The sequence below is a fragment of the Acinetobacter sp. YH01011 genome, assembly GCF_013420785.1.
Taxonomy (GTDB): Bacteria; Pseudomonadota; Gammaproteobacteria; order Pseudomonadales; family Moraxellaceae; genus Acinetobacter; species Acinetobacter towneri.
In genome coordinates, this window is the sequence record NZ_VOYG01000007.1 from 1 (window position 1) to 57,671 (window position 57,671).

Here is a 57,671-nt window from a genome sequence, read left to right on the forward strand (position 1 = left end):
TCAACAATACAAAAAATTTCTGTAAAATCGTACATGGTAGTTAGAGCCTTTGGGTTGTGTCGTAACTTTCTAAATGGCTCTAACTACCTTTTTTTCAAGGGCTTTTCTTATCCGTAATTCGGGTTAAGCTAGATTATTTTTAATATATTCCAGCCACAAAAAAGCCATTTCAACGAATTGATGAAATGGCTTTTAGTTTTTTAACTTAAACCTCTAACATACTATTTAGGGTTTCAACCACGTTTTTAGATTTCACCACAGACTGCAAATTTAGCAACGCTGCTTGCACTTGGCTACGTTGTGGCTCTGCCAAAGTGTACCAACGCGACAACACCTGCAATAAACGCGAACCTACAATTGGGTTTTTCTCATCTAAATACTTGGCTAAGTCAATAAAATGCTGAACACCAAAACTCCATGTATTCACAGGGTTGCTATTTAAACCACCACTGACTGAACGAATACGGTTAGGTGTACCCAAATCATAATCAGGATGTGCAGTTAAAGCCTGAATGTTTTCAGCTGTCGCTTTTGGATGTGAAGCTTGAACCATAAACCATTGATCAAGTGCTAAAGCTTCATCTTTAAAACGTGTATAAAAATCTTCCAAAGCAGCTTTGGCTTGCGGTGCATCATTCCACACCAAGACACGCAATGCCCCTAAACGCTCAGACATATTTCGAGTTGTTTGGTATTGCTGCTTTGCCAGCTCAAACGCTTCGGCATCGCCCTGACGTGCCATTAACGCCAACATGATATTCTTTAAAGCACGTACACCCATTGCCTGAGAGAAATCTTGCTGCATGTCTGGATCAAGGCTTAAATAGGTTTCTTTGCAGAATGCACCAAGTTCGCGCGCCAATGTATCTAACAGCGCATTGCGTTGTTGCTGAATTTTTTCAGGTTGATAATTTTGATCAATACGGCTGCCCAAATAGCCTTCAGAAGGTACATCAAAAATACGTGATGCCAACAAAGGATCTTTTTCAATTAAAGCAGGTACTGTATTTTTCATGGCTTGCAAATAAGTATCTGCTGCATGTTCTTCCAATAAAATACGTTCCAATAGAGTCTGAGTCGCCTGCCACTGGTTAAAGCCATTGGTTTCGTGCTGCATTAAAAATGCCAATTCATCATTAGAATAGTTAAATTCTAAATTCACAGGTGCAGAAAAATTACGCAATAAAGAAACAACGGGATGCGCAGTTATACCGCTAAATTCAATACTTGCTTGTGCCTGATCAAACAAATACACACCATCTTTTACTGAGTTTTCAACCAAAGCTTCAGACTGCAAAATATATTGCTCGCCTGTTTCTGCATTGAACAATGCCAATGCAACAGGAATAGGCAATGCTTTTAAGTTTGGATATTTGGCATTGCTTTTCAGACTTTGTTTTAAATTTAAACGATAAACCTGCGCAGCCGCATCGTATTCGCCCTGCACTTCAAGCTTTGGTGTGCCTGGTTGATTGTACCAAGTCAGGAAATTAGATAAATCAACACCTGAACCTGCGCTTAAAGCATTGACCCAATCTTCAACCGTGACTGCTTGTCCATCATGACGACGGAAATATTCATCACTACCTTTACGGAATTTTTCTTTACCGAGTAAAGTCGACATCATGCGGTTAATTTCCGCACCTTTTTCATAGACTGTTGCGGTATAGAAGTTATTAATTTCTACAAAATGATCTGGACGTGGCGGGTGCGATAACGGGCCAGAATCTTCGGGGAATTGATGTGCTTTGAGCACCGCCACATCATCAATACGCTGTACTGCGGCAGACTGTAAATCTTCAGAGAAAGATTGGTCACGGAACACCGTTAAACCTTCTTTTAAACACAACTGGAACCAATCGCGGCAAGTAATACGGTTACCTGTCCAGTTATGAAAATATTCATGCGCAATCACGGACTGTACGCGCATAATTGCGGCATCTGTGGTGTATTCTTCATCGGCCAATACACATGACGTATTGAAAATATTCAGACCTTTATTTTCCATTGCGCCCATATTGAAGGCACTGGTCGCCACAATCATATAATTATCTAAATCATACGGCAGACCATAGTGTTCTTCATCCCAACGCATCGAATGTTTTAACGCTTGCATAGCAATTTTGCATTTTGGAATGTCTTTTTCTTCTGCATAAATTTCCAGTGCAACATTACGCCCTTCAGATGTCACATAATGGTCTTTCATGACTGCCAAATCGCCAATCACACAAGCAAATAAATAGCTTGGCTTTTTGGTCGGGTCTTGCCAAATCGCATAATGACGACCTTCGCCTGCTTCACCTGTTTCTAACAAGTTGCCGTTTGCCAATAACACAGGATATTTTTTATCGGCTTCAACACGTGTGGTAAATACCGACAATACGTCTGGGCGGTCAGGATAGAAGGTAATTTTACGGAAACCTTCAGGCTCGTTTTGGGTAACAAATAAATCAGAACTTGCCTGATATAAGCCTTCAAGTTGCGTATTGCTTTCAGGATGAATGATCACGATGGTTTCTAACGTGACTTGATCAGGTGCATTTGCAATGCGAAGCTGCTCACTATCTAATTGATAGTCACTTTCCGATAATTCCGTGCCATTCAAAATAATAGATTTCAATTCTAAATCACGGCCCAATAACACCAAATCGCCTGCAGTCTGACGCTGCATTTTCAATGTTGCACCCACTTGGGTGTAATCTGCATAGACTTGAATATCTAGCTCTACAGCATCTACCAAGAATGAAGGTTTTTGATAGTCTTTTAAATAGATAGTTTGGCTGGCTTCAACCATAGGATTTGCTGCAATATTCATCTTGTCCTCATTCTTTGTGGCGATGCGCTTGTTTTTGTAAAGTTGCAATGATCATACGACAACTTTCAACATCTGTCTGCGCACAATCTATTTCAGTCTTATTCAACAATGCTGATTTATATGGGCGCTCAACCCAAGCTTTTCAATCCTATCTGGATTAATCCTGTACAAGTAACATAAAAGCAGACTGTTTAAATCAATACCTGTATTGCTATTACGCGTAAATTTAATATTTTGATATGCAACTTCACTTCAAATACGACCAACACAGGCTAATTTTGATGATGATCAAAAGCACAGAAGCTTCCACTTTTCAGTACACAAGCCATGTATAATGACATATCACGATTTACTTGAGCTTCTATTTCACAATGCTACAAATTCTGCAAAAACAATTAGATGAAAGCACATTATGCCCTTTGTGTCAGGCATCTATGTATTGGGTAGAAGCAGAACAATATGAGCAGGAATTAAATTTTCACCAATGTAGTCATTGTGAACATCGCATCTTTCAAAATAGCCAACAACAAAACTGTCATTGCGCAAGCTGTACCCAACAACGCAAAAAAATCATGGCGGAAACCCGCTTGCAAGAACAACAAAAATTCAAAAAACAGGATGCACCTGAACGCGAATTAAATCAGCTGCGTTTTATAGATAAATTATTTTTATTGAGTATTTTAGATCAGCATGCACAGGAACATATTCCACATGAAGAATTTATAGATTGGGAAAAAATCAAGTATTTAAATATTACCCCCAACTATTTTTTCCAGCACGGCATGATCAAACATTTGCTAAAAGAGCAAATATTAATTGCCAAAGATTTTGCGGAAAATGCGCAGCAATATTATATCAATGTCCGTTTAGATGGTTATTCTGAACCAAGCTTATTCAGCATTGCACAACAATTACGTTATTGGTTTTATGAAAATCTGAGTATGGGCACACCGTTCAAAACAGCAGATGAAGTCAAAGATGCGCTGTATTTATTGCTGTATCAAGAGATTGTGCAGTTTATGCAATTTTATTGTCGGACTTGGGGAATACAAATTGCGGGCAACCATAGTTTTCAGAGCTTTTGCTACCGACTTTTAGATGTCTTGGCGGTTGGGCAAATTTATTACTTGGTGCAAACTGCTTTGGAATTTTTATACCAACAAAAAGCACTCAAACCGCGTAATGAAAACTTTATTAATACCAATTTACTGAAAAAGACTGTGCAGCAATACCGAGAACGGTCAGTGGCTGAAAAATGGGAGACCTCTACCCTGCCACGCCCGCCTAATTTGCCTTTCAGCTATATGAGCGAAATTTTATTCTTCCGCTTTTTGGGTTATGACGAAAGGATTTTCTTTCAACCTGTGTGGCGTTCTTGGCGAAAAATTGAAGCACGACTTAAATTTTATTCACTTAAACGCTGTATGCACTGCGGATCGGATGAACTGACTGTCGATTATGACGCAGAAAATTATGTGTCCTTATTTTGTCGCAACTGCAAACATCAAGATCATTATTTCACTCAATAAAACTTTGGTGAAGATGATGGTTACACCGTGTCACTGCGCAAACCAATCAACTGCGGCTTAAGTTCACCATAACACTCACAGAGGATTACAGTTTTTCGATGTGATAAGCACCTAATCTACTTTTATGTTTAGTGCTAAATTGAGTGCCGTTTCAGATAAAGTTTTACCGTCTAATTTACAAATACACATAATGCCCCAACCATCAAAATAATCAGGCGCGTGCTGCAAAAAGAAATTGGAATGTACATCTTGCGGAATTCTCAAATGCATCAGTTGCTCAAAACTTCGTGCTGGAGAATGAGCTTCATGCACATATACGCCTTCACCGCGCTTTTGAATTTCAGGATACCGTGCCACCATAAGCTGCAAAACTTCATGATATTCCTTAGGCATAGTTTTCCCGACTCTTGGGAAAAAACTTTTAGAACGCGAAGCAAACAAAGAATAAATCTTCGGTTGATTAATGCTAATCACAAACCACAATGGAATAAATGGATTTTTTAAGCGTCGATTCAACATGGCTTTGACTGCACTTGGAATCGTCAAATTTTGTTTTTGATATTCAGACAAAAAACCCGCTCGTGAATTGACCACATGCATAGGCTGTTCATTATAATGAATCAAAATAAAAGGAATAACATTTTGCCCAACCACTTGATCTCGATCATGATATTGAATAACCGTGACTGCGATTGCATCGGGGTCATAAACAAAGGCTTTAAATTCTTCTAAACTCGAATTTGGAAAGATTTTTTGATCGAATTGATAAATTTTTTCAAAAAAATACGATTGCTGCTGCATTGAAAGCGCTTTAAAGTCAAAAACTGTTTCTATTAAATTCATAAAAACAACCCAGTTTCATATTTAAAGAGAGACGCAAAATTTTTTTAATTGGTCAATGCATTAATAATATGACACATTTTAATTACATAATTTTACAATCATTATAGTAAGTTATTAAAAAATATCCAATTTCATTAAAATTAAAACTAAGCAGTTCATTTCAATAAAGTTTTTACCAAAAATTATAATTAAAATTGAATACCAGCATTAATCCACTATATTTTGTGACGCAGTTTACATTATTTTATGACGAACGGTATTGATAGGCAAATTTATATTGTTTTAATAAGTTAAATCCTAATTTATTTCATAGCTTACGCCCCTATTTTTAAAATCAGCTAGGCAAGCTGAAATATCACAATCTATGCTGTTTTAAATGCCATTCATTATTAGATTGAAATTTTACACATAAAAATAAGGGCTGAATAATCAGCCCTTATTTGATCTTGCTTATCGCTCAACACTCGAACAAATCATAGATTTGCTCTTGCGTTTGCTTTTCCTAACTTAGGTCAACTGAGCAGCAGCAATTTTCTTGGTGTCTACATTCGCAGCAGCGTCTGTGTAGCTTTCCATCTGGTCAAAGTTCAAGTACTTGTAGATGTCAGCAGACATGCTGTCGATTTGAGAAGCGTACTGTTGGTATTCTTCTGGTGTTGGTAACTTACCAAGTACCGCTGCAACAGATGCAAGCTCAGCAGAAGCTAAGTAAACGTTTGCACCTTGACCTAAACGGTTCGGGAAGTTACGTGTAGAAGTAGATACTACAGTTGTGTTCGGTGCTACACGTGCTTGGTTACCCATACATAATGAACAACCTGGCATTTCTGTACGCGCACCCGCTTTACCATAAGTGTTGTAGAAGCCTTCTTCCATAAGTTGACGCTCGTCCATACGAGTTGGAGGCGCTAACCATAGACGAGTAGATAAAGAACCACCAGGAACTTTGTCTAATAACTTACCAGCAGCACGGAAGTGGCCGATGTTTGTCATACAAGAACCGATGAACACTTCATCAATTTTGTCACCTTGAACGTCAGAAAGAAGTTTTGCATCATCTGGATCGTTCGGGCAGCAAAGGATTGGTTCTTTGATGTCTGCAAGGTCAATTTCATACACTTTAGTGTATTCAGCGTCAGCATCAGCTTTAAGAAGTGATGGGTTCGCTAACCATTTTTCCATGTTCTCAACACGACGAGCCATAGTACGCGCATCGCCATAACCTTCAGAAATCATCCACTTAAGCATGGTGATGTTTGAACGAAGGTATTCAGCAACTTTCTCTTCAGAAAGTGTGATAGAACAACCTGCAGCTGAACGCTCAGCAGAAGCATCAGACAATTCAAATGCTTGTTCAACTGTTAAGTCAGTTTCCATTTCTGTTAAGTCGATTTCTAAGATACGACCAGAGAAGATGTTTTTCTTACCTTTCTTCTCTACAGTTAAGTCACCTTCTTTAATTGCGTAGTAAGGAATCGCATGTACAAGGTCACGTAAAGTGATACCAGGCTGCATTTTACCTTTGAACTTCACAAGTACAGACTCAGGCATGTCAAGTGGCATAACACCAGTTGCTGCAGCGAACGCTACAAGACCAGAACCCGCTGGGAAAGAAATACCAATTGGGAAACGAGTATGCGAGTCACCACCAGTACCTACTGTATCTGGAAGAAGCATACGGTTTAACCAAGAGTGGATAATACCGTCACCTGGACGTAAAGAAACACCACCACGGTTCATGATGAAGTCAGGAAGCGTGTGTTGCATTTGAACGTCAACTGGTTTTGGATACGCAGCTGTGTGACAGAAAGATTGCATTACTAAGTCTGCAGAGAAACCTAAACAAGCTAAATCTTTTAATTCGTCACGTGTCATTGGACCTGTTGTATCTTGAGAACCAACAGTAGTCATCTTAGGTTCGCAGTAAGTACCTGGACGAACACCTTGACCTTCTGGAAGACCACAAGCGCGACCTACCATTTTTTGAGCTTGAGTGAAGCCTTTGCCTGTGTTTTCAGGTTGTACTGGAGTACGGAACAAAGTAGATGGTGCAAGACCTAAAGCTTCACGCGCTTTAGCTGTCAAACCACGACCAACGATCAAGTTAATACGACCGCCTGCACGTACTTCGTCTAGAAGCACTGGAGTTTTAAGTTCAGATTCAGCGATTTGTGCGCCGTCTTTGAACGCTGTTACTTTAGCAGCAGCATGGTCGATTTTAAGAGTGATTTCATCACCCATGTTCATATTAGAAACGTCGATTTCTACTGGTAAAGCACCCGCATCTTCCATTGTGTTAAAGAAGATTGGCGCAATTTTACCACCTAAGCAGTAGCCGCCATCTTTTTTGTTTGGAATATGCGCGATTTCGTCACCGAAGAACCAAAGTACAGAGTTAGTTGCAGACTTACGAGAAGAACCTGTACCAACAACGTCACCCACGTAAGCAACTTGGTTGCCTTTCGCGATAAGGTCTTTGATTTGGTTTAATGGACCAACTTCACCAGGAACTTCTGGGTTGATGCCATCACGTACGTTTTTCAACATTGCATTTGCGTGCAATGGAATGTCTGGACGGCTCCAAGCGTCTTGTGCAGGTGACAAGTCGTCAGTGTTGGTTTCGCCAGTAACTTTAAACACTGTAAGTTTGATTTCTTCAGGTACATCTTTACGGCTAGTGAACCATTCAGCATCAGCCCAAGATTGTAAAACTGCTTTCGCGTTTTCGTTACCTGCTTTTGCTTTGTCTGCTACGTCATGGAACGCATCAAATACAAGCAAAGTATTTTTCAATGCTTCAGCTGCTAAGCCAGCCAATTCAGCATTGTCTAAAAGCTCTACTAAAGGTGCTACGTTATAACCACCAAGCATTGTGCCTAGTAAGTAAACTGCACGTTCTTTAGAAACGAGTGGAGAGGTTGCTTCACCTTTTGCTACAGCAGCTAAGAAAGCAGCTTTAACGTATGCCGCTTGGTCAACACCTGCAGGTACACGGTTTTCAATCAAATCAACCAAGTAAGCTTCTTCGCCTGCTGGTGGATTTTTTAATAATTCAACTAATGCAGCTGTTTGCACATCATCAAGTGGCTTCGGTGGGACTCCGAGTGCGGCACGTTCTTCAACGTGTTGGCGGTAAGCTTCTAGCACGGTGTTATTCCTCTTTTTTAAAAAATTATTTGTGAATTCCTGCTTTTAAAGCATCACAAACAATATGGACTGCAAAATTTTACTAAACTTCAGGTTAAAAGTTAATGCAACTAGAGTGTTTCTTTGTGATGCCCATTATTTTATAACTAAATGATGCGCATATTGTTCAATTTACAGGCAAAACACGACTTAATTTTAACTTTGTCTGTATGTACACTAACTTTTCGCCTAAAGTTTAACTCGTAAAAAAGGCAACACTCATGTTGCCTGTTCTAATGAATGAATGATATTCCACCTTAGTGTACTGTTGTGGCTTGAAGATAGTGCTGTAATTGTTCGCGACTACCTTCAAACTTGAGTTGAATTTCATCTTCATGCAGCATACAGTGTTCTGCACTGGTAAATGAAATTTGAACTTGATATATCTTTGCAGGTGCATCAATTTGCTGACGTAAATACACCCGATCACCTAAACTTAAAACATAATGACTACCGCCAATCACTGCGACACCTTGTTCATCTTCTAAGAGCAAATCTGCATTATGCAGGTAAGCAACCACTTCCATTATGCGCTCCTACTGTTTTTGTTATCTTTTTAATTATTCATGAAAAAGATAAGCTTTGCCAGTTTTAAGATTTAGAACTTGTCACAATTTATTTGTTATTTATTTTAGTTTTAGACGTTTTATTTACTTAGGCTATTTTTGATAAAAGATATAGAGGTACAAAACATATTTCAATTTTAATTCATAAAAAAACCGTTCTTTTAGAACGGTTTGTAATCAGGCATTTTATCATGCGGGGTCGCGATACATTTTTCAGTAAATTGCGTACGGACTTTTTCACGTGCCGCATCAACATCACCATTAATTTCTTCAAGTGGCAATGCATATACTTGCTCAATAATCTCTGAGATAAAATTACGGGTAATGTCATCTTCAATTTTATTGGCATGCTCAATGGCACGTTCTTTTTCAATCGCATTTTGACGATCTAGCATGATGGTACGCGCAGCATTGCCAACACTTCGGCAATAGCCTTGCCATTGTTCTTCAGGGGTTAAGGGTTTCTTTTCTGCACAACCCATTAATGCAAGCACTGCAGTCACCACCAAAATCTTTTTCATTGAAGCTCTCCTGTTGTGCTTATGATAATCAAAAGTTGACATAAATACGAAACTATCTATGCACAAGCTTAAAAAATGCGCTCTGATAGAACGCATTTTTAAGTGAGGTTGCCGTTAGAAGCGCCAGTTATAGAAAATATCCACTGCGCGTTCTAAAGCTTGGCTGGCTTCTAAGTACAGTCGCTTATTCATTTGATAACGCAAAGTCAATTTATTGACAGGTGTGAAAACCCCCACACCATAACGAATAAACAAGTCTGGGGTGATATAACCCGTCAAACTGACTTGGGTATCATCGCCTGTACCTTGGGCATCAAGTGCCAAACCACTTAAACCGAAGGTACGTCCAATTTGATTGGTCAAGGCACGTGTACCACCCAATCCCATACTAATACCTGCCGCTGCAATAGTATTGTTGACGTCTGACTTAAAGCTTTCGGTCTGACTTAAACCACTGGTACCTTCATTGATACGACCTGTGATCAAAGCATTTAATGCTTCTTGTTCAGATAAGCCTGCATCGTTATAGACCTGAATGTTCGGACTGCTGGCTGTGCCTGTAACTCTAAAGCCGACCATGCTGCCCTGTACATTTTTATTGGCATCCATATCTAAAGTTGGGTTAGAAATTGGGCCATTAAAACGCGCAATGGCACGGTTCAAATCCAGACTTTGTCCATAGGCTTCAATTTTCACACGCTGGCTGACCCCAATCGCACCATTGGCACGCATCGCAGTTTCTAAACCACGTTGAGATAAATACAAACGTCCAATCAGTGGAATACGGCTATTAAAACCTTGGAAAATGACCAGATCACCCAAATTCAATTCAAGATCGGCACGAATATCCCATGGACGAGCTGAACGTAATAATGCCAGTTGATCTTGTCCTTCATGTACCACACGCACATCCGAAGACACGTTAACCACAGGTGCAGACACTTCAGGCATAGAAATTAAAGCCCGAGGTACATCTACACGTCCTTTTAAACTCAGTTTTTTCTGGAAAGGTAAAACATCTAAGGATACATCTGGCGTAATCATTGCAGTAATTAGCGGTGCTTGACGAATTAATAAGTCTTTACCGTTTAAATTTAACTGAATACGCGGATCATTTTTCCAATCCACACTGCCCGTTAAACGCCCTACACCACCACCACTGTTAAATGCGCCATTAATGCTGGCTTGATCTTGGCGGATAGAGGAATAGACCTGCACATTGGTCAGATTTACAGGTAACGAAATCATGCTGATCGCACCATCTTTCAGGCGCATTTCACCTGTGAGCAATGGTGAAGTTAAAGTCCCATTGATCTTGCCAGCAAAGGACAAAATGCCTGCCATTGAGCGCACATCGGCAATAAACGGTTTAAAGACTTTGAGTTGTACCTGATCAAAGGCAATTTCGCCGCGCATTGGCATGTTTTTAGTGTAAGGATCAATCAGCACATTGGCATAACCTGTACCAATTTCAGGTGTTTTCACATCTATGCGTAATTTCAAGCCTTCGGCAATGCTTTTTGCGACCACAGCCACTTGTTCATAGCGCAAGGTTGAGCCTATATCTTGTGGATCGTCCGCAGCAAGTCCAATGACGCCATCACGCGTGACCAAATGTGCATCAATTTTTGGCTTCTGTCCTTTTGCCCACGCCGCTTTGGCATACCCATTAACCTTGCCTGTAATCGCCAAACCTTCAGGCATAAATGCAGAAAAGTCATTTAAGTCTAAGTTTTGAGTCACAAATGATGCATTGGCTTTGGTTTTACTCACACGAATAGGTTGATCAAAACACAATTGGCTTTGCTGACTCATCCAACAATGCGCACCAACATACAACTCACTGGTTCTATGTTGATATATCACGGCCGCGTTTTGGCGCTGTGCCAAATGGGTTCTTAAGGAGTCAAAATCCCCTTTCTGAATTTGTCCCATCCAATCATTTTGTGCATTTAAACCACCCGCCAATTGCACATAAAACTTACTCAACTTATTTTCAGCTTCCAGTTTTAAAATATGCGCCTGACGTGTGCCTGCTAAAGAAATCTGCCCTTGCTCAATGCCACGGTTACCACTGCGTAAATTTTCCATGGATGCCGTCATCAGCGTTGGCGTATTTTCAGAAGTTGGCAATTCACCTTGTAAGCGCAACTTACGCACGCTGAAAATATTATTGAGGCTGAACTGATCAACTGCAAAATTGGCGGTGGCTTGTAAGCGTGGCTGCGACTGCACATTGATATAGCCATAAGCACGTCCACGCAAACCCGAATAGATTTCGTATAAAGCAGGCGCATTGACTTTAATACGCAGATTTTGTGCATTGCCCGTTGCTTGTAACTGATTTTTGGCATAAGACAAAAATAGATTATTGGCTTCAAACTGTTGAGGTAAAAAGCCTTTTTGATTGGCATCAATCAACATGGCTAAATTCCCCGTACCACGTACAGGTTTATTATTGAGCATGCCTGCCAAATTCAGATGTTCAATGTTGATCCGTTTTTGAGTGTCTGACCAAATACCTTGAGTGCGGATATTGCCCGATAATTCACCACGCACACTGGACACAAAATAGTGCGGCTTAAAGCGAATTAATGAGGCATTTAAATTCCAACCTATGCCATTATTCAAATGCAGCAAACCATCCGCCACAATTTGCCCTGCAACACCATTATGGCGTAAGTCGCTAATTTTAATTAGTTCGGGCGTACCCGATAATTTCAGTTTTAAATGTCCTTCACTGCCTTGAATCGCACTAGCATTTAACCCACCATCATAATTCACGGCAAAACTTTTAAAGCCACCACCAGCTTTCACATCATGGAACAATAAAGCGATGGTGCTTTGCCCAGTTAAATGTACGTTTTCATTTTGATTGACCAAACGCCCTGTCAAATTAATATCTTTCAAATGAATAATTTGCTGATTCGGCAATGCAAAACCATTGGCTTTAAACTGCCCATTTAACACATTAACAGGTGCTGCGGTGCTGATACTTTGCGGATTAAAGTTTTTCGCAGCCAATACTGCATTCCATTTCAACTGACGTTTGTCGGTTGGTAAATCAATGACGGCGCTGCCTGCCAAATGACTATCTGCGGTATCAAATTTAAAATTAGGAATATTTAAGCGATTATTCTTTAAATTCAGTTTAGCTTGGTACATACCTGCAGGTAACATGGTTTTTTCATGTGTGCTGACTTTGGTCGCCACAAAAATATCTTGCTGACCTTCTACCAAGGCCATTTGCACATCACCCAATTCACTTTTTAACCAACCCACATACGGCACAGCACGGTCTATGTTGTTCCAGCGCACATCAAGCAACATCGGATTTGCCGCTTTGCCCTGCGCAGGTTTTTGATCGAGTTTTAAATTCCAAGTTTCATATTGGTCAAAATCGACTTGTGCAGTTAAGTGTGTGCCTTTTTCCAAATGACCTTTAGATGCTAAATTGGCATCTAAACTTGGCGGTAAAAAGTCTTTGACCACTTGAGGAATTAGTGGATCTTTAGGATTAATTTTATCCAGACGTCCTGTTAAATCCCAATTGACTTTTTTATCCCAACTGACAATGCCCGCTACATTGGCAGCACCTTGCATAAGTTGTGCATTTAAATTGCTGATATTCAGTTGATGAACTAAGTCGGTATACATCAAACCTGTATATTGACCTTTAGGAATGTGTTTACCGCTCAAATCTGTATTGACATCAATATCTAAACGCTTGATATCACCTTTAAATTTGGCTGCACCTGCTTGGGTAAAAAGCTCCTGCTCGGTCAAAATAGGCCAACGGTAGTCTTTAAATTGTAACTCACCAAACATTGGCACTTGCTTACGCATTGGATGCAGCACCACCCATCCCGTGAGCAAGTCAGGCGTATTTGTTGCAACACCCGCCTGAATCGTGTCGAGTGTGCCTTTACCCACCACTTTAATATCGTGAATATTTAAGCTGTCATGTAAAGAGGGAATATTTAAATCACCCACCACATTAAGCGGATATTTACCTTCAAATTTCATATCGCCTGTGGCATTGCGTACATTCAAATATCCCATATCCATATTGGAATCTTCAAATTTCAGTTCTGTACCCGACCACAAGGCATTATTTAAATGAATATCGTAAAAATCGACCTGCGTACCAGAGGCGGTTTGAATCAATAAATGATCGACATCGGCAGTATCTAAACGCAAAACAAAAGGTAAGCGAATTTCATTGAATTTGAATGGATCATCACTTGGTGGGCCTTTCGGATAAATCCGCAGATTACGCACATCGGCACGATTGAGATGGATTTCTTTATCTAAAATGGCACGCCAACCAAGAATGACATCGGCACGGTCAATTTTGACATCAACAGGTTTTAAACTGACGATGATATTGCGCAGAATAATCCCGCGCCATAAATTACCGCCTTCATATTCATAATGAATAATTTCTTGGCGCTGCAATACGCTGTCTAATAAGAACTTTGAGCCACGGTCTGTTGAGAACATCACCACCAAAGCGGACACCAATAAAACCAGCATCAACAGCAGTGACAGTAAAACACTCCTGAGTATTCGACGCTTTTTAGGTGGCGTTACTGGAGTTTCTGGTTGCTGTTCAACTTCAGCCATAATGTTCTCTAAGTCTTAAATTTATAGTTGAGAGCCAATAAAGAAATGTAAACGGATTGGATGGTTATCATCTGAAATACCAGAAGCCACATCAATCCGAATTGGGCCAATTGGTGATGCCCAACGTACCCCCAAACCTACGCTATATTCGGTGTCGTTGCTAAAGTCTTTATCGTAAGCATTACCAAAATCACTAAATACTGCTGCGCGCCACCCCTCTTTAAATTGATAGTTATATTCTAATGAACCAACCGCCAAAGCCTGACCTCCAATTTTAAAGCCTTCAATTTGTGGTGTTAAAGACTTGTAGTCAAAGCCACGTAAAGACTGGTCACCACCAGTAAAATAACGCAAATTATAAGGCACTTTATTAAAATCTTCGGTGTAGATATAACCTAAGTCACTGCGTCCGACAAACTGATGATCGTCATTTTCACCCAATGAATAAATAAAACGCCAACCTGCATTTAGAATGGCTAAATCTGCATCGCTGAGCAGTGATTCACTCCCCAGTTCTATTTTATAAATTTGGCGGAAACCTTTGCTTGGGTTAACACGACGGTTACTGTCGGTACGTGAAACTTCATAGCCAAGCAATAACGATTGTTGCTCGACATCACCATTGGCAATAAAGGCATCAGGCACTTTTTCCAAAAATACAGTGCCATCTTCAGTTAAGCGATCCAGTCGATAACGCAAGCCAAAAGTATGTTGCCAACTGCCCATTGGGTTTTTAATCACACGGTCTACACCTGCAACCGCAGATTCAATCATCAAGCCGCCACCTTGTGCAACATCGTCACGTTCTTCACGCTCATAACCGCCAACCAACGCGACATAATCATTCAGTGGATGGTTATAAGGAATGTTATAGCGTCCATCAATGGCTTGACGAATTTGTGAAAGCTCCAAGTTGGCATCGAAAGAGTGACCACGTTTATTGACAATGGCACGGCGATATTGCCCACGCAAACGTACGCCTGTGTCAGTTCCGTAACCCGCACCGACTTCGGCACTATTTAAGCGGTCTGCATTTAAAGTCACAATCACAGGAATTTTTTTGTCGATACGTGCCTGTTGTTTTAAGCGTTCTTCTTCTGATTGTTTGTCTTCTTGCTGTGCTTGTAGCATGCGCAGCTTATCGTTGCTCGCACCTTCTTCTGTGCCTGCAAACTCAGCTTCATTCACCACAGATTGCGTCACTTCCTGAGATGACACCACCCGTTTTTGATCGACGACTGTGGCATCGTAAACAGAGAGTTTTTGTTGATCGACCAAAGCCTGAATATCAGGCGGTAATTCCAAAGGATACTCTACAGGATCAGGGCGAATTGTATCAACCAAGGTGTAGTTGAAATAACGCGAGTTGGTGAGGTTATTGGCCAAACCATTTACACGCCAAAAAGTATAGTCAGCATTGTCCTGCCAAGTGACCATACTTTGCAGAATATCCATATCCAAAGGGAATTCTTGATTTGGATCGCTCATACGAAATTCAACATTTCCGAGTTTATAACGCTCGCCTGTTTCATAACGTAAATTGATATCGGCTGTATTTTGAGGTTGAGCGACTTTAACGTCATGCAAACGCCAGTAACTGTCAAAATAACCGTTATCTGAAGCGGCATCGGTAATTCGTTTTTTGGTTTGCTCATACAAACCATGATTAAACACATCATCTACTTCTTGATCAGGCAAGACACCAATAACCTGAAATTGTGCCTCGTATTGTCCTTCACCTGTAAATTCAATATTTTGCTGTTTAATCGCCACAGGTGGATTTGGCACAACCTGCACACGCACGCGGCTATCACTGAGTTTTTCAAACTTAAACTCGGCATTATAAAAACCCACCGCCTGCGCAGCCTGATTTGACAACGTACGCAGTTGCGGCAATGCCGATGGAAAATCTGCAAAAGATTCCTGGGTAAAACTGGACAGTTTGGCCTTAATATTGGCACTTAAATGATCCACCGCTGTACGATAAGCATCGGGCGACACTTCTCCAATTGAGTTTTGTGTACCATTGGCGCCATTTGCGGTAATGACTACATCTGCACTAATACGCGGCACTTTGGCTGTGTTTAGCTCACGCGGTGGACGGACTTTATACAGTAAACGTCTGAAAAAACCGGGTTTATCGGCATTTTCGACCTGCGTCATCCAGCCCAATTCAGTCATTAAGGTATCGTTAGGATTGGCTTCCACTACAAAATTACTGTCTGCCTGAATATTGGTTATGAGCTGATCGACATTTACAGGCGCTTGATCAATTTGCAGTAGCTCCTGCTGTGTTGCGTCTTGAACCAACGTTTCTGGCACTTGACCATTGCGGTCTAGCATCGCTTCTTGTTTGGCTTGTTCTGCCACCTGAAAAATTTCATTGGCAAGCCCCTGATCTACAGGTGCAATGGGTAAATCTTCTAAGTCTTCAAATTCGATAGGCTGAAATTCAGCAAAAGATGCCCCTGCCTGTTGTTGCTGTTGCAGCATTTCTAGACTATTAAATTCAGGTGTTTGCGCTTGCTCTAAAGCTTCTTCTATTTTTTGTAGATCTTGGGCACTGTCTTTACCTTGTGCTGCTGCCAGTTGTTTAATTTCTTCAGCTAAATTTTGTGCTTCTTCTGTAGTTGGAGTCTGCAGTGATGTAGGATTTTCAGCGAGTTGGGTGTTGGAGTTAGATACCTTAAGACTTTCTGCAAAACTTGAGGATGCAACTAAACCTAAAAACAGACTTAGTCCGAGCTTTTTCGGCATATTCCAGCATAAAATTGCATGCATACTGGAACACAGTACTGATTTTTTAAAGTTTGTATTTACAAGCATAAAAAACTCTAAACTGATTTAATTTTTATGGAAAAACCCCAATGAACCCGCGTACAAACACCAATTTATTTGATTTTTTCATCAGTGAAAAGACTTGAAACATCATACATGATTTTCTGTACTATTATATCAAGCGGTCACATTTCTTAATAAAACTAAACGAAGTTAATCACGCATGGAAAAAAATGAACATTTGTTGAGGAGTCGTCGCTTTTTGCCGACGTTTCTCACTCAATTTTTTGGCGCACTCAATGATAATGTGTATAAACAAGCGCTGCTTTTGGTCTTTACCTATGGTCTGATTAGCCAGCAATCTGCAAATGTCAGCACCTTGAATAATTTAGCAGCCTTGTTGTTTATTTTGCCGTATTTTATTTTTTCTGCCACCGCAGGACAATTAGCAGACAAGTATGAACGTGCCCAATTGGTGCGTGCCATCAAACTGCTTGAAATTGTCATCATGCTGATTGGTACCGTTGGTTTTATTTTAGGAAATTTGTGGCTATTGCTGATTGCCTTATTTTTAATGGGCGCACAATCGACCTTTTTTGGCCCAATCAAATATGCCATTTTGCCTGAAGTACTCAAACCGCATGAACTGATGTCGGGCAATGCAATTTTCCAGTCAGGTACATCCATTGCAATTTTATTGGGGATGATTTTAGGCGGTGCAGTGATTTCGGTATCTGCAGGCAATTTAGTCTGGATTAGCTTAACTGTGGTGATTATTGCACTAATTGGTTATACCTCAAGTCGTTTTGTGCTGACGCAGCGCGTCACGGCACCCGACATTCAAATTGACTGGAATTTTTTCCGTACCAGTTTCCAGACTTTAAAATATGCCAAAAGCCTGCCGATGATTTTTCTAATATTATTGGGCAATTCTTGGTATTGGTTTTATGGGGCAACGTATTTAACCCAAATTCCACAGCTCACTCAACAAAACTTGCATGCTTCTGAAAATGTGGTGAGTTTATTACTGACACTCTTTTCTGTCGGTATTGGCGTAGGTTCTTTGCTCTGCCGTAAAATAGGCGGTACAGACGTTAATATTAAAATGGTGCCTATTGGCGCAGTCGGTTTAACCGTCTTTGCTTTTTATTTGGCAGGCGCATTGGCTTTTGTACCAGAAAAAACAGGTGCGCTATTGGGCTTAGCCGAAGTCTTTCAGCAAGACTGGAGTTATTATCATGTCATGTGCGCAGTCACTTTACTCGGCATTAGTGGCGGTTTTTACATTGTACCCTTATATGCCATGATGCAAGCCTATTCCCCTCGCTCGCACCGCGCACGTGTGGTCGCAGCCAACAATATTTTAAATGCGGTATTTATGGTGTCATCTGCCATTTTTTCGATTTTAATTTTAAGCATTTTAAAAATTGATTTAAAAATTTTATTTAGTATTACGGCTGTTTTAAGTGCTGTTTTCACCTTTTGGCTCTTGTTAAAGCTCAAGCCAATGTTAGATACTGCACAGGACTCTTTGGAGGATTAATTTCATGCGTCATTACACAGGCATCGACAAGTTTATTCATTCATTTGACCAAGCCTTACGTAGTTTAGTACCTGGCACAACTTCGGCTCAACGTGAAAACCCGGGCAATACGGTTGAAACCAAATTGGCTGTGAGTGAAGCACGTCATGTTGCAGGCTTAATGCGAGTAAACCATAGTGGTGAAGTCTGTGCACAAGCCTTATATCACGGTCAGGCTTTAACTGCGAAATTGCCCAATGTACGTCGTGAAATGGAACAGGCTGCAATTGAAGAACAAGACCATTTGGCGTGGTGCGAAGACCGCTTAAAAGAGTTAGACAGTCACACCAGTTTGCTTAATCCTGTATGGTATGGCTTGTCTTTTGGGATGGGTGCAATTGCAGGTATTGCGGGCGATAAATACAGTTTGGGTTTTGTGGCAGAAACTGAACGTCAAGTCAGCTTGCATTTAGAACATCATATTAGCCAATTGCCTGAACAAGATGATCGTTCACGTAAAATTCTAGTCCAAATGAATGAAGATGAATTGCATCATCGCGATACGGCGCTCAAAGCAGGTGGTGTAGATTTGCCTGTACCTGTACGTTTGACCATGACTGCGATTTCCAAGCTCATGACCAAGACCAGTTATTATATTTAATGAATTGATAACACTTAAACGCTCACAATTGTGGGCGTTTTTTTATGTCATTGGAATAGAAAACATCTCGATTAAAACGATCAAAAAATAACAGAGAAAGAGCCGATCTTGAGTTATCCCAAGATTTATCCGCAGATTTTGTGGATATTTTTTAAGTGCAAAGCCGTATAAATACAGAAAAATATTGTTTTTGATGGTTTTTCATACAAATATATCAGAAAGATATGACACGGTGATGTTAACCGAAACGAGATCACAGATCACAGCCAAAATTTAAAGATGTGTAGTACGAATCTACCCCTTTTATTGGCTGATTTATTCTTCACAACTCACAATTGGGTAGTCATGCTCTGGATGCACAAAAGCCTCATCTTGCCAAATATCCCACATTGGAATTTTAACATCTAAAGCCAGTGGCAGTTTTTTCGGATTGAATTGCATTTGAGCTAAATTTTCACCCCACGCAATAATATCAATATCCAGCGGAATATCATGCGATGGACGCACACGCCCTGCTGCAACTTCCAATTCTTTGAGGATGATATTCAGCTGCTCAAAGCTTAAACGGCTTTTTAGCAAACAAGCAGAATTCCAATAGTCTGCACCAATCCCATCACGGCATGGAATCAGATAAATATGCGAAAATTGCACTTCACCCAATGCAGCAATTTGCTGATAGGCACTTTTAAACTGACGTGGTGCTTCGCAGTTACTCGCCAAAGCGAGAGCAAAAATCGTTTCGGTGGCGTTCAAGACGAATTCCTACAGAATTGGCTTCTGGAATAATGGCAGGTTTGCGAATGGTGATGGTAATGGATTCAACTGCGGCAAAAGTCGTAAAAAGTGCATCCAATACCAATTGTGCTGCATGCTCAATCAATTTGGGTGCAGCCTGCTGAATCACTTGCGCTGAAATGCTGCAAATTTCTGCATAATTGAGCGTGTCTTGCAACTCATCTGAAGCTGCAGCTTGGCTTAAATTGGTGGCAATGATCAAATCCAACATGAGTGGTTGTTGAATTTGACGCTCCCATGCAAAACAGCCGACGACTGTTTCTACCTTTAAGCCTTCAATGATAATTGCATCCATGACCACACTCTATATTTCATTTTAAATCCTTCTATCTCTGTCTATTGAAAGGGATATTTGCCGTATTTTAAAGCCACACTGAACTCATAAAACAAAAGATCGGTGGCTTTAAAATATGCAACCAGAAAGCTTGATTCGACCAATATGGATAATTAATGCTTTAACAACAAATTCGGATCAATGCTTTGTACCATCTGCAATCGTTGATCGGCATAAATATCGGTATAAGGTGCTAAAACGCGCATGAAACGGTCAAAGTACAGCATTTGCTTGAACAGTAAAGCAAAGTCACGCGGGAAACGAATCCCATGACGCTCACCCACAGCAACCATATCGAGCATAATGTCATTTAAATCGGCAGGGTTAGAAGTCAGCAACTCTTGAGGATCGGCCAGCAATACGCCACTAAATAAACGCTCTAAATCTGCTGCCAAAACCTGAGTATCAATTTGCTTGTCGGTCATGCCCATTTTGAGCATATTTTCAGCCATAAGCGTGTAGTTGGTATTTTGTAGAGCATCCATAAAAGCCATACATGCAGTCCACACTTCAGGATTCAGCTGTCCAACAATACCAAAATCAATAAAGCCGACACGCCCATCTTCAAGCAACATCAGGTTGCCTGCGTGTAAATCGGCATGGAAACTGTTACACATCATCAAGCTACCAAACCATGTATTCATGGCAGTAATCAACACTTGCGATGGATCGTTAGATACTTGTTTCACCACGTCAAAATCGGTCAAAGGTACGCCATACAAACGCTGCATGGTCAATACGCGACGGGTGGAATATTGATGATAGACCTTAGGTGCAGTAGCTTTTTTGTTTTGGGTCAAATTCAGATAATTAATAAAATCATCTAGGTTACGCGCTTCTTCAATAAAATCGACTTCACGCACCATACGGGTTTTGATTTCTTCGACAATATCGGCCAATGACGCAAATTTGACTTTGGGCACAGCTTTTTCGAGCAGTTTAGTCGCCCAGTGCAAGACGTTTAAATCGGTATAGAGAATAGTTTCTACCCCCGGTTTTTGCACTTTAATCACCACATCTTCTCCACTTACCAATTTTGCAGCATGCACTTGTGCGATAGATGCTGAAGCTAAAGGCTTTTCATCTATTGAGGCAAATATTTCATCTAAATTGCGCCCTGCAAATTCAGATGCCAATACTTGCTGTACATAGCTAAACGGTAAAGTTGGAGTTTGGTCTAAACAACCTTGAAATTCTTCGACATATTCACGTGGGAACAATGACGGTGTACTGGCAATAAACTGCCCAAGTTTAATGTAGGTTGAACCTAAAGATTCAAATGTTTCGCGCATGAGTTTGGCATTACTTGGCTTTTCAGTGGCATATTTAATACCTGCTTTGGCTGCCACTACGGCAGTTTCACCCATGCGAGCAACTGAACGTAAACCATCTAACCAGATATTATTTTTCATCATGTCTGAGTCATATTAAAGTAGTGAGAGTTTAACAAAAAATTGCCAAGTAAAAAGGCTATCTTGCCTGACAAACTGGACAGTTGTGGTCTTGATCAAACGACAATAAGCGTTGTTTCATGCTTAAACCATCCCAAAGTAATAGCTTTTGTTTCAGCGCGGTGTTGCCTAAACCCAAGTACAATAAGGCATGATGCGCTTGTAAACTGGCCATGACGTTGGGAGTGGTTGCCAATACGCCACTGTCAGCGCAGCGCAAACTTTCATTGGCATGTTGTTCTTTCGGGAACAGACATTCATAGCAAGCAGAATCACCTTCGACCATGAACATTTGCCCTTGAAAACCAATGGCAGAGGCACTGAGTAAAGGTACATTCAATTGTCGGCAATATTGATTGACCAAATATCGGGTACTGAAATTATCACAACCATCTAAAACTAGGTCTTGTTGGGCAACTAAAGTGCCTGCATTTTGCGCATCTAACAGCGTGGTTAAACAAACAATCTCGATATAAGGATTAATTTGCATTAATCTTTTTGCGAGAATTTCGGCCTTATAAAAGCCTAAATCTGCGGGGGTATAGGCGATTTGTCGTTGCAAATTACTGGTTTCAATCACATCAGCATCAATCAGAGTGATTTTTCCCACGCCTGCACGTGCAAGTAATTCTGCGCTTAAACAGCCAATCCCGCCACACCCCACAACAAGTACGTTGGCCAGTTTTAATTTTTCTTGGGCTTCAATATCCCAGCCATCCAATAAAATTTGTCGGCTATATAGATGCATTTCTGCATCGCTCAATTCCAACTGAGTATCGAATATGCTTTCCAAGAAAATGCCCTATTCTGCAAAACCAAAACGCCAAGTATAACGGGTATTCAAAGCAAACCGCCATGACGGCGGTTGAATTGTTGCGTATTTGAACAGATGGAGATGTGCAACGACTTGCTTAAAAGTGCATCCGCATGCCTACGTTATAAGTAACGCCATCGGCATCGCCTATATATTCATTATAATAGGCAATTCCACCATTCCAGTAACATGCCGTATTCCCGACTTTGTCTGAGGTTGTCCCATCTTTACAGGTGGTATTCGAGGTGCTGTCATATAACCATTTATAACCGGCAGTGGCGTAAATCGAGAAATCAGGAACAAAGTTCAAACCGACTTCTACGCCCACAGGTAAAGTGACAAAATTGACATCATTGGCAAGCAGCTTTGAACTTGCGCCGCTATAACCTAGACCTGCGTATGTATTGAAATAAAAACCATGATAGCTGATCAGGTTTAAATTCCCGCCCATATTGAATTCATAATAATCCAAATCGTATTCATTGTTTTTTAAGAATTCCAATCTGCCATAAAAACCTGAGCGATGTGGCGTGGTGGAAACACCCAAAGCAAAACCATCTAGTTCTACTGTATCGCCACTGTCAAAATCTGCTTCAAAATTGGCGTATTCGGCAAAGACTGCATAATTTTTTTGTGGCGTTTTTGCTGCTGGATAGCTGGAATAGGCTGTACTTTCAGCAGTTGGCGCTGGGTTCCAGTTTTGTGCATAACTGCCAGAGGCACACAACAGTAAAGCTGCGCCCATCCATATCGACTTCGTAAATATCCGCTTTGACGGCTGCGTGAAATTTAAATGAGCTGTTACCATGATGTTCTCCCCCAATATGTATTGCGCTGCCTACATGCTTTTATCGTAATCGAAGTACATGCAGCCTTGTTCATTGTGTCAGCATAAAGTTGAAAATATCACATCACCAATATGATGCACACATTTTCTATCGATTGAGTTCGTGCTTGCATAATCGGGTGGTTTAAATAAAGAATACAGATTTAAAAAAACGCCAATCTGTATGAATGGCGTTTTTCTTATGGCGCAATAATTAACAGGGCCTATTGGCTGAATTTAGCTCACTTTTTTAAAAGCATTTTGTTTTGCAATTTCTTGTTGCTTCAATAAATTACGCTGAATTTTTCCACTGGATGTTTTAGGCAAACTGCTGACAAATTCAATTTCTTTAGGATAGGCATGTTTCGATAAGCGTGAACGCACATACTGTTGCAGCTTTTCCTGCAATGCAGTGCTTGGTTGATATTGATTTTTTAACACCACAAAGGCTTTTACCACTTCTGTACGCTCTGGGTCTGGCTTACCAATTACTGCGGATTCAAGCACTTCCTCACATTCAAGCAAAGTACTTTCTACATCAAAAGGCCCGACACGATAACCCGAAGTTGTAATGACATCGTCTGCACGACCAATAAAATCAATCCCACCAAATTCATTTAAACGTACCGTATCACCCGTTAAATAATACTGTCCCACAAATGATTTACGGTCATCCCCATCGTAACCTTTGAACCACATTAAAGGCGATTGTGATTCATCCAGTGCAAGTGTGCCAATTTCGCCGTGAGCGACTTCCTGATGCTGTGCATTTAAAACCGCGAAACGATGTCCGGGAATAGCATAACCCGCAGAACCTACTTTTTTCTGATGTTCCAGTGCATGATGATTGGCAATCACCATCCCCAATTCGGTTTGTCCATATTGATCATAAATATTGACTTGTAAATCATGCTTAAACCAATGAATCACTTCTGGTGTGAGCGGCTCGCCTGCACTGCTAACCACACGCAGATGTCGTTGAATATCACCATCAAACTTTTCTTTAAAACCAAAGAACATTCTAAATGCGGTTGGTGAACCTGTTAAATTACTCACCTGATATTTACGGATAATTTCCAGTGCATGATCAACACTAAATGGACGTTCATCCATAATAATGCTATGCCCCAAACTCAGTGGCCCTGTAATACCGTAATACAAGCCATAAGCCCAACCAGGGTCGGCTAAATTCCAAAATGAATCTTCTGCTCTTAAATCGACTGCATGCTGCATATAACCTTTAAATGCCACAATGGCTTTTAAAGGCACAGGTACAGATTTAGCTAAACCCGTAGTGCCTGATGTAAACATCATCAGAAAATCATCTTGAAAACTGCGATACACGGTTTCAAAGTAAGTGTCTTGAGTGCTTAGAACTTGCCAAAAATCTGTATCATGGTTTTGAGCTTGATTTGCTGCGTCCACAGTTAAAATTTTCACATTAGACAAGGCATTTAGTTTTGGACGCTGCTCAGTATTGGTCACAATGAGCTGCGTCTTTGCAGTTTGAATACGGTGCTCAATCGCTTTAGATTCAAAGGCTGTAAATAAAGGCTGATACACTGCCCCAATGCGCCATGTGGCAAAAACCGTAATTAACAATTCAGGCGTACGCGGCAATAATCCTGCAATACAATCACCTGCTTTTAAGCCCAGTTGAGTAAAATAATTTGCCAATTTTCCAGATGCTTCTGCCAGTTGATCAAATGTCCACGATGCAGTTTGACCGTGTTTGCCGTCCCAAATTAAGGCAGTTTGTTGAGTACCCGTATAGCGTCCGCAACATTCTTCATAAGCATTAAGTGCCGTTGGCGTTCCTGCCAATTGGGTTTGAATCAGTTGCTCAATATCAAACTGTTGATATGCCTCTTGCAAAGTTTTCATTCTTTTAAGCTCCGTCTTAAACTGATGACACTGCAATTCATTTGCAGCAATATGCGTTATTGTTTTAACCGTTTTTACAAGTTAGGATTGAATCGCTCTTTAAAATTTAAATTAGGTTTGCTGTGTTGAAGTCGATCATGCAACGCAATCACGACATGATCTTCGCGTATTTTTCAATCAAGTTAGCTAAACATGATTTGAACATTTTCTCAATTTCCACATCCTGCAATAACCTTGCAAGCTTTGGACACCGACTAAAGTTTTAGATACTCAGCTTTAACGCTTAGTCACTTCACGTGCAATCACCAAACGCTGAATATCGGATGCACCTTCATAAATTTGGCTAACGCGCACATCGCGGTAAATACGTTCAACTGGGAAATCAGATACATAGCCATAGCCCCCATGTATTTGAATCGCATCTGAACACACACGCTCTGCCATGGTTGAAGCAAAAAGCTTGGCCATAGATGCTTCTTTTAAACACGGTAAGCCTGCATCTTTGAGGCTTGCGGCATGTAGAATAAGCTGTCGTGCAGCTTCAATCTGTGTTGCCATATCTGCCAAGCGAAACGCGACTGCCTGATGTTGCACAATTTCAACTCCAAAAGCTTTACGCTCATTGGCATAGTCCACGGCTGCATCTAAAGCTGCTCGCGCCATACCCACCGATTGCGCGGCAATACCAATACGCCCCGACTCTAAATTAGAGAGTGCAATTTTGTAGCCTTCACCTTCTTGCCCCAATAGGTTTTCTGCAGGAATACGGCAGTTTTCCAACACGATGGTGGCGGTATCGGAACAGTGCTGTCCCATTTTGTCTTCTAAACGTGCCACGATATAACCTGGTGTGTTCGTCGGGACTAAAAAGCAGGAAATGCCTTTTTTACCCGCAGTTTTGTCCGTTACAGCAAAAACTAAAGCAACATCTGCATATTTGCCTGTGGTGATAAACTGCTTGGTGCCATTTAAAACCCAATCCTCGCCATCTTTTTCAGCTTTACATTCAATCGCGCTGGCATCAGAGCCGACTTGTGGTTCAGTTAAACAAAAGCAGCCTAACCATTCGCCTGTTGCCAGTTTAGTTAAATATTTTTGTTTTTGCGCCTCTGTGCCGTAGCGTTGTGTAATTCCGCATGGCAATGAGTTTTGCACACTCACAATCGTTGAAATTGCACCATCACCCGCAGCAATTTCTTCTAAGGCTAAAACGAGAGATACATAATCTAAACCTGCACCGCCCCATTCTTCTGCAACGGTCATGCCCAAAGCACCTAGCTCACCCAGTTCTTTTAACTCCTTTGCAGGGAATTCAGCAGTTTTATCACGTGCCGCTGCAGTTGGTTTAAGCTTTTCCTGTGCATAACTGCGCAGCATATCCTGAATCATTTTTTGTTCATGGCTTAAAATCATGGTGACCCTCTGTTTATATGGTAGATGTTGTTTTTGTCAGGAATGCGCGCAACATCCTTGTGCTGTATTGCAACGGTTTTTTAGTATCCAGTTTTTCAATACTTGAATTTTTGCTTAGGCTATTTTATGGATATAGCATCGTCATAACTTATTTCGGTTGCATACGAATTGCGCCATCCAAACGAATCACTTCACCGTTTAAATAACCATTTTCAAAAATATGACCCACCAATTGCGCAAATTCTTCAGGCTTTGCCAAACGTGGTGGAAATGGCACCATTTGCCCTAAAGCATCTTGCACATGCTGTGGAAATGCTTTCAGCATCGGGGTTTCCATAATACCGGGGGCAATCGTCATCACCCGAATGGCTTCACGTGCCAATTCACGTGCCAAAGGCAGCGTCATCCCCACAATTGCACCTTTCGATGCAGAATACGCACTTTGTCCAATCTGCCCATCAAATGCTGCAACCGAAGCAGTATTCACAATCACACCACGCTCTTCTTCATCGGCGGCTAAGTCATATTTCGCCATCAGTTGTGCCGCAAAACGGATCATATTAAAACTGCCCGTGACATTAATATTCAGCACTTTTTGGAACATTGCCAAATCATGCAAACCATCACGTCCCAAGACTTTGGCAGACGGTGCAATGCCTGCACAATTCACCAAGCCATTTAACTGTCCGTATTTTTGCTCAATATGGTTAAAAAGCTGCTGTACTTGGTTTTCATCGGTCACGTCTACAGCTACGAAGTCTGCATTTTCGCCCAATTGCTGTTGAAGCTGCTGCCCAAGTTCTTGATTCATATCAACCAAAATAACTTTTGCACCTTGCGCAACTAAATGTTGTGCAGTCGCAGCGCCTAAACCCGATGCACCACCCGTGACCACACAGACTTTTCCTTGAATTTTCATTTTATTTTCCTTATAAATTTTCAGGTTGATACAACTTAAGAAACAGATTAATCACACTCAAGCTAGAGTACAATTTCCAAACCCTGCATCGACTATGATGTATTTGAACACTCAACTTGTAAATGGAATACCACGCCATCCCATGAATGCAACTCAGCTCACTTACAGCAAAGGTACAATTTCAATTGCTTTAGTCCATGAAGCTTTGCATACTGCACAGCAACGCGGTATGGATACGCATGCGATTTTGCAGACGGCGGGTATTCCTGCAGAGCTGTTACATTCCAACAAAGCGAGGGTGTCAATTCTGCAATATGGTCAATTGTGGATTGCACTGGCAGATGCCATGAACGATGAATTTTTTGGCATGGACAGCCATGCTATGCGTCGTGGCAGTTATCAACTCTTGTCTAAATGGGTGTACCAAGCAGAGCATTTAAAGGCCGCATTACAGGACATTTTAAATTTCTTTAATTTAATACTGGATGATTTTTCAGGTGAATTAAACGTAGATGGTGAATATGCAATCTTAACCATTCACGATAAAGATCAAGTGAAACCGATGTTTAGTTATGCCACTTATTTAATGCTGATTCATGGCTTGATGTGCTGGCTGACAGGACAACGTATCGCTATTTTAAACATGCAACTCAAATGTGCTGCCCCGCAGGATGATGCTGATTATCGTGTCCGTTTCTGTGATGAAATTGAATATGCGTGTACAGCGCATAAGATTTATTTTGAGGCAAAACATCTTGATTTAAAAATCAAGCAGGATAAAAAAAGTTGGAAACGCTTTTTAAAACAAACACCTTTTAACCTTTTGGTGCGTTATAAAAACCCACATGCGCTGAGTCATAAAATCCGTAAACAATTAATGCGATTGCCGCCGAGTGATTGGTTAGAACTGAACGAATTAACCCAACATTTCAATATGTCTGAAGCGACGTTCCAACGGCGTTTAAAGCAGGAAGGCACCAGCTATCAGCAATTAAAAAATGAAATCCGTCGAGATACGGCAATTGAATTGTTGAGCAAAACCCAACAATCACTTCAGGAAATTAGCGATCAATTAAATTTCCATGATCCTAGCGCTTTTCATCGTGCCTTTAAAAAATGGACTGGGGTCAATCCTGGTGCATATCGACAATATACCGAAAGCTCATAATTGAAAGCTCATAATTGCGTGACTTATCACCTACTACTCAGCCACTATTTTGTGTATTTTACAAACAACTTAATTATAAAAGAAAACTCATCGCTGTGATTTCAAGGTTGAGCAGTGAACTGGACGTTCATCGGCACTGCATTGTCAAAGCATTAAATTTAGTTTACTTTTCAATCAATTTAAAGCATAAATTTTATGCAATTCGGCTGTCATACTCCCCCTGTAATATTAAATGTACGAGCATCTTTGGAGGTTTCCCCATGCTTAAGATGATGGATGTACTTGAACACAATCTAGTTCAAAATTTCTCTCACTCCCTCAACCAAGCTTCTGACCAATTAGATGAATTACTCAATCAAAGTATTCTAAATACCTCAGAAGAACAGTTACGCAATGTCATGTCTGCGTTTTTCAAACGTGAAGATGCACTTGAAGCAGCGCAAGCCCTAGATATTTGCCAAGAAGATTTACAATCTTTACAAGCAGGTTTAGCACTCAAAGATGAACACCTGTGCGATACCGCTAAAATTGTTGCACTATGTTTAGCTTTAGAAACAGACAGTTTGGCACAAGTTGAAATTCCAGACTGTTTGCAAGATTACCCGATGTAAGCTAAAACTTTGAGCATTCAGTTGCTGAAAGTATTTAAAAAGTGATGTCTTCATGGCATCACTTTTTTATTGGCTGTTGCAATAATAAATAAGAAAAATTGACTTTAAGCCGCTTGCTGCTTTTTGAATCAAAAGCTAGCTATCATCTTGCCAAGCGTTGTTTGTCTATGAAACACTAAGGACAGCTTCAAGGATGCATCAAGATGATTATTCGCAATAAAAACAACAGTTTTACCCTACTGTTTGCATGGTATGGGACAATTTTACCCACGGTCTTACCTGCACTTGCAATTGTGGTCTTCCTTTCTACGGTCTTAGTGTATTTGTCTTCTCACCACTTTTTTCAAGTGCCGAGCGTACCAGCCATTGGCTTTACCATTTTCGGTATTATTTTGTCTATTTTCCTCAGTTTTAGAAATAACGCCAGTTATGAACGTTGGTGGGAAGGTCGAAAATTGTGGGGGACGTTAATTGCAACATCACGGCATATTTCACGTGACTCATACGTACTGCCAGATCAACAGCGTCGGGTCTTGATGTATCGGGTCATGTTGTTTAGTAATTTATTGCGTAACCGTTTACGCAATCAAAACCAACCTATCGATTTTTATCAAAACAAAGTCAACCTCACATCTGCAGATTATGAAGCATTATTTCCGCATATTAATGCCGCACAGTTTATTTTAGAAAGCATTCAAAAAGAGTTAGTCAGCGCACTGAAAACAGGTGAAATTTCCGATATTATTTATCAAGGCTTGAATCAACATATTGTTGAATTGGGTAATGTGCAAGCAGGTTGCGATCGAATTCTCAGCACACCCTTGCCTTTTTCTTATTCAGTCTTGTTGCACCGCACTGTGTATTGCTTCTGCTTTATTCTGCCTTTTAGTTTAGAAGCAAGTTTAGGAATCTGGACACCAATTTTGGTGGGTTTAATTGCCTATTTATTCTTAGGTTTAGATGCTCTCAGCGAACAACTTGAAGAACCTTTTGGCCTGCAAGACAATGATTTACCGCTCAACTCCATGGTGCGATTAATTGAACGGGAAATGCTGAGTTCACTTGGCGAAGAACTGCCACCTGCAATTTTGGCAGTGAAAGGCAACCTAAGCTGACATCAGTTGAGTTGAGGCTCATAAATTGGTCTTGCACTTAAACTTTGCTAATCATTCGTCTATGTTTGCAAGCTGATAAATAGATCTCACAAGATTTTTAACTGATATAACACATCAGCCAGCAAGCCATTGTGCTAAAGTCACCCGATCATTGCCTGCATAATCTTTGACTGTACGAATGTCAGAAAAACCGTGTTCTGCAAAAATCGCTTGCACTGCTAAAGCTTGGTCATAGCCATGCTCTAGTGCAATCCATCCATTTGCTTTCAGCCAGTGCTTACCCTGCGAAATAATCTGCAGAATATCTGCCAAACCCTGATCTGCTGCCACCAATGCACGTTCAGGCTCTGCTGCCAAAGCAGACATGTGTGCATCATTAGCATCTATATACGGCGGATTAGATACAATTAAATCAAAACGTGGCTCGGCTGCTGAACCCAATGCCTCAAACCATGCACCACGGGCAAATTGCACCTGATTTAAAGCATGCTTGCTTGCATTTTCTTGAGCAACTGCAAGCGTTGGCAGGTAAATATCGGTTGCGGTTACCTGCCAATCTGGACGTTCAGATGCTAAAGCCAAAGCAATCGCCCCTGTACCTGTGCCTAAATCGACAATTACAGCATCACGTTGTAATGACAAAGCCAACACAGTTTCGACCAAAACCTCGGTATCAGGACGTGGCACCAAAGTATCGTGCGTGACTTTTAAATCCAGTGTCCAAAATGGCTGTGAACCTGTGATATACGCCAAAGGCTCGCCTGCTGCTATACGTGCCAAAGCCTGCACATACATCTGCTCTTGCGCGGCACTCAATTCCTGATCTGCACGATATTTTAATTCAAGCGCACTGAGTCCTAAAAAATGCTCTAACAACCAAATATTTTCTTGACGCTCATAGCTATCGACTTCACCACGTAGCGCCAAGGCTTGTGCAATATTCATTAACCACCGTTTTGCTGAGCAAGCATCGCCAACTGATCTGCCTGATATTCACGATGCAGACTATCTAGTAGTTCAGTTAAATCACCTTCCATCACCGCATCCAACTTATATAAAGTCAGGTTAATACGATGATCTGTCATACGTCCTTGCGGATAGTTATAGGTACGAATACGCTCAGAACGGTCACCCGAACCCACCAAATCACGACGCATTTCTGAAGTTGCTGCATCTGCTGCAGCACGTTTGGCATTTTCCAAACGTGATGCCAACAACGCCATCGCTTTCGCTTTGTTTTTATGCTGTGAACGCTCTTCCTGACATTCCACCACAGTACCCGTCGGAATGTGGGTTATACGCACTGCAGAGTCGGTTTTGTTAACGTGCTGACCACCCGCACCCGAAGCACGATAGGTATCGATACGCAAATCGGCAGGGTTAATATCTACCGTGGTGTCTACATCTACTTCAGGTAAAATTGCCACAGTACACGCTGATGTATGCACACGACCTTGCGATTCAGTCGCAGGAACACGTTGCACACGATGCGCACCACTTTCAAACTTCAAACGGCCATACACGCCTTCGCCATTCACCAAGCAAATGACTTCTTTATATCCGCCGTGTTCACCTTCATTTTCAGATAAAATTTCGATTCTCCAGCCCTGACTTTCGGCATATTTGCTATACATGCGGAATAAGTCACCCGAGAAAATCGCGGCTTCATCGCCACCTGTCCCTGCGCGAATCTCCAAATAAGCCGAGTTGGCATCATTCGGGTCTTTTGGAATCATTAAAATATTTAAGTCAGCTTCAAGTTGCTGAATCAGCGCTTTATTGTCTTTAATTTCTTCTTGCGCCATTTCCTTAAAGTCAGGATCAGACAACATTGCTTCGGCTGTTTCAATATCGGCTTCGGCTTGTGTGTATTGTGACCACACTGCCGTAATTTCGTCTAAATCACTGTGTTCACGTGATAATTGACGAAAACGCTTGTTATCTGAAATCACTTCAACATCTGCCAACAAAGCAGTCAATTCTTCATGGCGGTCAGAAAGCTGATCTAATCGTAAACGTAACGATTCTTTCATTGTTTAAAAAATCTCAATGCAAAGGCTGTTACATGCAACACGCAGCACAGCGAAATAAAAAATTGCGCATAGTTTACCGATTCTACCACCCAAATAACATCATTATTAAGTCTGTACGATGTTTGAAATGCCTATCTGCAGATGTTCTAGCAGTATTTCTGCTTGATGATGCTGTGCATTGCGGTGAATGTACAACTCACCAAGTACCGCAATTAGCATCCGCATTTGGACATTTTTTTAGCAATTTTAATCAAACTCATACAAAGCCCACACCAAAGAACACCAATCTCGTCTGCACTCTCCACATTTTAAAAGCGGCGCTTTGTTAAATTGAGCCCATCAAAATTGATCATAAATAAGTCCTATAAATGGACATGGAGTTCAACATGAAACTTAATGCAATGTTAATGACAGCAGCTTTAGCCACAGCTTCAATGCTCAGTGCCAACGTTTATGCAGACAATACTACGCGCGTTGCCGCAGCCAGTGCTTTAGGCAGTGTTGCAGGTACAGCTATTGGTAAAAATATGGGTGGTACTACGGGTGCAACACTAGGCGCTGCCTTAGGCGGTGCTGGTGGTGCAGCCGTGGCGAGTGATAAGCGTCATCGTACTGAATCTGCAATTGGTGGTGCTTTGGGTGGTGGTGCGGGTTATACCGTAGGTAAAAATATGGGCGGTACCAATGGTGGTTATATTGGTTCAGCTTTAGGTGCAGCAGGTGGTGCAGCACTCGGCAATAAAATCTCGAAAGATAAAGAATATGACCGCTATCAAGAACGTAAATGGAAGAAAAAACGCAACCGTCGTTAATCTTGAACGATAGGCATAGAGCAGCAAAAAAGCATCAACACAGGTTTGATGCTTTTTTATAGGATTAATTTTTCTTCATATATCAGTTCAAAAAAACGACCATAATCAATATGAAGAAATTTAGCAGTGCAATTACAAAGTCTTTACCAAACTTTGCAGATTTACCTCATTGCCCTTCACGATCTTTGCCATCTGTTTCTATATCTTCATTACAAAACATATTAATCAATATTTGGAGCATCCGCATGAAACTTAATCGTATTTTATTGGGTAGCGTTATCGCAAGTTCTGCCTTGCTTATGAGTACTGCGCATGCAAACGATACACGTGTTGCCGTAAGTTCTGCCTTGGGTGGTGCTGTCGGAGCAGCAATTGGTCAACAAATGGGTGGACAAACAGGCGCGATGATTGGTTCAGCCATTGGTGGTGCGGGCGGTGCTGCAGCTTCTGCCAATAAACGTGACCGTAACGGTGCCATGATTGGTGCTGCCTTGGGCGGTGCAGGTGGATATAGCGTTGGTCGCAATATGGCAGGCAACAATGGTGGCTATGTCGGTGCAGGACTCGGCTCTGCAGGTGGTGCAGTATTAGGTCAAAAAGTTAGTGAAGACCGTCGTGATGATCGTTATGACCGCCGCTATGATAGCCGTGGCTATCGCTACAATGACTACCGTTATAATGACCGTTACCGCAAAGACAATGGCTTACATTTAGGTCACTATAAAAATGGTAAACGTCGTTAATTTCTCACGATACTTCTAACAATCAGCACCTTCGGGTGCTTTTTGTTTGCTGACTACTTGCTTGGATAAATGTTTTTTTATAAAGCGTGCTTTTTGGATGAATGTCGCGCGTTGTTAAATGGCAATATCTCATGACTCGCCCATATATCGAAAATTTTCGATATACAAAATCAGTGCAGCATCGTATGATAAAACTCTCTTTAATCAAGCTGGAATAAATGATGCGTTCCCTGCAAGACACAAAATTTGCCATTCTTGAACTCGCACCTGTACGTGATGATCAATCAGTACAGTTTTCACTGCATCATGCACTTGAATTAGCACGACACGCAGAACAACTCGGCTATGACCGTTTGTGGTTGGCGGAACATCATAATATGGATGGCATTGCCAGCTCAGCAACCGCAGTTCTTTTGGGTTATTTATTAGCAAATACGCAAAAAATTAAACTCGGTTCTGGCGGTATTATGCTCCCCAACCACGCACCGTTAGTGGTCGCTGAACAGTTTGGAACTTTAGCGACTTTATATCCTAACCGTATTGAACTCGGTTTAGGTCGCGCACCAGGCACAGATCAAGTGACCATGCGTGCGCTGCGTCGTGGGCGACAGGAAACTGAAGATCAATTTCCGCAAGATGTTTTAGAAATTTTGCATTATTTTAAAGATGCAGAACCACAACAACGTATTGTTGCTACGCCAGGACAAGGGACACACGTTCCTGTATGGTTGCTTGGTTCAAGTTTATTTAGCGCACAACTTGCTGCAAAATTAGGACTACCCTACTCATTTGCCTCACACTTCGCCCCGCGTATGCTTGCTCAAGCCATTCAGTTATATCGTGACAATTTTGAGCCTTCAGAATATTTAGAGCGGCCTTATGTGTCTATGGGTGTGCCAACAGTGGTTGCAGATACCGACCAAGAAGCAGAATTTTTGGCGACTAGTGCCTATCAGCGTGTTTTAGGTTTAATGCGTGGACAAAGCCTAAAACTCAAAGCTCCAGTCGAAAGTATGGATGGCTTATGGTCACCTGCAGAAAAAATGTCAGTTGATAGTTTTTATGCCATGGCGCAAATTGGCTCAAAGGCGACTGTCAAAGCAGGATTGGAAAACTTATTGGCGAAGTATGATGTCGATGAGTTTATTTTTACCTGTGACATCTATGACACAGAAAAACGCTTACATAACTTTGATTTGCTCATGCAAATGAAGTTAGATACTTAATTAGCTCCGACCTTGTAGTTCTATTGAGCTACAAGGTTTCATCAATTAAAAACATTTAAAATAAATAACTTAAATCCGTTTTCTTGTTCTCTTTCGCTTAAATCTCAGTAATCTCAGTTGAATTAATTTTCAATCTTTAGGAATGACTGGCTCGCCTGCACAAAAGACTTTACCAAACAGTACTGCCCCAACAAAATAGAGTAAATGTTCTAATTTATAAAATGAATATATCAAGAGATTCAGCATGGTCAGTCCTAAACACGACGTACATAGACACGCTTTTCAAAACTGCTTGGCAGATTTTCAAGAATTCCAAGGCGAATGCATTCCTGCAACTGAAATCAAACAGCATGACTTCACAGGTTTACGCGTTGCAGTTATTGGTGCAAATCAGGACAGCGTGGCACAACTCGATAGAATTTGTCAGCAAGCAACATCTGTTCAAGTCTTTCAAATTGCACCGCATTTTGTCCTGCCAAGTACAGAACGTGGCATCCATCGCCTAATTAGCCATCCTTTGGTGTTTAAAAATCGACGTTTGTTTAATAACCGCGTCAAAAATATTTTGGCTTTACGCTTTTTAGATGCTCAAGTCAAAGACACGTGGCTTAAACGTCAACTCACACCAAACATTGCAGATACACATCAACGCTATTTTAAATCTGATCATTATTATTCAGCTTTACAACGCGAAAATTGCCATTTGATTACTTGGCCAATTGTCAAAGTCTGTGCACATAGCGTGCATAGTATTGATGGACAAGAACATCTAATTGATACCATTATCACTACATTTTAAGTCACACTAAAAGCATTATCATTTAAATAAATAGTAGCTTGATTTTTATTCTATTTAAATCCAATAAAAAAGAGCCAAAATAAAATTTTGGCTCTTTTAATACATATAGTTTCATTAACCAATACGACGTTTTAAACCTGTCATTTGTAAAACACGTGTTGAAATTTCTTCAATCGACATTTCTGAAACATTTAAATATTTAATCCCTTCTGAAATATAAATACCTTCAATCGCACGCAATTCCATTTGGCATTGATTAAAACTTGCATAACGGCTATTGGCTTTACGTTCAGTACGAATTGCCACAAGGCGTTCAGCATCAATCATCAAGCCAAATAACTTATGTTTATGCGGCTTTAATACGGCTGGCAAACGGTTGTCATCGAGGTCTTCTTCAGTCAATGGATAGTTCGCCACACGAATCCCGAACTGTAAAGAAAGGTAGATGGAAGTTGGCGTTTTACCCGAACGCGACACCCCAATCAGAATCAGATCGGCCTTGTCGTAATGGCGTGTACGTGCGCCATCATCGTTATCTAAGGCAAAATGCACCGCATCAATACGTGCCTTGTAAGATTCAGAATCTGTTACGGCATGCGTCTGCCCGACCAAAGTGGTTGGTGGTGTTCCTAACTCTTCAGAAAGCTTACTAATTAAGCCTTCAAATACATCTAAATTAATTGCTTTGGCAGTGTTGATAATGTCACGCACATATTGGTCAACCAAGGTATCAAACACCAAAGGTAATTGACCATCAGTTTGTGCTCGGGCATTAATCTCTGCCACCACATTCATAGCCGCTTCTTCAGACGTAATATAAGGATGAATATGAATATCAAAGTCCACATTTGGAAATTGCGCTAAGAGTGAATGTCCAAGGGTTTCAGCCGTAATTGCAGTTCCATCGGAAATAAAAAAAACACTCCGCTTAATTTGTTTACCATCTGACATTAAAATTCTCCTTAAACATTTGTCTTAGTGCTATATAATCTTTATAGTAAACCGATCTTACATGACTGTCGCTTAGTAAAACCAAATTGCTAAGTAGATTTATTATAATTTCATGACAAGATAGTGATTAATACTGCAAAAGTGGAGTAACAACTTTGGAAGCGCGCGTAATTGGTCTGGAAAAATTAGGGAAACACGATGTTGAGCTCGTGGGTGGGAAAAACTCATCTTTGGGCGAAATGATCAGCCACTTATCTAATGCTGGTGTATCGGTACCAGGTGGCTTTGCAACAACAGCTGCTGCTTATCGTGAATTTCTCGAGCAAAGTGGCCTAAACGCTAAAATTCAAGCAGAGCTAAAAACACTCAATGTAGATGACGTGAATGCGCTTGCTGAAACTGGTGCAAAAATTCGTCAATGGATTGTCGACACTCCGCTTACTGCATCACTAGAACAAGAAATCCGAGTTGCTTTTGAAGCACTCTCTAACGGCAACCCAAACATCGCGGTTGCCGTTCGTTCATCTGCAACTGCAGAAGATCTACCAGACGCATCTTTCGCCGGTCAGCAAGAAACATTCCTAAACATCCGTGGCATTGACAACGTATTAATTGCCATTAAAGAAGTTTTTGCATCTTTGTACAACGACCGCGCGATTTCTTACCGTGTACACCAAAACTTTGACCACGATGTCGTTGCTTTGTCTGCAGGCGTACAACGTATGGTACGTTCAGAAACTGGCGCTGCTGGTGTAATGTTTACCCTAGATACAGAATCTGGTTTCCGTGATGCTGTATTCATTACTGCTTCTTATGGTTTGGGTGAAATGGTGGTTCAGGGTGCAGTTAACCCAGATGAATTCTATATTTCTAAGCCTTTATTAAAAGCAGGCAAACACTCAGTTTTACGTCGTAACCTTGGCTCTAAACACCAAAAAATGATTTATGGTGAAGAAGGCGCGGCTGGTAAATCTGTAGTTGTGGTCGATGTTGAAAAACAAGATCGCCAACAGTTCTCTTTAAATGATCACGAACTACAAGAATTAGCGAAACAAGCGTTAATTATTGAAGAACATTATCAAGCGCCTATGGATATTGAATGGGCAAAAGATGGTGATGACGGTCAAATCTACATCGTTCAAGCACGTCCTGAAACTGTAAAAAGCCGTGAAAACGTCGGTACTATGGAACGCTACCTATTGAAACAAAAAGGTACGGTCATTTGTGAAGGTCGTTCAATTGGTCAGCGTATCGGTTCTGGTAGAGTCCGCGTTGTAACGTCTATTAAAGAAATGGACAAAGTTCAGGAAGGTGACGTTCTTGTTTCAGACATGACTGATCCAGACTGGGAACCAGTGATGAAACGTGCTGCTGCAATTGTCACTAACCGCGGTGGTCGTACTTGTCACGCTGCAATTATTGCCCGTGAATTAGGCGTACCTGCAATTGTAGGTTGTGGTAATGCAACTGAAGTTTTGACTGATGGTCAGGAAGTTACAGTTTCTTGCGCCGAAGGCGACACAGGTTTCATTTATGAAGGTGCTTTAGATTTTGAAGTTCAAAAGAACTCAATCGAATCTATGCCTAAACTTCCGTTCAAAATTATGATGAACGTTGGTAACCCAGACCGCGCATTTGACTTTGCTCAAATTCCAAACGAAGGGATTGGTCTTGCACGTTTAGAATTCATCATCAACCGTATGATTGGTGTGCATCCTAAAGCATTGCTTAATATTGACAGCTTACCACGTGAAACACGTGCAGCAGTTATGGCGCGTACTGCGGGCTATTCATCGCCAATCGAATTCTATGTAGAAAAATTGGTTGAAGGTATTTCTACCCTTGCTGCTGCATTCGCTGACAAACCAGTGATTGTGCGTATGTCTGACTTCAAATCAAACGAATACGCAAACTTAATTGGTGGTAAGTTATATGAGCCAGAAGAAGAAAACCCAATGTTGGGCTTCCGTGGTGCAAGTCGTTATGTGTCTGACAATTTCCGTGACTGCTTCGAGCTTGAATGTCGTGCCTTGAAAAAAGTACGTGACGAAATGGGCTTAACCAACGTACAAATTATGATTCCATTTGTACGTACCGTTGCTGAAGCAAAACGTGTGATCGAATTGCTTGCGCTGAATGGTTTAAAACGTGGTGAAAATGGTCTGAAAGTGATCATGATGTGTGAATTACCAACCAACGCATTGTTGGCTGAACAATTCCTTGAGCACTTCGATGGTTTCTCTATCGGCTCAAATGACTTAACTCAGTTAACACTTGGTTTAGACCGTGACTCAGGCATTGTTTCTCACCTGTTCGATGAACGTGACCCTGCAGTGAAAGCATTACTTTCTATGGCAATTCACGCATGCCGTAAAGCAGGTAAATATGTCGGTATCTGTGGTCAAGGCCCTTCAGATCACCCTGACCTTGCACGTTGGTTAATGGAACAAGGTATTGAATCTGTATCTTTAAACCCAGACTCAGTTTTAGACACTTGGTTCTTCCTTTCTGAAGAAAAAGCTCAACAAGCGTAGTAAAACGTGTTAAAAGAAAACCCATGCACCTGCGTGGGTTTTTTTTCAAATTCATTTTTTGAGATTTTATATTTATGCAAATTTACTTGGCACGAAATAATCAACAAGCTGGGCCATACACCTTAGAGCAGCTCAACCAAATGCTCGCCAGCCAACAAGTGTTGCTGACAGATTTGGCTTGGCACCAAGGCATGAGCGAATGGAAAGCTTTAGGTGAACTCACCCAAGGTAAACTTGTATATGAACCACAAGGCTACGTCAGCACACCACCTGCCCCTGAACATTCACCTTTTCAAAATACAGATTACACGGCTTCAAACACATCACGACCAAGCTCAGCATCATCAAATTCAAGAACACAGGCAACAAAAAATGAATTGGCGAGCATTAACCAACGTGCTTTAGCCAAAATTATAGACATGTTGTTATGGTTGCCTGCAGCAGCACTTCCCTCTTTTTTCTTAAATGCGGACCAGTTTGAACAATTGTCTGGTTTACAACAAAAAATGCAGGCAGCGACAACGTCTGATCAAGCCATGCAATTGCAAACTGAACTCTTTCAGCTCATTCCAATGCAAGCTTGGCAAGCGGTGGCAATTTATTTATTGATTATGCTGGGCATACAAGCCTTCCTGCTGGCTAAAACTGGACAAAGTATTGGCAAACGTCTGACTAAAATTAAGATTGTCGATGCTGAAACCGATGAAAAAGTCAGCCTAATGCGTGTGTTTACTATTCGCTCTATCATTTTCATTATTTTGAATATGATGTTTATGCCCTTCATCACAATTTTAGATTATGGCTTTGCATTTGGTGCAAAACGACAGGCTTTGCACGATAAACTCGCCAAAACCAAAGTCGTAAAGCAATAATTTGATTTTATTTATTCAGGGATGATTGATCATCCCTTTTTTCTTATAATATTGATAAATATAAATAAATTAAAATTAACACAAATAATTCCGAGTATAAAAATTGGTTTTTATTCCCTCCACTTAAAGCCGCTTTATGTGTAGCTTAGTTTGTCGATATCAGGCATAATGCCCTACAACGTAGCGGTGTCCGATGATTAAGAAGACTTTTTCATCTTTTTTGATGTCTTTTTAATCATGCGACACTTTAATCGCTATCCCATATTAAATTAGGGAATGGGACTCTTCACCGAGGTTGTAAAATGAGACAAACGATTTTAGCTGTATTGTCTTTATCTACGATGGCTGCACTCTTAACTGGGTGTGGCGGTGATTTAGTACTTCTGAACTCAAAAGGTCCAGTTGCAGCAGGTCAAAGTAACCTGATGATGACTGCGATTTACCTAATGCTATTGGTGGTTATTCCATCTGCAATTATGGCATTGTGGTTCGGTTGGAAATATCGCGCATCGAATAAAGACGCAGACTATCAACCAACATGGTCACACTCTACTGCAATTGAAATTGTAGTATGGGGTATACCTGTTATTATTATTTGTATTTTAGCTTGGTTAACTTGGTGGGGTTCCCACAAGTACGACCCTTACCGTCCGCTAGAATCCGAAAAAGCTCCTTTAACTGTTCAAGTTATTGCTGAACAATTTAAATGGATCTTCATCTACCCAGAACAGAACATTGCTACTGTTAACGAATTACGCTTCCCAGAGCAAACGCCTGTAAGCTTACGTTTAACATCTAACTTCACAATGAACTCGTTCTTTATCCCTGCATTATCTGGTCAGATTTATGCAATGGCGGGTATGCAAACTCACTTGAACGTTTTAGCAGACAACACGGGCGAATTCCGTGGTTTCTCATCTAACTACTCAGGTTATGGTTTCTCGCAAATGCGCTTTAAAGCTCACTCTGTAACTCAAGCTGATTTTGAGCAATGGGTAACAGCTGTTAAAGCAGGTCAAGGTACGACTATCAATCCTCAAGCTGTTCAAAAAACAGTTTTAGATCAAGCTGAATTTGCTTCTTTACGTGACGGTAACCGTTCACAGAAACAAATTGATGCAATGGTTCGTAACGCCAAAACTGAATTAGAGAAAAAACTTGCTGCAACGGCTATAAAAGAAGGTCCATATAAGACTCAGCCACATCCTGTGACTTATTACTCTTCTGTTGAGCAAGGCTTGTTTGAATCAGTGATCAATAACTATATGAGTAACTACCATGGTGCTGACCATTCAGCTCCTGTAGTGGCTGGTGAAGCGCCTGCTTCTGAAACTCATGTAGCAGTTGAACATGCGACTGCTTCTCAAGGGGAATAAGACATGAGCTTATTAGGTAAGTTAGGTCCAGATGCAATTCCTTACGATCCAATCGTATTGGTAACTGTTGCAGCGATGATCTTAGGTGGTCTTGCAGCGATTGCTGGTATTACCTACTTCAAAAAATGGGGCTACTTGTGGAACGAATGGTTCACATCTGTAGACCATAAAAAAATTGGTATCATGTATATCTTTGTATCTGTAGTCATGTTACTTCGTGGCTTCGCAGATGCGATCATGATGCGTCTTCAACAGTTCCTTGCGAAAGGTGGTGGTGAAGGCTATTTACACCCAGAACACTATGACCAGATTTTCACCGCACACGGTGTGATCATGATCTTCTTCGTGGCAATGGGTCTTGTTGTTGGCTTAATGAACATCTCTGTACCATTACAGATTGGTGCTCGTGACGTAGCCTTCCCGTTATTAAACTCTTTAAGCTTCTGGTTATTCGCTGGTGCTGCAGGTTTAATGATGGTTTCACTTGCATTAGGTGAATTCGCTGCTACAGGTTGGATGGCTTATCCTCCTCTATCTGGTATCGAATACTCTCCAGGTGTTGGTGTTGACTACTATATTTGGGCACTTCAGGTTTCTGGTCTAGGTACGCTTCTTACTGGTGTTAACTTCTTCGTTACCATCATCAAAATGCGTGCGCCTGGCATGAAACTTATGGACATGCCTGTTTTCACTTGGACAACATTAGTTACTGCGGTACTTATCATTGCAACATTCCCAGTTTTAACTGCGACAATTGCAATGTTAACGCTTGACCGTTACTTCGGTTTCCACTTCTTTACGAACGACATGGGTGGTAGCCCAATGTTGTATGTAAACTTGATTTGGACATGGGGTCACCCAGAAGTTTATATCTTAGTATTACCAGCATTTGGTATTTACTCAGAAGTAACTGCGACTTTTGCTCGCAAAACATTGTTCGGTTACAAATCAATGGTGTACGCAACTGTTGCAATTGGTGTGTTATCACTTGTTGTATGGGTTCACCACTTCTTTACCATGGGTGCAGGTGCCAACGTTAACGCGTTCTTCGGTATCATGACCATGATTATTGCGATTCCTACTGGTGTGAAAATCTTCTCTTGGTTATTCACCATGTACAAGGGTCGTATTACCTACACTACCCCAATGCTTTGGACACTTGGCTTCCTTGTGACTTTTGGTATCGGTGGTTTAACAGGTGTATTAATGGCAGTTCCACCAGCGGACTTCCTTGTACACAACTCTTTATTCCTAATTGCTCACTTCCATAACGTAATTATTGGTGGTGTAGTATTCGCGATGTTCGCAGGTATCATTTACTACTGGCCAAAAATGTTTGGTTGGAGACTCAATGAAACTTGGGGTAAAGCAGCATTCTGGTTCTGGTTCTTCGGTTTCTACTTTGCATTCATGCCACTTTATATCCTTGGTTTCATGGGTATGACTCGTCGTTTGAATACATATGACAACCCAGAATGGGATCCATACTTGGCAATTGCGTTCTTCGGTTCTGTGTTAATTGCTATTGGTCTATTCTGCTTCGTTATGCAGATTGTGGTTGGCTTCCTACAACGCAACCAACGCTTAGACCTTACTGGAGATCCATGGGATGGCCGTACGCTTGAGTGGGCTACTTCTTCTCCAGCACCGTTCTATAACTTTGCTCACCTTCCAAAGATCAATGGTATTGATACTTTCTGGACTGACAAAGAAAATGGTGTTGCATACGCTCGTCCAACTAAGTATGAAGATGTCCATATGCCAACTAACCGTGCAGCTGGCTTCATAATTGCAATGTTTATTACAACTATGGGCTTCGCATTAATCTGGCATATTTGGTGGCTAGCAATCGTTACGTTCATTGCGGCAATCATCAGCTTCATCGTGAGTTCTTTCACGAAGAAAGTGGACTACTATGTTCCTGCTGCTGAAGTTGAGCGTATTGAAAACGAACGCTATGCGATCCTTGAAAAACACTTGAAGAAGGACTAAGACATGGCTGAAGTACTTCATCACGACAACCACGGACATGATGATCATCACCACGATGATACAGACATCACCGTCTTTGGTTTCTGGACCTACTTGATGAGTGACCTTGTAATTTTTGGTACACTTTTCATCGCGTTCGCTGTATTAAGTAGCCACGTTCCAGTAGGCACTCCAACAGCTAAAGATTTGTTTGGCGAGTCATTAGGCTTCGTTTTAACAGAAACTTTTGCCCTGTTGATTTCTTCTGTAACTTTCGGTTTTGCCGTTTTAGCTGCTTACAAGAAAGATGTTGCTAAAGTTCTAACTTGGTTAGGCGTGACTTGGGTTTTCGGTGCGATCTTTATTGGTATGGAACTTTATGAGTTCAACCATTTAGTTCACGCTGGACATGGTCCAAGTGCGAGTGCGTTCTTATCTGCGTTCTTTACTTTGGTTGGTACGCACGGTATTCACGTAACTTCAGGTTTAGTTTGGATGATCGTGTTAATGGTTCAAATCAAGAAATATGGTTTGACTATTCCGAACATGCGTCGTTTAGCTTGCCTAAGCTTGTTCTGGCACTTCCTTGACATCGTTTGGATCTGTGTATTCAGCGTAGTTTACTTGATGGGAGTTCTCTAATGAGTCACGATCACAACTCTGCTGGTGCATCACACGGTAACACTAAGCAATATACGATTGGCTTTATCCTTTCTGTTATCCTTACCATTATTCCTTTTGGTATGGTTATGGCAGGTGGTTTTGGCCGTGGTATTTTGATTACTGTTATTTCGATTACAGCAGTTGCTCAGATTCTTATTCAATTAATTTATTTCTTGCATATGAATTCTTCTTCAGAGCAACGTTGGAACGTGATTGCATTCGTGTATACCATTCTGACCATTGCCATCCTTTTGGTTGGTTCTGTATGGATCATGAACTACCTACACTACAACATGATGATCTAAACTGGTTGTCATGCTGAAAAAGTATTTATTCCTGACAAAGCCAGGAATTCTCTTTGGTAATTTTATTACCACTTTGGGTGGCTACTTTGTAGCTGCCCAAGGTTCTGTAGATTTCCTTCTCCTACTGCTTACTCTGCTTGGTACAACGCTTGTTGTCGCCTCAGGATGTGTGGTCAACAATATTATTGACCAAGACATCGACCAAAAAATGCAACGCACACAAAACCGTGCTTTAGTGAAAAAAACTGTTTCTGTTCCTATTGCGCTGATTTATTCAGTGGTATTGGGCATAATTGGTTTTAGCATTTTATGGTTTGGAGTTAACGCATACGCTTTTCTTTTTGCACTGATTGGTTTCGTGGTTTATGTCGGCTTTTACAGTCTATGGACCAAACGCACAACAATTCATCAAACCATTATTGGCAGTATTTCAGGCGCAAGCCCACCTGTCATTGGTTATACCGCTGTTGCAAATCAATTTGACTTAGCTGCACTACTTATCTTTTTAGGTTATGCACTTTGGCAAATGCCCCACTCTTGGGCGATTGCAATTTACCGTTTTGATGATTACAAAAATGCGGGGATTCCAATTTTGCCAGTTGCTCGTTCAATTTTACGAACGAAAATTGAATCACTAATTTATGTGGTGTTATTTACCGTTGCCATGAATGGACTGTTTGTATTTGGTTATGCAAACTGGCTATATCTGGTTATTTTGAATGCACTTTGTATTTATTGGTTCTATATTGGCGTCATTGGCTTCAAAGCAGAAAATGATCAATTATGGGCAAAACGCTTTTTCCTATTTTCGGTTATTTTAATTACTGTTGTGAGTTTATGTTTTAGCTTTACAGCAACCGCACCAAGCACGCAAATCATACTTTTTTAAAAGATAGAGTTTAGCTCTATCTTTTAATGGAGTGCCTACCCTCTCCACACTTCAATATTTAAATAATAACAATTTATCTGTCTTTGATTTATTCGTCCTTAATAATTTTCGAATTAAACACTCTAAAAGTTAGTGACATACAACTACAAAGTATAAAATTTAAATTCCACTCATAGATGCAAAATATTACATTCCCTTTTTACCCAAGCCGATCTTTTCTTAGACCAAGCCTTGTATTTACTTGGTAAAAGCTCTAAAATTCACGCTTCGCAATTTTGCGACACAACTTCGGTTGTGACTCCTTGCTTCTGGCTCAATTTAGTCAGGGGCTGCATAAACCGTAAGGAGCTGACAATGCGTCACTACGAAATCGTACTTTTGGTACACCCAGACCAAAGCGATCAAGTTGTGGGTATGGTAGAACGTTACCTAACTCACATCAAAGAAGCTGAAGGTCAAATTCACCGTTTAGAAGATTGGGGCCGTCGTCAATTGGCTTACCCAATTAACAAAATTCACAAAGCGCACTACATTCTTATGAACGTTGAATGTGGTCAAACTACGCTTGACGAGTTAGAAGAATTGTTCCGTTATAACGACGCGATCCTTCGTAGCTTGATCATCCGTCGTGAAAACGCTATCACTGAAGAGTCATTATTGGCTAAGAGTGCTGAAGAAAAACGTGCGCGTAAAGCTCAACGTGAAGAAGCACAACACGCTAACCAAGACTCTGCTGAAGCTTAAGGAGAACATCAATGGCACGTTTTTACCGTCGTCGCAAGTTCTGCCGCTTTACAGCTGAGAACGTTACGTACATCGACTACAAAGATATCGATACACTAAAACAGTACATCACTGAAAATGGCAAGATTGTTCCTAGCCGTATTACAGGTACTAAAGCTCGTTACCAACGTCAATTAGCGCTTGCTATTAAACAAGCTCGCTACTTAGCGTTGATCCCTTACACTGACAATCATAAGTGAGGTTGAGCTGTGGATATTATCTTATTACAACGCATTAAGAACCTTGGTAAATTAGGCGATAAAGTTTCAGTTAAAGCTGGTTACGGCCGTAACTACTTGATCCCTCAAGGTAAAGCAGTTGCTGCAACTGAAGCAAACACTGCTGCATTTGAAGCTCGTCGTGCTGAACTTGAGAAGCAAGAAGCTGAAATTTTAGCTGCTGCTCAAGCACGTGCTGACCAATTGAACGAAGTTAACATCGTAATCACTGCTAAAGCTGGTGATGAAGGTAAACTTTTCGGTTCTATCGGTACTCGTGACATCGCTGACGCGTTAACGAATGCTGGTCTTGAAGTTGACCGTGCAGAAGTTCGTTTACCAAACGGTGCGCTTCGTCACACTGGTGAATTCAACATCGCAATCCAATTGCACCATGATGTTGTTGCTGAAGTTCTCGTTACTATCGTATCTGAGTAATTTTCTGCAAAAGAAAAGAGCATGCCTAATCGCATGCTCTTTTTTTGTCTTTAGAATATACAGTTAGTACAATTTTCCTAAATCGATCTATACGCTTTGACTTATCCTTCACCAAAATCTACTCGCTTTTTTTTCTAGAGGGCGTATCATCGGGAAGTGGAAAGAATATGAGTTTCAAGTTCTATCCCCCGTGCATTATTCAGCATTTACTGTTTTAAAAATCAGGGATTTATATGTCACAGGCGACTGCTAGCGCAAAGCAACATACTGCAAAGTCTGATCTAAAACCAAATGAGAACAGCCCGCTTAAAGAGTTTCGTACCCCACCGCATAACTTAGCCATCGAACAAGCTGTTTTGGCTGCGTTGATGACTGTAGCCGAATCTTTTGAACAAGTGGGTGATGTATTACAAGAATCTGATTTTTACGCGACACGCCACAAATATATTTTCCGCGCTATTGATTCTTTATCTAAAGAAAACTCACCTTATGATGCTGTTTTGGTGAATGACTGGCTGATTAAACAAAATTTACTCGAAGCTGCGGGCGGTGAAGAATATTTAATGCAGCTCATGGCAGACTCACCTTCTAGTTTTTATAACCTAGAAACCTATGCCACGAAAATTAAAGAATTCTCAACCCTCAGAAACATGATTAAAGTCAGTTCTGAAATTTTACAAAATGCCTATGACACCAAAGGGCGTAGTGTAAGTGAGATTTTAGATTTGGCTGAAACTAATATTTTCCAAATTGCCGAACAACACAATAACAATGCCAAAGCGCAAGGCCCAAAAGCCATTTCGAGTGTGGTTGCCGATGTATTCGACAAACTTGATGAACTTTCTAAAATGGAAGGTAACATCACAGGCTTAACCACAGGCTTTGTGGAGTTAGATAATAAAACTTCGGGCATGCAAGCAGGTGACTTGATTATTGTCGCTGCGCGTCCATCTATGGGTAAAACCACCTTTGCCATGAACTTGGTCGAAAGTGTTTTGTTTAACAATGATTTGCCTGCCCTTGTATACTCTATGGAAATGCCTGCAGACTCAATCGCAATGCGTTTAATTTCTGCATACGGCAAAGTGCATCAAGGGAATTTACGTTCAGGTAAACTCAGTGGCGATGAATGGTCAAAAGTCACAGGCACGATTTTACAACTGCAAGAAAAGCATTTGTATATTGATGACTCATCTGCCCTGCCGCCTACGGAAGTACGTGCACGTGCGCGACGCATTGCCAAACAACATGGCGGTAAAATTGGCTGTATCATGGTCGATTATTTGCAGTTAATGAAAGTCCCAGGCATGGGCGATAACCGTGTCGGCGAAATCTCAGAAATTTCACGTAGCTTAAAAGCCTTGGCCAAAGAGATGAACTGCCCTGTGATTGCTTTGTCACAGCTCAACCGCTCATTAGAGAACCGACCTAATAAACGCCCTGTGATGTCTGACTTGCGTGAATCTGGTGCAATTGAGCAAGATGCGGACTTAATCATGTTTATTTACCGCGACGAAGTTTACAATAAAGAATCTAAAGAAGCAGGCACTGCCGAAATTATTATTGGTAAACAGCGTAACGGCCCTATTGGTACGGTACGTCTTGCTTTTGAAGGACAATATACCCGTTTTAGTAATTTATCTCCTGAGTATTATGCTCAGTATGATGATGAAGAGTAATGCTTGCATTGCTCTTTTTATTAAAACCATGATTTAATCTGACTTATTAACTTTGCCCACCATAGTTTCCAGCTTGAGAGTAAATTCCAATCTTGGCTATTTTCTTCCATTTCAAATGATGGAAATGCTTTATTTAGTTGCTCGCATGTCGGATACTTTTGTTGCAGTTGCGCCAAATAATGTGTCTGATCATAGTCTATAAAACCATCTAAAATCCCAACCTCTGCTCTATCGCCTGTAGAACAATTTGATGTCTGCTTATTCCAAGCTAAAAATGGGGCAATCGGTTTAGATAAAACAAACTGGTCATTCTTACAGTTTAATGCTGCAAATGAAATTACTCGATATTGCTGGGGTTTAGCACCATCTGGTGCATAAGCTAAACCAATAATTAATTGGTTTTTAGCTGTACTTTTACCTGAAAATCCACTGTACCATTGGGTGGGCTTTTTATATTTAACTTCATCTAGTATTGAGCGAAAAATAAATTGACCTGAACTAAGTTGAAAGATGAAGTCTGAACTCCCCTGTACTGCCAGTGAACCTTGGTAACGGGCAATAAATACGTCATTGGGTGAATGTGGCATACAAGCCATAACTGACTGACAAAAAAATAAAGTACTCCATCCCAGATAACAAAATATTTTCATTATTTATTCAACATATCCAAGTTTAAAATGCATTGTTTAATCTCTCTTTGAGTTCATTTAAATTACGAACCCACTCTCCACAATCATCTGAATCTTGCCATAACTCGTACAGTTTAGAATTTCCTGAGTGAGAGCATCTAACACCATAATAGCTTTTAGAACGTATAGTTTTATATGAAAAATAAAGTCTGAAACTTTTACAAATTATTTGCAATCAATAACCTAATAGATTTTTCGATCTTAAATTAATTTATGATCAAAAACTTAAATGTTCATGTCTATTTGAGGTTGATAGGTCTACAATAGTGAATATTTTTAAATAGAACTATTTTTAGTATTTATTTATCACTCCACAGTGTATCTAACACAAATTACCAATTGTCATTCCCAAGGAGTATTTAGGGTGCGCCAAGCAACAGTTTATATTGACAGTCAGGCACTGCAATATAATTTAAACCGTGTCAAACAACTTGCCCCAACAGCAAAAATTGTTAGCATGGTCAAGGCCAATGCTTACGGACATGGTGTAAAAGACTGCTTAGCAGCTTTAAAAGACAGCGATGCCTTTGGTGTCGCTTGCGTTGAAGAAGCCTTAGAAATTCGTGAATTGGGATATACGCAGCCCATCACCCTGATTGAAGGTGTTTTTTCTGCCGATGAAATGCAAAGTGTGTTGGCACACAAATTGGAATGTGTAGTGCATCATCAAGCACAGCTCGATTGGCTACTACAACATAAAGCTGATTATATCGCACAAGGCTTAAAAGTCTGGGTCAAACTCAACAGCGGCATGAATCGTTTAGGTTTTAAAATTCCTGAAATTATTGATGTGATTCACATGCTCAAAGCCGAAGGTTTTACCTGTGTGTTGACCATGCATTTTGCCAATGCCGATGGTGATCATGCTTTAAATGATCAACAAGTCGCGCAATTTTTGCATGTCAAAGACAATTGCAGCCCTATTCTTGCTTCTTGCTGTAACTCTGCTGCAATCTATCGTTATCCCGAATTGCATTTTGATTATGTACGCCCAGGCATTATGCTTTACGGTGCAACGCCTTTTGCCGCACATAATGTGCATACACTCGACTTAAAGCCTGTGATGACTTTAAGCGCAGAAGTGATCGCACTAAATGAAATTGATGCAGGCGAACACGTCGGCTACGGTTCAACCTTTACTGCAGAACAAGCCATGCAAATTGCGATTGTTTCAATTGGCTATGGCGATGGTTATCCACGTACATTTGTGCAGCCAAATTTTGTTGCGATTGGTACAAAATTAACGCCTGTACTTGGTCGTGTGTCTATGGATATGATTGCCATTGATGTCACAGGTTTAGACGTTGAATTAGGCACACAAGTTGAACTATGGGGCAAACACCGTTTGGTGGATGATGTTGCCACAGCCAATGGTACGATTGGTTATGAACTCCTCTGTCGTTTAAGCCCTCGCCCACAGCGCAAGGCAACCAGCATTTAACTTTCTTTTTTCGATCTGTTGCATGTAGCAGTTTTGCTGCATGCAATCGTCTAAGCCATTCTCTTTTTCTTTCTTATATTTTTCTTTTCGCTTTTTATTTTCTTAAATTCACTGTATTTCCATTCATATTGATAAAAATTTGTGGTCACCCACATTTGCATTTAGCGCTTTACAGTCATCCAAATATTTAGCTGAAAATCACACTCAAAATCTCAAGAAAAAACAATATGCTCGCGCACTGTCTTTAAACTGCCACATCGCTTCAAATTCATGGATTAATCACATTTCACCAGTTCTCAGAAGTTTGTGCTGCGCGCTACGATGAATCAATGACTTCACGACTATTTAAGCCATTTATAAAAGCATCCACATGATAAGAAAATAATCTATTACCAATATTTGTTTACTTTTGACTTCAAAGCATCATCAAACTGCAGCCTCTTTGAAATATAAAACGCTTAATTTCTAAACAAGAATAAAGAGGAAAAACTCCTTAATTTTTATAACCTTATTCTGCTTAGGAAAAGAATATGTCTGAACAAAAAGTAGCTTTAGTGACGGGTGCATTAGGTGGTATTGGCAGTGAGATTTGCCGTCAACTGGTTACAGCAGGCTATAAAATTATTGCAACGGTTGTACCAAGAGAAGAAGATCGCGAAAAGCAATGGCTTAAAGACGAAGGCTTTACAGAAAGTGATGTGCGCTTTGTTTTAACCAACTTAAATGAGCATGAAGCGGCTACAGCAGCCATTCAAGAAGCAATTGATGCTGAAGGTCGTGTAGATGTGTTGGTCAACAATGCTGGTATTACCCGCGATGCAACTTTCAAAAAAATGAGCTATACGCAGTGGTCTGAAGTGATTGAAACCAACTTAAAAACACTTTTTACCGTGACTCAGCCTGTATTTAACAAAATGTTAGAACAAAAGTCTGGTCGCATTGTGAACATTAGTTCGGTGAACGGTTTAAAAGGTCAATTTGGTCAAGCCAACTACTCTGCAACTAAGGCAGGCATCATCGGCTTTAGCAAAGCTTTGGCGCAAGAAGGCGCACGTTCAAATATCTGCGTGAACGTCGTTGCACCAGGTTATACCGCAACCCCGATGGTCACAGCCATGCGCGAAGAAGTAATTAAAAGCATTGAAGCACAAATTCCTCTACAACGTCTTGCTGCGCCAGCTGAAATTGCCGCTGCTGTTATGTACTTGGTCAGCGAGCACGGTGCGTACGTGACAGGCGAAACCTTATCGATTAATGGCGGTTTATACATGCACTAAACCGTGCAGCCCCTATTTTCATTTACAAGTTTATTTACTGGAGTTACACCATGCTATACGGCGACTTATTTTCAAATATGAATGCACAATACAAAAACGTATTTGAACCGTACACAAAATTCAACAGCTTAGTGGCTAAAAACTTTGCTGACTTAACCAACCTACAATTAGAAGCAGCACGCAACTATGCCAACATTGGTCTAGCGCAAATGTTTGCCAATAGTGAAGTTAAAGACATGCAAAGCATGGTGAATTGCACCACCAAGCAATTAGAAACCATGAACAAACTTAGTCAGCAAATGATTGAAGATGGCAAAAAGTTGGCAACACTAACGACTGAATTCAAATCGGAATTTGAAAAGTTAGTTAGCGAATCTATGCCTAACAATAAATAACACTGCTCTGAAAACCATGCGTTATCAGGACGAATGTTACGGGGAAGTGTGAAAATTTCCCCGTTTTAGTTTCAGCCCTGCACTCAATTTGATTGCTAAAAGCCATGTGCTATGGAGCGATGAAATGAACCCGAACTCATTTCAATTCAAAGAAAACATACTACAATTTTTTTCTGTACACGATGACATCTGGAAAAAATTACAAGAATTTTATTATGGGCAAAGCCCAATTAATGAGGCTTTGGCGCAGCTCAACAAAGAAGATATGTCTTTGTTCTTTGAAGCACTATCTAAAAACCCAGCTCGCATGATGGAAATGCAATGGAGCTGGTGGCAAGGTCAAATGCAAATCTACCAAAATGTGTTGATGCGTAGCGTGGCCAAAGATGTAGCACCATTTATTCAACCTGAAAGTGGTGATCGTCGTTTTAACAGCCCATTATGGCAAGAACACCCAAATTTTGACTTGTTGTCGCAGTCGTATTTACTGTTTAGCCAGTTAGTGCAAAACATGGTAGATGTGGTCGAAGGCATTCCAGACAAAGTTCGCTATCGTATTCACTTTTTTACCCGCCAAATGATCAATGCGTTATCTCCAAGTAACTTTCTGTGGACTAACCCAGAAGTCATTCAACAAACCGTCGCTGAACAAGGTGAAAACCTAGTCCGTGGCATGCAGGTTTTCCATGATGATGTCATGAACAGCGGCAAGTATTTATCTATTCGCATGGTGAATAGCGACTCTTTCAGCTTGGGCAAAGATTTAGCTTACACGCCTGGTGCAGTCGTTTTTGAAAATGACATTTTCCAATTATTGCAATATGAAGCAACTACTGAAAATGTATATCAAACCCCTATTCTAGTCGTACCACCGTTTATCAATAAATATTATGTGCTAGATTTACGCGAACAAAACTCGTTGGTGAACTGGCTACGTCAGCAAGGTCATACAGTCTTTTTAATGTCTTGGTGTAACCCAAATGCCGAACAAAAAGAACTGACTTTTGCCGATCTCATTACACAAGGTGCAGTAGAAGCTTTGCGTGTGATTGAAGAAATTACCGGCGAAAAAGAGGCCAACTGCATTGGCTACTGTATTGGCGGTACGTTACTTGCCGCAACTCAAGCCTATTACGTGGCAAAACGTCTGAAAAATCACGTAAAGTCTGCGACCTATATGGCCACCATTATCGACTTTGAAAACCCAGGGAGCTTAGGTGTATTTATTAATGAGCCTGTGGTAAGTGGTTTGGAAAACCTGAACAATCAATTGGGTTATTTCGATGGTCGTCAGTTGGCAGTTACCTTCAGTTTACTGCGTGAAAATACGCTGTACTGGAATTACTACATCGAAAACTACTTAAAAGGCAAAGAACCTTCTGATTTTGATATTTTATATTGGAACAGCGATGGTACGAATATCCCTGCCAAAATTCATAATTTCTTATTGCGTAATTTGTATTTGAACAATGAATTGATTTCACCAAATGCCGTTAAGGTTAATGGTGTTGGCTTGAATCTATCTCGTGTAAAAACACCAAGCTTCTTTATTGCAACGCAGGAAGACCATATCGCACTTTGGGATACTTGTTTCCGTGGCGCAGATTATTTAGGTGGTGAATCTACACTGGTACTTGGTGAATCTGGACACGTGGCAGGCATTGTGAATCCGCCAAGTCGTAATAAATACGGTTGCTATACCAATACTGCCAAGTTTGAAAATACCAAGCAATGGCTTGATGGTGCAGAGTATCATCCTGAATCTTGGTGGCTACGCTGGCAGGCTTGGGTCACACCGTATGCAGGCGAACAAGTCCCTGCCCGCGCCTTAGGTAATGCGCAATATCCAATGATAGAAGCAGCACCAGGTCGCTATGTTTTGGTAAATTTATTTTAATCAGTCATATAACAACAGCAATGCACATGCTATATATCATGTGCATCCACAGAAACGTAAACATAAAATTTAAGGATATAAAATGAAAGATGTTGTCATTGTTGCTGCAAAACGTACTGCAATTGGTAGCTTTTTAGGTAGTCTCGCTTCTTTATCTGCACCACAATTGGGGCAAACAGCAATTCGTGCAGTCTTAGACAGTGCTAAAGTACAGCCTGAACAAGTCGATCAGGTGATTATGGGTAACGTACTCACTACAGGTGTAGGACAAAACCCTGCACGTCAGGCAGCAATTGCTGCTGGCATTCCAGTACAAGTGCCTGCATCTACCCTGAATGTCGTCTGTGGTTCAGGTTTACGTTCCGTACATTTGGCTGCACAAGCGATTCAGTGTGATGAAGCAGAAATTGTAGTTGCTGGTGGTCAAGAATCAATGTCACAAAGCGCACACTATATGCAGTTGCGTAACGGTCAAAAAATGGGGAATGCCCAGTTGATCGACAGTATGGTGGCTGATGGTTTAACCGATGCCTATAACCAATATCACATGGGTATTACTGCAGAAAATATTGTAGAAAAGCTTGGTTTAAACCGTGAAGAACAAGACCAATTGGCACTGACTTCACAACAACGCGCGGCTGCAGCACAAGCGGCTGGTAAATTTAAAGATGAAATTGCAGCTGTAAGCATTCCACAGCGTAAAGGCGACCCAATTGTATTTGCTGAAGATGAATACATCAAAGCCAAAACCACCCTTGAAAGCTTGAATAAATTGCGCCCTGCGTTCAAAAAAGATGGCAGCGTAACCGCAGGTAATGCTTCTGGTATCAACGATGGTGCAGCAGCAGTGTTGATGATGAGTGCAGACAAAGCTGCAGCCTTAGGTCTACAACCTTTAGCACGTATTAAAGCCTATGCAATGTCGGGTATTGAGCCTGAAATTATGGGTCTTGGCCCTGTTGAAGCGGTAAAGAAAACCCTGAATAAAGCAGGCTGGAGCTTAGATCAGGTCGATTTAATTGAAGCCAACGAAGCCTTTGCCGCACAAGCACTAGGTGTTGCCAAAGAATTAGGCTTAGACCTAGATAAAGTAAACGTGAATGGTGGCGCAATTGCCCTCGGTCACCCGATTGGTGCTTCAGGTTGCCGTATCCTCGTGACGTTACTACACGAAATGCAACGCCGTGATGCGAAAAAAGGCATCGCAACGCTTTGCGTAGGCGGTGGTATGGGTGTTGCACTTGCGGTTGAACGCGACTAAGTAACCGAGCCGAAAGTACTGCACGAGTCAAAGCTATTGAATTTGATAGCTGTTCAAAGCCAGTAATAAGTTAAGACATAATGGGAGCTTCGGCTTCCACTATTTTTTTAACTACACAGAGCTTAAAATAATATTGTTGTCGATTAATTTGACATGACAAGTTCTGCTTAATCCACCGAAAGTAAGTGCTGAATATGATCACTAAAGTGATAAAAATGCATGGTATCGGGTTGCTGTTTCAGCTGTTGCCATGCGTCTACAAACGACGTCCAACCTAAATCTTTTAGGCATTGCACAATCATTTCCAATTGCGACAAAGTCTTTTCAGTCGATTGTTTTAACCGAATTTGTCGGTCTAATTGTTCAATTTTTTGCCCCAATTGGAAAAATAAATATATCTGCTGTGGTTCTGCATCTAATAGTGCTTCGCAGTCTTGTACCACATCACAAATATAACTCGCGTTATCGCACGCATTTTGAATACATTGCTGTAATTCAACATAAGTAGCTTTAGAAAACACCTGTGCCAAGTTTTGAATTTTTGTCCGTGTTTGCTCAAACTGCATCGCAAATGAAGCAGGCTGTTCTTCGTTTAAAATCAATTCATTTAAAGAAGCTGCATCAAATGCAGGCAAACAAAAGGCATGTGCATAAGTCAAAGCAGCATCATTTTGTTTAAATGGAAATTGCTGACATACATATTGAATACGGGTTAAATATCGGGCTAACCAAAAAATTTCTCGCGCATCGCTGCTAGATAAATTCACGGTTGTTTCATCCTCCTAACTCTAAGGTCTGTTGATAATTCATCGCGATAAAGCACCTCAATCGCCTTGCCCAATTAACCTACAGCACTCATCCACTCAGACCGCTTTTATTTACATAAACCTGTATCTACCATACAAAACAATGACAGGTTTTCACTTAAACACAACTATTCAATCTTGCTTTTCTAATTGATCCAAGTATGGCTTGAGGTCATAGTTTCTGATTCACTTCTATTATTTGATTAACTTTGCCCGTCCAAATTTTGTGATATTTACTGCAAAATCTGCGGTTATATTTTGCCCTTTTTCAGTAAAAAACTTGCTAATCATTCCGAGTTTTCTTATTGTGTGGAAGAACAAGTTTTCATCCGTATGAATTGACCTAGTAAATATTGAATATGTCTATACAAGAAAAAGAAACATCGAATAGTTTATATCGCCAATGGCAAATTTTATCGCGCCTTTCTACAGGTAAATGGATGGGCACACGTGAATTACACGATGTCCTGCAACGTGAAGGTATCGACATTAGTTTGCGTACGATTCAACGTGACTTAAATCAAATTTCTCAGCGCTTTCCAATTGAAAGTAATGGTACCGTACCACAAGGTTGGCGCTGGCGTTCAGATGCACCGATTCAAAGTTTACCGCACATGACCAGCTCTCAAGCGGTAACGTTTATGATGGTCGAGGAACATTTAAAACATCTGCTGCCGCCAAGTTTGATTGAAGAAATGAACCCATGGTTTGATTTGGCACGACGCAGTCTATCGACCCAAAACAATGTCCGCCAATGGATTAATCGTGTGCGAATTGTGCCTGCAACACAACCTTTAATTCCACCAGTCGTAGACCGCAATGCACAACAGGCGATATATGAAGGCTTGCTCCAAGACAAACAACTAGAATGTATTTATCAATCACGCAGCAATTCAGGCGAAGAAAAAACTTATGTGCTGAATCCTTTGGCTTTGGTGCAAAAAGGTGCGGTGATTTATTTAATCTGTACTCGATTTGACAAAACCGACATTCAAACCTTTGCCCTGCATCGTTTTAAAGCAGCCAAAGTTTTAGATTCACGCGCCTTGCATCCTGTTAATTTTGATATTGATGCCTATATTGAATCTGGCGAATTAGGTTTTAGAGTCGATTTCAGTAAAGCTACTGAAAATATTCAGCTCAAACTTACCATGCAAAAAGCTGATGCCATATACTTCGATGAAAGCCAATTAAGCAAAGATCAAACTATGGAAACACTGGAAAATGGTAATGTGT

At 40.8% G+C, this 57,671-nt stretch carries 47 protein-coding genes (1 of these 47 running past the window's edge); 27 read left to right on the forward strand and 20 right to left on the reverse strand.

Annotated elements, in window-relative coordinates; genetic code table 11:
- Window positions 1-205: 205 nt before the first annotated feature.
- Window positions 206-2,815 carry an aminopeptidase N gene (gene pepN, locus FTT78_RS06025; RefSeq protein WP_178318666.1) on the reverse strand — a complete coding sequence of 870 codons (2,610 nt, stop codon included), beginning with the start codon at window positions 2,813-2,815 and terminating at the stop codon, window positions 206-208.
- Between the two features lie 371 nt (window positions 2,816-3,186).
- On the opposite strand from pepN, the gene FTT78_RS06030 reads away from it, so the two are divergent.
- Window positions 3,187-4,344 carry a hypothetical protein gene (locus FTT78_RS06030; RefSeq protein WP_004973232.1) on the forward strand — a complete coding sequence of 386 codons (1,158 nt, stop codon included), beginning with the start codon at window positions 3,187-3,189 and terminating at the stop codon, window positions 4,342-4,344.
- A 111-nt stretch (window positions 4,345-4,455) separates the two neighbouring features.
- On the opposite strand, the gene FTT78_RS06035 is transcribed toward FTT78_RS06030, so the two are convergent.
- The 6 genes from FTT78_RS06035 to FTT78_RS06060 form a co-directional block, all read right to left on the reverse strand.
- Complete coding sequence (locus tag FTT78_RS06035; protein ID WP_180043865.1) at window positions 4,456-5,187, reverse strand: hypothetical protein; 732 nt, start codon at window positions 5,185-5,187, stop codon at window positions 4,456-4,458.
- Window positions 5,188-5,694: 507 nt separating this feature from the next.
- Window positions 5,695-8,334 (reverse strand): bifunctional aconitate hydratase 2/2-methylisocitrate dehydratase, encoded by a 2,640-nt coding sequence (locus FTT78_RS06040; protein WP_096900892.1) that lies wholly within the window; start codon window positions 8,332-8,334, stop codon window positions 5,695-5,697.
- 296 nt (window positions 8,335-8,630) lie between these two features.
- Window positions 8,631-8,900 carry a hypothetical protein gene (locus tag FTT78_RS06045; RefSeq protein ID WP_004973220.1) on the reverse strand — a complete coding sequence of 90 codons (270 nt, stop codon included), beginning with the start codon at window positions 8,898-8,900 and terminating at the stop codon, window positions 8,631-8,633.
- Window positions 8,901-9,100: 200 nt separating this feature from the next.
- Window positions 9,101-9,460, reverse strand: a complete 360-nt coding sequence (locus FTT78_RS06050; RefSeq protein WP_104852111.1) for a hypothetical protein — start codon at window positions 9,458-9,460, stop codon at window positions 9,101-9,103.
- Window positions 9,461-9,574: 114 nt separating this feature from the next.
- Window positions 9,575-14,086 carry a translocation/assembly module TamB domain-containing protein gene (locus FTT78_RS06055; protein ID WP_180043863.1) on the reverse strand — a complete coding sequence of 1,504 codons (4,512 nt, stop codon included), beginning with the start codon at window positions 14,084-14,086 and terminating at the stop codon, window positions 9,575-9,577.
- A 21-nt stretch (window positions 14,087-14,107) separates the two neighbouring features.
- The gene (locus FTT78_RS06060) at window positions 14,108-16,912 is read right to left on the reverse strand and encodes an autotransporter assembly complex family protein (protein WP_180043861.1); all 2,805 of its coding nucleotides are present in this window, start codon (window positions 16,910-16,912) and stop codon (window positions 14,108-14,110) included.
- A 175-nt stretch (window positions 16,913-17,087) separates the two neighbouring features.
- On the opposite strand from FTT78_RS06060, the gene FTT78_RS06065 reads away from it, so the two are divergent.
- Together FTT78_RS06065 and coq7 are read left to right on the forward strand one after the other, a co-directional pair.
- On the forward strand, window positions 17,088-18,407 hold the full coding sequence (locus FTT78_RS06065) for an MFS transporter (protein ID WP_180043859.1): 1,320 nt from the start codon (window positions 17,088-17,090) through the stop codon (window positions 18,405-18,407).
- 4 nt (window positions 18,408-18,411) lie between these two features.
- A complete protein-coding gene (gene coq7, locus FTT78_RS06070) occupies window positions 18,412-19,047 on the forward strand; it encodes a 2-polyprenyl-3-methyl-6-methoxy-1,4-benzoquinone monooxygenase (RefSeq protein WP_004973212.1) in 636 nt (211 codons plus the stop codon).
- 315 nt (window positions 19,048-19,362) lie between these two features.
- Here coq7 and FTT78_RS06075 read toward each other — a convergent pair whose 3' ends face one another.
- The 8 genes from FTT78_RS06075 to FTT78_RS06110 form a co-directional block, all read right to left on the reverse strand.
- Window positions 19,363-19,800: a 2-amino-4-hydroxy-6-hydroxymethyldihydropteridine diphosphokinase gene (locus FTT78_RS06075; protein WP_026438245.1), complete on the reverse strand. Its 438-nt coding sequence runs from the start codon at window positions 19,798-19,800 to the stop codon at window positions 19,363-19,365.
- Window positions 19,757-20,137: a dihydroneopterin aldolase gene (gene folB, locus FTT78_RS06080; protein ID WP_019838257.1), complete on the reverse strand. Its 381-nt coding sequence runs from the start codon at window positions 20,135-20,137 to the stop codon at window positions 19,757-19,759. Before folB ends, FTT78_RS06075 begins: the two co-directional genes overlap by 44 nt.
- Before the next feature lie 152 nt (window positions 20,138-20,289).
- On the reverse strand, window positions 20,290-21,588 hold the full coding sequence (locus FTT78_RS06085; protein ID WP_167846465.1) for an AarF/ABC1/UbiB kinase family protein: 1,299 nt from the start codon (window positions 21,586-21,588) through the stop codon (window positions 20,290-20,292).
- 58 nt (window positions 21,589-21,646) lie between these two features.
- Complete coding sequence (locus tag FTT78_RS06090; RefSeq protein ID WP_096900943.1) at window positions 21,647-22,375, reverse strand: HesA/MoeB/ThiF family protein; 729 nt, start codon at window positions 22,373-22,375, stop codon at window positions 21,647-21,649.
- A gap of 163 nt (window positions 22,376-22,538) precedes the next feature.
- Window positions 22,539-23,249, reverse strand: a complete 711-nt coding sequence (locus FTT78_RS06095) for a hypothetical protein (RefSeq protein WP_004973205.1) — start codon at window positions 23,247-23,249, stop codon at window positions 22,539-22,541.
- A gap of 255 nt (window positions 23,250-23,504) precedes the next feature.
- Window positions 23,505-25,151, reverse strand: a complete 1,647-nt coding sequence (locus tag FTT78_RS06100; protein ID WP_180043857.1) for an AMP-binding protein — start codon at window positions 25,149-25,151, stop codon at window positions 23,505-23,507.
- Between the two features lie 276 nt (window positions 25,152-25,427).
- A complete protein-coding gene (locus FTT78_RS06105; RefSeq protein WP_004973203.1) occupies window positions 25,428-26,564 on the reverse strand; it encodes an acyl-CoA dehydrogenase family protein in 1,137 nt (378 codons plus the stop codon).
- Between the two features lie 148 nt (window positions 26,565-26,712).
- On the reverse strand, window positions 26,713-27,483 hold the full coding sequence (locus FTT78_RS06110; RefSeq protein ID WP_004973201.1) for a 3-hydroxyacyl-CoA dehydrogenase: 771 nt from the start codon (window positions 27,481-27,483) through the stop codon (window positions 26,713-26,715).
- A 142-nt stretch (window positions 27,484-27,625) separates the two neighbouring features.
- On the opposite strand from FTT78_RS06110, the gene FTT78_RS06115 reads away from it, so the two are divergent.
- The 3 genes from FTT78_RS06115 to FTT78_RS06125 all read left to right on the forward strand — a co-directional run bounded on the left by FTT78_RS06115 (window position 27,626) and on the right by FTT78_RS06125 (window position 30,377).
- Window positions 27,626-28,651, forward strand: coding sequence for an AraC family transcriptional regulator (locus FTT78_RS06115; RefSeq protein ID WP_180043855.1), 1,026 nt, complete (start codon window positions 27,626-27,628; stop codon window positions 28,649-28,651).
- A gap of 260 nt (window positions 28,652-28,911) precedes the next feature.
- A complete protein-coding gene (locus tag FTT78_RS06120; RefSeq protein ID WP_104852119.1) occupies window positions 28,912-29,262 on the forward strand; it encodes a hypothetical protein in 351 nt (116 codons plus the stop codon).
- A 203-nt stretch (window positions 29,263-29,465) separates the two neighbouring features.
- A complete protein-coding gene (locus tag FTT78_RS06125) occupies window positions 29,466-30,377 on the forward strand; it encodes a bestrophin family protein (RefSeq protein ID WP_004973196.1) in 912 nt (303 codons plus the stop codon).
- 114 nt (window positions 30,378-30,491) lie between these two features.
- Here FTT78_RS06125 and prmC read toward each other — a convergent pair whose 3' ends face one another.
- Window positions 30,492-31,322 carry a peptide chain release factor N(5)-glutamine methyltransferase gene (prmC, locus tag FTT78_RS06130; protein WP_167846066.1) on the reverse strand — a complete coding sequence of 277 codons (831 nt, stop codon included), beginning with the start codon at window positions 31,320-31,322 and terminating at the stop codon, window positions 30,492-30,494.
- The gene (prfA, locus tag FTT78_RS06135) at window positions 31,322-32,410 is read right to left on the reverse strand and encodes a peptide chain release factor 1 (protein ID WP_004973192.1); all 1,089 of its coding nucleotides are present in this window, start codon (window positions 32,408-32,410) and stop codon (window positions 31,322-31,324) included. Before prfA ends, prmC begins: the two co-directional genes overlap by 1 nt.
- Window positions 32,411-32,796: 386 nt before the next feature.
- Here prfA and FTT78_RS06140 point away from each other — a divergent pair, with 386 nt between their 5' ends.
- From FTT78_RS06140 to FTT78_RS06155, 4 genes are all read left to right on the forward strand, one after another.
- Window positions 32,797-33,222 (forward strand): glycine zipper 2TM domain-containing protein, encoded by a 426-nt coding sequence (locus tag FTT78_RS06140; protein WP_004973189.1) that lies wholly within the window; start codon window positions 32,797-32,799, stop codon window positions 33,220-33,222.
- 245 nt (window positions 33,223-33,467) lie between these two features.
- Window positions 33,468-33,965, forward strand: coding sequence for a hypothetical protein (locus FTT78_RS06145; RefSeq protein ID WP_004973185.1), 498 nt, complete (start codon window positions 33,468-33,470; stop codon window positions 33,963-33,965).
- Between the two features lie 221 nt (window positions 33,966-34,186).
- On the forward strand, window positions 34,187-35,191 hold the full coding sequence (locus tag FTT78_RS06150) for an LLM class flavin-dependent oxidoreductase (protein ID WP_004973182.1): 1,005 nt from the start codon (window positions 34,187-34,189) through the stop codon (window positions 35,189-35,191).
- Between the two features lie 244 nt (window positions 35,192-35,435).
- Window positions 35,436-35,990 carry a flavoprotein gene (locus tag FTT78_RS06155; protein ID WP_180043853.1) on the forward strand — a complete coding sequence of 185 codons (555 nt, stop codon included), beginning with the start codon at window positions 35,436-35,438 and terminating at the stop codon, window positions 35,988-35,990.
- Window positions 35,991-36,104: 114 nt separating this feature from the next.
- Here the strand turns inward: FTT78_RS06155 and FTT78_RS06160 are convergent, their stop codons facing one another.
- On the reverse strand, window positions 36,105-36,941 hold the full coding sequence (locus tag FTT78_RS06160; RefSeq protein ID WP_096900902.1) for a pyruvate, water dikinase regulatory protein: 837 nt from the start codon (window positions 36,939-36,941) through the stop codon (window positions 36,105-36,107).
- A 155-nt stretch (window positions 36,942-37,096) separates the two neighbouring features.
- Between FTT78_RS06160 and ppsA the strand changes: the two genes are divergently transcribed.
- The 11 genes from ppsA to dnaB all read left to right on the forward strand — a co-directional run bounded on the left by ppsA (window position 37,097) and on the right by dnaB (window position 48,669).
- Entirely contained in the window at window positions 37,097-39,475 is a 2,379-nt protein-coding gene (gene ppsA, locus FTT78_RS06165) for a phosphoenolpyruvate synthase (RefSeq protein WP_004973175.1), read from the forward strand.
- 74 nt (window positions 39,476-39,549) lie between these two features.
- On the forward strand, window positions 39,550-40,347 hold the full coding sequence (locus FTT78_RS06170; RefSeq protein ID WP_180043849.1) for an RDD family protein: 798 nt from the start codon (window positions 39,550-39,552) through the stop codon (window positions 40,345-40,347).
- Window positions 40,348-40,649: 302 nt separating this feature from the next.
- Window positions 40,650-41,723, forward strand: a complete 1,074-nt coding sequence (cyoA, locus tag FTT78_RS06175) for a ubiquinol oxidase subunit II (RefSeq protein WP_154320689.1) — start codon at window positions 40,650-40,652, stop codon at window positions 41,721-41,723.
- A gap of 3 nt (window positions 41,724-41,726) precedes the next feature.
- Window positions 41,727-43,715 (forward strand): cytochrome o ubiquinol oxidase subunit I, encoded by a 1,989-nt coding sequence (cyoB, locus tag FTT78_RS06180; protein WP_096900904.1) that lies wholly within the window; start codon window positions 41,727-41,729, stop codon window positions 43,713-43,715.
- Between the two features lie 3 nt (window positions 43,716-43,718).
- Window positions 43,719-44,336 (forward strand): cytochrome o ubiquinol oxidase subunit III, encoded by a 618-nt coding sequence (gene cyoC / locus FTT78_RS06185; protein ID WP_004973159.1) that lies wholly within the window; start codon window positions 43,719-43,721, stop codon window positions 44,334-44,336.
- Entirely contained in the window at window positions 44,336-44,662 is a 327-nt protein-coding gene (locus FTT78_RS06190) for a cytochrome o ubiquinol oxidase subunit IV (RefSeq protein WP_004973158.1), read from the forward strand. The genes cyoC and FTT78_RS06190 overlap by 1 nt, the downstream gene beginning before the upstream one ends.
- 10 nt (window positions 44,663-44,672) lie before the next feature.
- On the forward strand, window positions 44,673-45,551 hold the full coding sequence (gene cyoE, locus FTT78_RS06195) for a heme o synthase (RefSeq protein WP_004973155.1): 879 nt from the start codon (window positions 44,673-44,675) through the stop codon (window positions 45,549-45,551).
- Between the two features lie 354 nt (window positions 45,552-45,905).
- A complete protein-coding gene (gene rpsF, locus FTT78_RS06200) occupies window positions 45,906-46,295 on the forward strand; it encodes a 30S ribosomal protein S6 (RefSeq protein ID WP_004973153.1) in 390 nt (129 codons plus the stop codon).
- Between the two features lie 11 nt (window positions 46,296-46,306).
- Window positions 46,307-46,534, forward strand: a complete 228-nt coding sequence (gene rpsR, locus FTT78_RS06205; protein ID WP_004719336.1) for a 30S ribosomal protein S18 — start codon at window positions 46,307-46,309, stop codon at window positions 46,532-46,534.
- 9 nt (window positions 46,535-46,543) lie between these two features.
- Window positions 46,544-46,990 carry a 50S ribosomal protein L9 gene (gene rplI / locus FTT78_RS06210; protein ID WP_004973150.1) on the forward strand — a complete coding sequence of 149 codons (447 nt, stop codon included), beginning with the start codon at window positions 46,544-46,546 and terminating at the stop codon, window positions 46,988-46,990.
- A gap of 233 nt (window positions 46,991-47,223) precedes the next feature.
- Entirely contained in the window at window positions 47,224-48,669 is a 1,446-nt protein-coding gene (gene dnaB, locus FTT78_RS06215) for a replicative DNA helicase (RefSeq protein WP_004973149.1), read from the forward strand.
- Between the two features lie 20 nt (window positions 48,670-48,689).
- Here the strand turns inward: dnaB and FTT78_RS06220 are convergent, their stop codons facing one another.
- Window positions 48,690-49,256: a hypothetical protein gene (locus tag FTT78_RS06220; protein WP_179996264.1), complete on the reverse strand. Its 567-nt coding sequence runs from the start codon at window positions 49,254-49,256 to the stop codon at window positions 48,690-48,692.
- Window positions 49,257-49,722: 466 nt separating this feature from the next.
- Here FTT78_RS06220 and alr point away from each other — a divergent pair, with 466 nt between their 5' ends.
- The 5 genes from alr to FTT78_RS06245 all read left to right on the forward strand — a co-directional run bounded on the left by alr (window position 49,723) and on the right by FTT78_RS06245 (window position 55,629).
- Window positions 49,723-50,799, forward strand: a complete 1,077-nt coding sequence (gene alr, locus FTT78_RS06225; protein ID WP_179989546.1) for an alanine racemase — start codon at window positions 49,723-49,725, stop codon at window positions 50,797-50,799.
- A gap of 530 nt (window positions 50,800-51,329) precedes the next feature.
- The gene (locus FTT78_RS06230) at window positions 51,330-52,076 is read left to right on the forward strand and encodes a beta-ketoacyl-ACP reductase (protein ID WP_180043847.1); all 747 of its coding nucleotides are present in this window, start codon (window positions 51,330-51,332) and stop codon (window positions 52,074-52,076) included.
- 50 nt (window positions 52,077-52,126) lie between these two features.
- On the forward strand, window positions 52,127-52,471 hold the full coding sequence (locus tag FTT78_RS06235) for a phasin family protein (protein WP_019384921.1): 345 nt from the start codon (window positions 52,127-52,129) through the stop codon (window positions 52,469-52,471).
- A 124-nt stretch (window positions 52,472-52,595) separates the two neighbouring features.
- Window positions 52,596-54,368: a class I poly(R)-hydroxyalkanoic acid synthase gene (locus FTT78_RS06240; RefSeq protein ID WP_180043845.1), complete on the forward strand. Its 1,773-nt coding sequence runs from the start codon at window positions 52,596-52,598 to the stop codon at window positions 54,366-54,368.
- A gap of 82 nt (window positions 54,369-54,450) precedes the next feature.
- Entirely contained in the window at window positions 54,451-55,629 is a 1,179-nt protein-coding gene (locus tag FTT78_RS06245) for an acetyl-CoA C-acetyltransferase (protein WP_180043843.1), read from the forward strand.
- Between the two features lie 167 nt (window positions 55,630-55,796).
- Here FTT78_RS06245 and FTT78_RS06250 read toward each other — a convergent pair whose 3' ends face one another.
- On the reverse strand, window positions 55,797-56,396 hold the full coding sequence (locus FTT78_RS06250; RefSeq protein ID WP_004973138.1) for a hypothetical protein: 600 nt from the start codon (window positions 56,394-56,396) through the stop codon (window positions 55,797-55,799).
- 398 nt (window positions 56,397-56,794) lie between these two features.
- Between FTT78_RS06250 and FTT78_RS13405 the strand changes: the two genes are divergently transcribed.
- Window positions 56,795-57,671, forward strand: the 5' portion of a protein-coding gene (locus FTT78_RS13405) for a YafY family protein (RefSeq protein ID WP_004973137.1). 122 nt of this gene lie beyond the right edge of the window; only the first 877 of its 999 coding nucleotides appear in the window; it begins with the start codon at window positions 56,795-56,797; its stop codon lies beyond the right edge, outside the window.

Excerpts from the sequence above, each read along its gene's own strand:
- pepN (WP_178318666.1), bottom strand. The coding sequence starts at position 2,815 with ATGAATATTGCAGCAAATCCTATGGTTGAAGCCAGCCAAACTATCTAT.
- FTT78_RS06030 (WP_004973232.1), top strand. The coding sequence starts at position 3,187 with ATGCTACAAATTCTGCAAAAACAATTAGATGAAAGCACATTATGCCCT.
- FTT78_RS06035 (WP_180043865.1), bottom strand. The coding sequence starts at position 5,187 with ATGAATTTAATAGAAACAGTTTTTGACTTTAAAGCGCTTTCAATGCAG.
- FTT78_RS06045 (WP_004973220.1), bottom strand. The coding sequence starts at position 8,900 with ATGGAAGTGGTTGCTTACCTGCATAATGCAGATTTGCTCTTAGAAGAT.
- FTT78_RS06050 (WP_104852111.1), bottom strand. The coding sequence starts at position 9,460 with ATGAAAAAGATTTTGGTGGTGACTGCAGTGCTTGCATTAATGGGTTGT.
- FTT78_RS06055 (WP_180043863.1), bottom strand. The coding sequence starts at position 14,086 with ATGGCTGAAGTTGAACAGCAACCAGAAACTCCAGTAACGCCACCTAAA.
- FTT78_RS06060 (WP_180043861.1), bottom strand. The coding sequence starts at position 16,912 with ATGCTTGTAAATACAAACTTTAAAAAATCAGTACTGTGTTCCAGTATG.
- FTT78_RS06065 (WP_180043859.1), top strand. The coding sequence starts at position 17,088 with ATGGAAAAAAATGAACATTTGTTGAGGAGTCGTCGCTTTTTGCCGACG.
- coq7 (WP_004973212.1), top strand. The coding sequence starts at position 18,412 with ATGCGTCATTACACAGGCATCGACAAGTTTATTCATTCATTTGACCAA.
- folB (WP_019838257.1), bottom strand. The coding sequence starts at position 20,137 with ATGGATGCAATTATCATTGAAGGCTTAAAGGTAGAAACAGTCGTCGGC.
- FTT78_RS06085 (WP_167846465.1), bottom strand. The coding sequence starts at position 21,588 with ATGAAAAATAATATCTGGTTAGATGGTTTACGTTCAGTTGCTCGCATG.
- FTT78_RS06090 (WP_096900943.1), bottom strand. The coding sequence starts at position 22,375 with ATGCATCTATATAGCCGACAAATTTTATTGGATGGCTGGGATATTGAA.
- FTT78_RS06095 (WP_004973205.1), bottom strand. The coding sequence starts at position 23,249 with ATGGTAACAGCTCATTTAAATTTCACGCAGCCGTCAAAGCGGATATTT.
- FTT78_RS06100 (WP_180043857.1), bottom strand. The coding sequence starts at position 25,151 with ATGAAAACTTTGCAAGAGGCATATCAACAGTTTGATATTGAGCAACTG.
- FTT78_RS06105 (WP_004973203.1), bottom strand. The coding sequence starts at position 26,564 with ATGATTTTAAGCCATGAACAAAAAATGATTCAGGATATGCTGCGCAGT.
- FTT78_RS06110 (WP_004973201.1), bottom strand. The coding sequence starts at position 27,483 with ATGAAAATTCAAGGAAAAGTCTGTGTGGTCACGGGTGGTGCATCGGGT.
- FTT78_RS06115 (WP_180043855.1), top strand. The coding sequence starts at position 27,626 with ATGAATGCAACTCAGCTCACTTACAGCAAAGGTACAATTTCAATTGCT.
- FTT78_RS06120 (WP_104852119.1), top strand. The coding sequence starts at position 28,912 with ATGCTTAAGATGATGGATGTACTTGAACACAATCTAGTTCAAAATTTC.
- FTT78_RS06125 (WP_004973196.1), top strand. The coding sequence starts at position 29,466 with ATGATTATTCGCAATAAAAACAACAGTTTTACCCTACTGTTTGCATGG.
- prmC (WP_167846066.1), bottom strand. The coding sequence starts at position 31,322 with ATGAATATTGCACAAGCCTTGGCGCTACGTGGTGAAGTCGATAGCTAT.
- prfA (WP_004973192.1), bottom strand. The coding sequence starts at position 32,410 with ATGAAAGAATCGTTACGTTTACGATTAGATCAGCTTTCTGACCGCCAT.
- FTT78_RS06140 (WP_004973189.1), top strand. The coding sequence starts at position 32,797 with ATGAAACTTAATGCAATGTTAATGACAGCAGCTTTAGCCACAGCTTCA.
- FTT78_RS06145 (WP_004973185.1), top strand. The coding sequence starts at position 33,468 with ATGAAACTTAATCGTATTTTATTGGGTAGCGTTATCGCAAGTTCTGCC.
- FTT78_RS06150 (WP_004973182.1), top strand. The coding sequence starts at position 34,187 with ATGCGTTCCCTGCAAGACACAAAATTTGCCATTCTTGAACTCGCACCT.
- FTT78_RS06155 (WP_180043853.1), top strand. The coding sequence starts at position 35,436 with ATGGTCAGTCCTAAACACGACGTACATAGACACGCTTTTCAAAACTGC.
- FTT78_RS06160 (WP_096900902.1), bottom strand. The coding sequence starts at position 36,941 with ATGTCAGATGGTAAACAAATTAAGCGGAGTGTTTTTTTTATTTCCGAT.
- FTT78_RS06170 (WP_180043849.1), top strand. The coding sequence starts at position 39,550 with ATGCAAATTTACTTGGCACGAAATAATCAACAAGCTGGGCCATACACC.
- cyoA (WP_154320689.1), top strand. The coding sequence starts at position 40,650 with ATGAGACAAACGATTTTAGCTGTATTGTCTTTATCTACGATGGCTGCA.
- cyoB (WP_096900904.1), top strand. The coding sequence starts at position 41,727 with ATGAGCTTATTAGGTAAGTTAGGTCCAGATGCAATTCCTTACGATCCA.
- cyoC (WP_004973159.1), top strand. The coding sequence starts at position 43,719 with ATGGCTGAAGTACTTCATCACGACAACCACGGACATGATGATCATCAC.
- FTT78_RS06190 (WP_004973158.1), top strand. The coding sequence starts at position 44,336 with ATGAGTCACGATCACAACTCTGCTGGTGCATCACACGGTAACACTAAG.
- cyoE (WP_004973155.1), top strand. The coding sequence starts at position 44,673 with ATGCTGAAAAAGTATTTATTCCTGACAAAGCCAGGAATTCTCTTTGGT.
- rpsF (WP_004973153.1), top strand. The coding sequence starts at position 45,906 with ATGCGTCACTACGAAATCGTACTTTTGGTACACCCAGACCAAAGCGAT.
- rpsR (WP_004719336.1), top strand. The coding sequence starts at position 46,307 with ATGGCACGTTTTTACCGTCGTCGCAAGTTCTGCCGCTTTACAGCTGAG.
- dnaB (WP_004973149.1), top strand. The coding sequence starts at position 47,224 with ATGTCACAGGCGACTGCTAGCGCAAAGCAACATACTGCAAAGTCTGAT.
- FTT78_RS06220 (WP_179996264.1), bottom strand. The coding sequence starts at position 49,256 with ATGCCACATTCACCCAATGACGTATTTATTGCCCGTTACCAAGGTTCA.
- FTT78_RS06230 (WP_180043847.1), top strand. The coding sequence starts at position 51,330 with ATGTCTGAACAAAAAGTAGCTTTAGTGACGGGTGCATTAGGTGGTATT.
- FTT78_RS06235 (WP_019384921.1), top strand. The coding sequence starts at position 52,127 with ATGCTATACGGCGACTTATTTTCAAATATGAATGCACAATACAAAAAC.
- FTT78_RS06240 (WP_180043845.1), top strand. The coding sequence starts at position 52,596 with ATGAACCCGAACTCATTTCAATTCAAAGAAAACATACTACAATTTTTT.
- FTT78_RS06245 (WP_180043843.1), top strand. The coding sequence starts at position 54,451 with ATGAAAGATGTTGTCATTGTTGCTGCAAAACGTACTGCAATTGGTAGC.